This is a genomic window from Nonomuraea sp. NPDC049758, assembly GCF_040674635.1.
Taxonomy (GTDB): Bacteria; Actinomycetota; Actinomycetes; order Streptosporangiales; family Streptosporangiaceae; genus Nonomuraea.
Window position 1 is genome coordinate 584660 of the sequence record NZ_JBFAMZ010000003.1, and the last position, 55505, is coordinate 640164.

54 protein-coding genes and 1 tRNA gene (2 of these 55 running past the window's edge) are annotated in these 55505 nt (G+C 72.0%); 21 read left to right on the plus strand and 34 right to left on the minus strand.

Features of this window, described 5'->3' with window-relative positions; genetic code table 11:
• Nucleotides 1-813 carry the 5' portion of a GMC family oxidoreductase N-terminal domain-containing protein gene (locus AB0J46_RS10805; protein ID WP_364329345.1) on the minus strand. It extends 732 nt beyond the left edge of the window, so the window shows 813 of its 1545 coding nt (coding positions 1-813); it begins with the start codon at nucleotides 811-813; the stop codon falls past the left edge of the window.
• Nucleotides 814-1012: 199 nt separating this feature from the next.
• Here AB0J46_RS10805 and AB0J46_RS10810 point away from each other — a divergent pair, with 199 nt between their 5' ends.
• The 3 genes from AB0J46_RS10810 to AB0J46_RS10820 are packed head-to-tail and all read left to right on the plus strand — an operon-like array spanning nucleotide 1013 to nucleotide 4329.
• Complete coding sequence (locus tag AB0J46_RS10810) at nucleotides 1013-2548, plus strand: long-chain fatty acid--CoA ligase (protein WP_364329348.1); 1536 nt, start codon at nucleotides 1013-1015, stop codon at nucleotides 2546-2548.
• Nucleotides 2549-2598: 50 nt separating this feature from the next.
• On the plus strand, nucleotides 2599-3300 hold the full coding sequence (locus tag AB0J46_RS10815) for an HAD-IA family hydrolase (protein WP_364329351.1): 702 nt from the start codon (nucleotides 2599-2601) through the stop codon (nucleotides 3298-3300).
• 9 nt (nucleotides 3301-3309) lie between these two features.
• Nucleotides 3310-4329, plus strand: a complete 1020-nt coding sequence (locus AB0J46_RS10820) for a phosphotransferase (RefSeq protein ID WP_364329354.1) — start codon at nucleotides 3310-3312, stop codon at nucleotides 4327-4329.
• A 12-nt stretch (nucleotides 4330-4341) separates the two neighbouring features.
• Here the strand turns inward: AB0J46_RS10820 and AB0J46_RS10825 are convergent, their stop codons facing one another.
• From AB0J46_RS10825 to AB0J46_RS10845, 5 genes are all read right to left on the minus strand, one after another.
• A complete protein-coding gene (locus AB0J46_RS10825) occupies nucleotides 4342-4704 on the minus strand; it encodes a DUF488 family protein (RefSeq protein ID WP_358284134.1) in 363 nt (120 codons plus the stop codon).
• Between the two features lie 198 nt (nucleotides 4705-4902).
• A complete protein-coding gene (locus tag AB0J46_RS10830) occupies nucleotides 4903-6162 on the minus strand; it encodes a cyclopropane-fatty-acyl-phospholipid synthase family protein (RefSeq protein WP_352357847.1) in 1260 nt (419 codons plus the stop codon).
• A 2-nt stretch (nucleotides 6163-6164) separates the two neighbouring features.
• Entirely contained in the window at nucleotides 6165-7514 is a 1350-nt protein-coding gene (locus tag AB0J46_RS10835) for an FAD-binding oxidoreductase (RefSeq protein WP_364329616.1), read from the minus strand.
• Between the two features lie 130 nt (nucleotides 7515-7644).
• Nucleotides 7645-8628 carry a 2-hydroxyacid dehydrogenase gene (locus tag AB0J46_RS10840; RefSeq protein WP_352357849.1) on the minus strand — a complete coding sequence of 328 codons (984 nt, stop codon included), beginning with the start codon at nucleotides 8626-8628 and terminating at the stop codon, nucleotides 7645-7647.
• Nucleotides 8625-10163, minus strand: a complete 1539-nt coding sequence (locus tag AB0J46_RS10845; RefSeq protein ID WP_364329359.1) for a serine/threonine-protein kinase — start codon at nucleotides 10161-10163, stop codon at nucleotides 8625-8627. Before AB0J46_RS10845 ends, AB0J46_RS10840 begins: the two co-directional genes overlap by 4 nt.
• Before the next feature lie 221 nt (nucleotides 10164-10384).
• On the opposite strand from AB0J46_RS10845, the gene AB0J46_RS10850 reads away from it, so the two are divergent.
• The gene (locus AB0J46_RS10850) at nucleotides 10385-11506 is read left to right on the plus strand and encodes a CaiB/BaiF CoA-transferase family protein (RefSeq protein WP_358284127.1); all 1122 of its coding nucleotides are present in this window, start codon (nucleotides 10385-10387) and stop codon (nucleotides 11504-11506) included.
• A gap of 7 nt (nucleotides 11507-11513) precedes the next feature.
• Here AB0J46_RS10850 and AB0J46_RS10855 read toward each other — a convergent pair whose 3' ends face one another.
• Complete coding sequence (locus tag AB0J46_RS10855) at nucleotides 11514-12740, minus strand: FAD-dependent monooxygenase (RefSeq protein WP_364329362.1); 1227 nt, start codon at nucleotides 12738-12740, stop codon at nucleotides 11514-11516.
• Between the two features lie 82 nt (nucleotides 12741-12822).
• On the opposite strand from AB0J46_RS10855, the gene AB0J46_RS10860 reads away from it, so the two are divergent.
• Complete coding sequence (locus tag AB0J46_RS10860) at nucleotides 12823-13341, plus strand: helix-turn-helix domain-containing protein (protein WP_364329365.1); 519 nt, start codon at nucleotides 12823-12825, stop codon at nucleotides 13339-13341.
• 22 nt (nucleotides 13342-13363) lie between these two features.
• On the opposite strand, the gene AB0J46_RS10865 is transcribed toward AB0J46_RS10860, so the two are convergent.
• The gene (locus AB0J46_RS10865; protein WP_364329368.1) at nucleotides 13364-13816 is read right to left on the minus strand and encodes an effector binding domain-containing protein; all 453 of its coding nucleotides are present in this window, start codon (nucleotides 13814-13816) and stop codon (nucleotides 13364-13366) included.
• A 96-nt stretch (nucleotides 13817-13912) separates the two neighbouring features.
• Between AB0J46_RS10865 and AB0J46_RS10870 the strand changes: the two genes are divergently transcribed.
• From AB0J46_RS10870 to AB0J46_RS10885, 4 genes are all read left to right on the plus strand, one after another.
• Nucleotides 13913-15352, plus strand: coding sequence for a GuaB1 family IMP dehydrogenase-related protein (locus AB0J46_RS10870; protein WP_357965821.1), 1440 nt, complete (start codon nucleotides 13913-13915; stop codon nucleotides 15350-15352).
• A 139-nt stretch (nucleotides 15353-15491) separates the two neighbouring features.
• Nucleotides 15492-15866, plus strand: a complete 375-nt coding sequence (locus tag AB0J46_RS10875; protein WP_352357863.1) for an FKBP-type peptidyl-prolyl cis-trans isomerase — start codon at nucleotides 15492-15494, stop codon at nucleotides 15864-15866.
• A gap of 109 nt (nucleotides 15867-15975) precedes the next feature.
• On the plus strand, nucleotides 15976-17499 hold the full coding sequence (locus AB0J46_RS10880) for an ATP-dependent DNA ligase (protein ID WP_364329371.1): 1524 nt from the start codon (nucleotides 15976-15978) through the stop codon (nucleotides 17497-17499).
• Nucleotides 17500-18347: 848 nt separating this feature from the next.
• Nucleotides 18348-19145 (plus strand): septal ring lytic transglycosylase RlpA family protein, encoded by a 798-nt coding sequence (locus AB0J46_RS10885; RefSeq protein ID WP_364329374.1) that lies wholly within the window; start codon nucleotides 18348-18350, stop codon nucleotides 19143-19145.
• A gap of 1408 nt (nucleotides 19146-20553) precedes the next feature.
• On the opposite strand, the gene AB0J46_RS10890 is transcribed toward AB0J46_RS10885, so the two are convergent.
• The gene (locus AB0J46_RS10890) at nucleotides 20554-21150 is read right to left on the minus strand and encodes a DUF1707 and DUF4870 domain-containing protein (RefSeq protein WP_364329377.1); all 597 of its coding nucleotides are present in this window, start codon (nucleotides 21148-21150) and stop codon (nucleotides 20554-20556) included.
• Nucleotides 21151-21280: 130 nt separating this feature from the next.
• Here AB0J46_RS10890 and AB0J46_RS10895 point away from each other — a divergent pair, with 130 nt between their 5' ends.
• The gene (locus AB0J46_RS10895) at nucleotides 21281-21625 is read left to right on the plus strand and encodes a hypothetical protein (RefSeq protein ID WP_352327808.1); all 345 of its coding nucleotides are present in this window, start codon (nucleotides 21281-21283) and stop codon (nucleotides 21623-21625) included.
• Nucleotides 21626-21695: 70 nt separating this feature from the next.
• On the opposite strand, the gene AB0J46_RS10900 is transcribed toward AB0J46_RS10895, so the two are convergent.
• From AB0J46_RS10900 to AB0J46_RS10925, 6 genes are all read right to left on the minus strand, one after another.
• The gene (locus tag AB0J46_RS10900) at nucleotides 21696-22799 is read right to left on the minus strand and encodes a DUF4192 domain-containing protein (RefSeq protein WP_364329380.1); all 1104 of its coding nucleotides are present in this window, start codon (nucleotides 22797-22799) and stop codon (nucleotides 21696-21698) included.
• A 220-nt stretch (nucleotides 22800-23019) separates the two neighbouring features.
• The gene (locus AB0J46_RS10905) at nucleotides 23020-23769 is read right to left on the minus strand and encodes an EI24 domain-containing protein (protein ID WP_364329383.1); all 750 of its coding nucleotides are present in this window, start codon (nucleotides 23767-23769) and stop codon (nucleotides 23020-23022) included.
• 10 nt (nucleotides 23770-23779) lie between these two features.
• Nucleotides 23780-24361, minus strand: a complete 582-nt coding sequence (locus tag AB0J46_RS10910; RefSeq protein WP_352327805.1) for a nucleoside triphosphate pyrophosphatase — start codon at nucleotides 24359-24361, stop codon at nucleotides 23780-23782.
• Nucleotides 24362-24389: 28 nt separating this feature from the next.
• A complete protein-coding gene (locus tag AB0J46_RS10915; protein ID WP_358284108.1) occupies nucleotides 24390-24980 on the minus strand; it encodes a DUF937 domain-containing protein in 591 nt (196 codons plus the stop codon).
• Nucleotides 24981-25079: 99 nt separating this feature from the next.
• Nucleotides 25080-26999, minus strand: coding sequence for an ATP-dependent zinc metalloprotease FtsH (gene ftsH, locus AB0J46_RS10920; protein ID WP_364329388.1), 1920 nt, complete (start codon nucleotides 26997-26999; stop codon nucleotides 25080-25082).
• 37 nt (nucleotides 27000-27036) lie between these two features.
• Nucleotides 27037-27855: a hypothetical protein gene (locus tag AB0J46_RS10925; protein ID WP_364329391.1), complete on the minus strand. Its 819-nt coding sequence runs from the start codon at nucleotides 27853-27855 to the stop codon at nucleotides 27037-27039.
• Nucleotides 27856-28025: 170 nt separating this feature from the next.
• On the opposite strand from AB0J46_RS10925, the gene AB0J46_RS10930 reads away from it, so the two are divergent.
• Entirely contained in the window at nucleotides 28026-28991 is a 966-nt protein-coding gene (locus AB0J46_RS10930) for a DUF3616 domain-containing protein (protein WP_364329394.1), read from the plus strand.
• Here the strand turns inward: AB0J46_RS10930 and AB0J46_RS10935 are convergent.
• On the minus strand, nucleotides 28981-29649 hold the full coding sequence (locus AB0J46_RS10935) for a peptidyl-tRNA hydrolase (protein ID WP_364329397.1): 669 nt from the start codon (nucleotides 29647-29649) through the stop codon (nucleotides 28981-28983). The genes AB0J46_RS10930 and AB0J46_RS10935 overlap by 11 nt on opposite strands.
• Nucleotides 29649-30917 (minus strand): MFS transporter, encoded by a 1269-nt coding sequence (locus AB0J46_RS10940; RefSeq protein WP_364329400.1) that lies wholly within the window; start codon nucleotides 30915-30917, stop codon nucleotides 29649-29651. The genes AB0J46_RS10935 and AB0J46_RS10940 overlap by 1 nt, the downstream gene beginning before the upstream one ends.
• 71 nt (nucleotides 30918-30988) lie before the next feature.
• On the opposite strand from AB0J46_RS10940, the gene AB0J46_RS10945 reads away from it, so the two are divergent.
• A complete protein-coding gene (locus AB0J46_RS10945; RefSeq protein WP_364329403.1) occupies nucleotides 30989-31939 on the plus strand; it encodes a DJ-1/PfpI family protein in 951 nt (316 codons plus the stop codon).
• A gap of 5 nt (nucleotides 31940-31944) precedes the next feature.
• Here the strand turns inward: AB0J46_RS10945 and AB0J46_RS10950 are convergent, their stop codons facing one another.
• Together AB0J46_RS10950 and AB0J46_RS10955 are read right to left on the minus strand one after the other, a co-directional pair.
• Complete coding sequence (locus AB0J46_RS10950; protein ID WP_352357888.1) at nucleotides 31945-32709, minus strand: class II aldolase/adducin family protein; 765 nt, start codon at nucleotides 32707-32709, stop codon at nucleotides 31945-31947.
• A gap of 38 nt (nucleotides 32710-32747) precedes the next feature.
• Entirely contained in the window at nucleotides 32748-33197 is a 450-nt protein-coding gene (locus AB0J46_RS10955; RefSeq protein ID WP_358284089.1) for a hypothetical protein, read from the minus strand.
• 38 nt (nucleotides 33198-33235) lie between these two features.
• Here AB0J46_RS10955 and AB0J46_RS10960 point away from each other — a divergent pair, with 38 nt between their 5' ends.
• A complete protein-coding gene (locus AB0J46_RS10960; RefSeq protein WP_364329407.1) occupies nucleotides 33236-33850 on the plus strand; it encodes a TetR family transcriptional regulator C-terminal domain-containing protein in 615 nt (204 codons plus the stop codon).
• Here AB0J46_RS10960 and AB0J46_RS10965 read toward each other — a convergent pair.
• Nucleotides 33809-35290 (minus strand): FAD-dependent monooxygenase, encoded by a 1482-nt coding sequence (locus AB0J46_RS10965; protein ID WP_364329410.1) that lies wholly within the window; start codon nucleotides 35288-35290, stop codon nucleotides 33809-33811. The two genes, AB0J46_RS10960 and AB0J46_RS10965, sit on opposite strands and share 42 nt — an antisense overlap.
• Entirely contained in the window at nucleotides 35287-35916 is a 630-nt protein-coding gene (locus AB0J46_RS10970) for a TetR family transcriptional regulator (RefSeq protein ID WP_364329413.1), read from the minus strand. The genes AB0J46_RS10965 and AB0J46_RS10970 overlap by 4 nt, the downstream gene beginning before the upstream one ends.
• 98 nt (nucleotides 35917-36014) lie before the next feature.
• Here AB0J46_RS10970 and AB0J46_RS10975 point away from each other — a divergent pair, with 98 nt between their 5' ends.
• The 3 genes from AB0J46_RS10975 (at nucleotide 36015) to AB0J46_RS10985 (ending at nucleotide 37986) form a co-directional block, all read left to right on the plus strand.
• Nucleotides 36015-36590 carry an ABATE domain-containing protein gene (locus AB0J46_RS10975; protein ID WP_364329416.1) on the plus strand — a complete coding sequence of 192 codons (576 nt, stop codon included), beginning with the start codon at nucleotides 36015-36017 and terminating at the stop codon, nucleotides 36588-36590.
• Between the two features lie 88 nt (nucleotides 36591-36678).
• On the plus strand, nucleotides 36679-37122 hold the full coding sequence (locus AB0J46_RS10980; protein WP_364329419.1) for a VOC family protein: 444 nt from the start codon (nucleotides 36679-36681) through the stop codon (nucleotides 37120-37122).
• The gene (locus tag AB0J46_RS10985) at nucleotides 37123-37986 is read left to right on the plus strand and encodes a pyridoxamine 5'-phosphate oxidase family protein (protein ID WP_364329422.1); all 864 of its coding nucleotides are present in this window, start codon (nucleotides 37123-37125) and stop codon (nucleotides 37984-37986) included.
• A gap of 15 nt (nucleotides 37987-38001) precedes the next feature.
• On the opposite strand, the gene AB0J46_RS10990 is transcribed toward AB0J46_RS10985, so the two are convergent.
• Both AB0J46_RS10990 and AB0J46_RS10995 read right to left on the minus strand, forming a co-directional pair.
• Complete coding sequence (locus AB0J46_RS10990; RefSeq protein ID WP_364329425.1) at nucleotides 38002-38409, minus strand: hemerythrin domain-containing protein; 408 nt, start codon at nucleotides 38407-38409, stop codon at nucleotides 38002-38004.
• The gene (locus AB0J46_RS10995) at nucleotides 38406-39737 is read right to left on the minus strand and encodes an MFS transporter (protein ID WP_364329428.1); all 1332 of its coding nucleotides are present in this window, start codon (nucleotides 39735-39737) and stop codon (nucleotides 38406-38408) included. The genes AB0J46_RS10990 and AB0J46_RS10995 overlap by 4 nt, the downstream gene beginning before the upstream one ends.
• 22 nt (nucleotides 39738-39759) lie before the next feature.
• Here AB0J46_RS10995 and AB0J46_RS11000 point away from each other — a divergent pair, with 22 nt between their 5' ends.
• Nucleotides 39760-40422: a TetR/AcrR family transcriptional regulator gene (locus AB0J46_RS11000; protein ID WP_364329431.1), complete on the plus strand. Its 663-nt coding sequence runs from the start codon at nucleotides 39760-39762 to the stop codon at nucleotides 40420-40422.
• Nucleotide 40423: 1 nt separating this feature from the next.
• On the opposite strand, the gene AB0J46_RS11005 is transcribed toward AB0J46_RS11000, so the two are convergent.
• The gene (locus AB0J46_RS11005) at nucleotides 40424-41473 is read right to left on the minus strand and encodes a helix-turn-helix domain-containing protein (protein ID WP_364329434.1); all 1050 of its coding nucleotides are present in this window, start codon (nucleotides 41471-41473) and stop codon (nucleotides 40424-40426) included.
• 70 nt (nucleotides 41474-41543) lie between these two features.
• Between AB0J46_RS11005 and AB0J46_RS11010 the strand changes: the two genes are divergently transcribed.
• Both AB0J46_RS11010 and AB0J46_RS11015 read left to right on the plus strand, forming a co-directional pair.
• Nucleotides 41544-42563, plus strand: a complete 1020-nt coding sequence (locus tag AB0J46_RS11010) for a 3-oxoacyl-[acyl-carrier-protein] synthase III C-terminal domain-containing protein (protein ID WP_358284061.1) — start codon at nucleotides 41544-41546, stop codon at nucleotides 42561-42563.
• Nucleotides 42564-42801: 238 nt separating this feature from the next.
• Entirely contained in the window at nucleotides 42802-44292 is a 1491-nt protein-coding gene (locus tag AB0J46_RS11015; RefSeq protein WP_364329438.1) for a von Willebrand factor type A domain-containing protein, read from the plus strand.
• A 12-nt stretch (nucleotides 44293-44304) separates the two neighbouring features.
• Here AB0J46_RS11015 and AB0J46_RS11020 read toward each other — a convergent pair whose 3' ends face one another.
• The gene (locus tag AB0J46_RS11020; protein ID WP_358284056.1) at nucleotides 44305-44970 is read right to left on the minus strand and encodes a tRNA-dependent cyclodipeptide synthase; all 666 of its coding nucleotides are present in this window, start codon (nucleotides 44968-44970) and stop codon (nucleotides 44305-44307) included.
• Between the two features lie 94 nt (nucleotides 44971-45064).
• On the opposite strand from AB0J46_RS11020, the gene AB0J46_RS11025 reads away from it, so the two are divergent.
• Nucleotides 45065-45137 (plus strand) — tRNA-Ala (locus tag AB0J46_RS11025).
• A gap of 29 nt (nucleotides 45138-45166) precedes the next feature.
• Here the strand turns inward: AB0J46_RS11025 and AB0J46_RS11030 are convergent.
• The 3 genes from AB0J46_RS11030 to AB0J46_RS11040 all read right to left on the minus strand — a co-directional run bounded on the left by AB0J46_RS11030 (nucleotide 45167) and on the right by AB0J46_RS11040 (nucleotide 47696).
• Nucleotides 45167-45571 (minus strand): DUF3224 domain-containing protein, encoded by a 405-nt coding sequence (locus AB0J46_RS11030; protein ID WP_364329442.1) that lies wholly within the window; start codon nucleotides 45569-45571, stop codon nucleotides 45167-45169.
• Between the two features lie 36 nt (nucleotides 45572-45607).
• Nucleotides 45608-46399 carry an LLM class flavin-dependent oxidoreductase gene (locus tag AB0J46_RS11035; protein WP_364329445.1) on the minus strand — a complete coding sequence of 264 codons (792 nt, stop codon included), beginning with the start codon at nucleotides 46397-46399 and terminating at the stop codon, nucleotides 45608-45610.
• A 91-nt stretch (nucleotides 46400-46490) separates the two neighbouring features.
• Nucleotides 46491-47696, minus strand: a complete 1206-nt coding sequence (locus AB0J46_RS11040) for an FAD-binding protein (protein ID WP_364329448.1) — start codon at nucleotides 47694-47696, stop codon at nucleotides 46491-46493.
• 66 nt (nucleotides 47697-47762) lie between these two features.
• Here AB0J46_RS11040 and AB0J46_RS11045 point away from each other — a divergent pair, with 66 nt between their 5' ends.
• A complete protein-coding gene (locus tag AB0J46_RS11045) occupies nucleotides 47763-48110 on the plus strand; it encodes a PLDc N-terminal domain-containing protein (protein ID WP_358284049.1) in 348 nt (115 codons plus the stop codon).
• Here the strand turns inward: AB0J46_RS11045 and araA are convergent.
• The 6 genes from araA to mmsA form a co-directional block, all read right to left on the minus strand.
• Complete coding sequence (araA, locus tag AB0J46_RS11050) at nucleotides 48107-49561, minus strand: L-arabinose isomerase (protein WP_364329452.1); 1455 nt, start codon at nucleotides 49559-49561, stop codon at nucleotides 48107-48109. The genes AB0J46_RS11045 and araA overlap by 4 nt on opposite strands.
• Complete coding sequence (locus tag AB0J46_RS11055) at nucleotides 49558-50220, minus strand: L-ribulose-5-phosphate 4-epimerase (protein ID WP_364329455.1); 663 nt, start codon at nucleotides 50218-50220, stop codon at nucleotides 49558-49560. The genes araA and AB0J46_RS11055 overlap by 4 nt, the downstream gene beginning before the upstream one ends.
• Nucleotides 50217-51836 carry a ribulokinase gene (araB, locus tag AB0J46_RS11060; protein WP_364329619.1) on the minus strand — a complete coding sequence of 540 codons (1620 nt, stop codon included), beginning with the start codon at nucleotides 51834-51836 and terminating at the stop codon, nucleotides 50217-50219. The genes AB0J46_RS11055 and araB overlap by 4 nt, the downstream gene beginning before the upstream one ends.
• 53 nt (nucleotides 51837-51889) lie before the next feature.
• Nucleotides 51890-52873 (minus strand): LacI family DNA-binding transcriptional regulator, encoded by a 984-nt coding sequence (locus tag AB0J46_RS11065; RefSeq protein WP_358285920.1) that lies wholly within the window; start codon nucleotides 52871-52873, stop codon nucleotides 51890-51892.
• 72 nt (nucleotides 52874-52945) lie between these two features.
• The gene (gene mmsB, locus AB0J46_RS11070) at nucleotides 52946-54205 is read right to left on the minus strand and encodes a multiple monosaccharide ABC transporter permease (protein WP_364329458.1); all 1260 of its coding nucleotides are present in this window, start codon (nucleotides 54203-54205) and stop codon (nucleotides 52946-52948) included.
• 5 nt (nucleotides 54206-54210) lie between these two features.
• Nucleotides 54211-55505, minus strand: partial view of a multiple monosaccharide ABC transporter ATP-binding protein gene (gene mmsA, locus AB0J46_RS11075; protein WP_364329461.1) — the 3' portion only. The gene runs 235 nt beyond the window's last position; the window shows 1295 of its 1530 coding nt (coding positions 236-1530); its start codon lies off the right edge, out of view; the stop codon is at nucleotides 54211-54213.

Sequence of the window (55505 nt, forward strand, 5' to 3'; positions counted from 1 at the left end):
CGGCACCCCCGCGTCGCGCAGCTCCTCGGCCGCGCCCACCCCGGAGCGCATCAGCAGGTACGGCGAGCCGATCGCCCCCGCCGACAGGACGACCTCCCTGGCCGCTCTGACCACGGTGCCGCCGCTGTGCTCGATGCCGACGGCGCGGGAGCCCTCGAACACCACGCGGTCCACGGTCGCGCCGGTGAGCACGGTGAGGTTCGGCCTGGCGGCGGCCGGGCGCAGGTAGGCGTCCGCGGCGCTCCACCTGCGGCCGCGGTTCTGGGTGACGGGGGTGGGGCAGTAGCCCTCGTTGGAGCGGCCGTTCAGCTCCGCCAGCCGGGTCAGGCCCAGCTCCTCGCAGGCCCGTAGAAAGGCCGCCGTGGTGACGTTGGGGCTGCGCAGCTCGGAGACGTAGAGCGGGCCGGAGGTGCCGTAGACGCCGCCGTGGTTGCTGCCGACACGCTGCTCGGCCCTGGTGAAGTACGGCAGGACCTCCTCGTACGTCCAGCCGGGCACCCCCCACTGGTCGTAGTCCTCCTGGCAGCCGCGCACCCACATCTGCGCGTTGAGCGAGGACGAGCCGCCGATCACCCGGCCGCGCGGCCAGTAGAGCTCGCGGCCGGACATCTCGCCCTGCTTGGCCGTCGTGAAGTTCCAGTCGTAGTCGGTCTTGAACAGCTTGGCGAAGCCGGCGGGCATGCGGATCTCCAGCTTGTCGTCATGCCCGCCCGCCTCGACCAGCGCCACCGACACCGACGGGTCCGCCGACAGCCGGTTGGCCAGCACGCACCCGGCGGACCCCGCTCCGACGATCACGTAGTCGTACTGCATGAGCACTCCAGGGGGCTAAGTAACCTGCCACTTGCTTACTCCAGGTGAGCTGGCGCGTCCATATGCATCTGTAACCTCTGTTACCTACTGCGGCCCGCGTTCAGCGGGCCGCAGCAGGGCCGAATGAAATTCGCCCTACCGGTCGGTATGGGCTGATGCCAAGATGGCGGGCAAGCGCGTACAGAGGAGGAAGGCGTTCATGCTCAACTTGTCGGTCGTCCTGGAGGACAGCGCCAGAAACAACCCCGACGGCACGGCGATCGTCTTCGGCGACATGCGCCTGCCGTACGGCATGATCGACACTGTCGCCCGCCAGGTGGCGAACCTGCTGGTGTCGCGTGGCATCGGCAAGGGCGACAAGGTGGCGCTGGCCTGTCCCAACCTGCCGTACTTCCCGTTCGTCTACTTCGGCATCCTCAAGGCCGGCGCCACCGTGGTGCCGCTGAACGTGCTGCTGCAGGGCCGGGAGATCGCCTACCACCTCGACGACAGCGACGCCAAGGCGCTGTTCTGCTTCGAGGGCTCGCCGGAGCTGCCGCTGGGTGAGCGCGGCAAGGCGGGCTTCGAGGCCGCGGCCGGCTGCGAGCACTTCTTCGTGCTGCCCGCCACCCCGCTGGCCACCGAGTCCCCGTACGGCGAGACGGTGTGGGCGGCGCTCAACGGCGTGCCGGCCGACTTCGAGACGGTGCAGACCGACCCCGAGGACACCGCCGTGATCCTCTACACCTCGGGCACCACGGGCCAGCCCAAGGGCGCCGAGCTCAGCCACCAGAACATGCTGATGAACGCCCTGATCAGCGACCGGATGTTCCCGCGCAGCGAGGGCGGCGACACCTACCTCGCGGTGCTGCCGCTGTTCCACTCCTTCGGCCAGACGACCGTCATGAACACCGCCTTCATGCGCGGCGCGACGGTCGTGCTGATGCCGCGCTTCGAGCCGGGCGAGGCCCTGGAGCTCATGCGCAAGGAGAGCGTGACGACCTTCGCCGGCGTCCCGACGATGTACTGGGGCATGCTCACGAAGATCCACGCCGAGGGCGCCGAGGTGCCGCGCAGTCTGAAGGTGGCCGTGGCCGGCGGCGCGTCCTCGCCGGTGGAGGTCCTGAAGGACTTCGAGCAGACCTTCGGCATCGGCATCCTGGAGGGGTACGGCCTGTCGGAGACCTCCCCCGTGGCCAGCTTCAACCAGCTCGGACGGCCCACCAAGCCCGGCACGATCGGCACGCCCATCTGGGGCGTGGAGATGAAGCTGATCGACGGCGACTGGAAGACGGTCGAGGGCGAGGGCCCCGGCGAGATCGCCATCCGTGGCCACAACGTCATGAAGGGCTACTACGGCCGCCCGGAGGCGACGGCCGAGGTGCTCAAGGACGGCTGGTTCCGCACCGGCGACATCGCCACCCGCGACGCCGACGGCTACTACGCCATCGTCGACCGGGCCAAGGACATGATCATCCGGGGCGGCTTCAACGTCTACCCGCGCGAGCTGGAGGAGGTGCTCATGACCCACGAGGCGGTGTCGCTGGCGGCGGTCGTGGGCGTCCCGCACGAGTCGCACGGCGAGGAGGTCAAGGCGTACGTCATCCGCACGCCCGGCTCGTCGGTCACCGAGGACGAGCTGATCGCCTGGGCCAAGGAGAACATGGCGGCCTACAAGTACCCGAGGATCGTCGAGTTCCGCGACGCCCTGCCGATGACGGCCACGGGCAAGATCCTCAAGCGCGAGCTCCGCTGACCGGCCGCGGCGCGGGCCCCGGCCCGCGCCTTCCGGCCGCGCCGCCCCCTGTGCCGATCGTCGAGCCGGCCGCTGAGCCGATCGCCAAGGCCCGCCCGCTCGTGCTGTTCGACCTGGACAACACGCTGATCGACCGGCTGGCGGCGTTCCGGCTGTGGGCGGCCGAGTTCGCCGCGGGGCGCGGGCTGGGCCCGGACGCCGTGGACTGGCTGGTACGGCTGGACGCCGACGGCTCCGTGCCGATGGACGTCTTCTTCGCCCGCGTACGCGAGCGCTTCGCGCTTGCCGAGCCCGGCGAGGAGTTGTGGCGGGCCTACCGGGCCAGGCTGCCGTGGCTGGTGGAGTGCCGTGCCGAGGTGCTGGCGGGGCTCGACCGGCTGCGGGCGGCGGGGTGGGCGGTCGGGATCGCGACGAACGGGATGACCGACAACCAGACGGGCAAGATCCGGCGTACCGGGCTGGCCGAGCGGGTGGACGGATGGGCGATCTCCGGTGCGGAGGGCGTGCGCAAACCCGGCGCGCGACTGTTCCGGATCGCCGCCGACCGGTGCGGAGCCGTGCCGGCGGGCGGATGGATGGTGGGCGACGACTCGGAGAAGGACATCGCGGGCGGACGCGCGGCCGGATTGCGGACGATCTGGATCGACCGCGGGACGGGCGCGGCGGCTCCCCCGGCGGACCTCACGGTGGACGACGTGCTGGCGGCCATGGAGCTGCTCATCGGGATGCCCGGCGGCGGGGGCGGTCGCTAATGTGGCCGGATGCGTGACAAGCCCGCGGATCTGGACGAATCGCTGCTGGCGCCCGCCCTGGAGGCGTGGGGGATCAAGGCCGTCGGGCTGGCGTACGCGCCGGTGGGCTTCGGCGACCACCACTGGATCGCGACCGGCGCCGACGGACGACGCTGGTTCCTCACCGTCGCCACCCTGCCCTCCGCACCGACTGCCCCCCTCCCCCGCGAGCCACGGGCGGCCGGTGGCCTGGGCGGAGGGGCGCGGGTGGCGTTCGGGAAGTTGGGGCGCGCGCTGGAGACGGCGGCGGCCCTGTCAGCGACCCTGAAGTTCGTGGTCGCCCCCGTGCCGGACCTCGACGGCGGCGCGCTGCTCCGCCCGCTCGCCACCCGGTACGCGCTGAGCGTCTTCCCGTTCGTCGACGGCGTCACCGGCGGCTTCGACGACGAGCCGGCCGAGCACGACCGCGCCCAGGTCATCGACCTGCTGGCCGAACTGCACGGCACGCCCCCGCCCCCGTCGACCCCGTCCCGCCCGCTGCAGCCGGCCGGACGGGCGGCGCTGGAGCGGGCCCTCGCCGAGACCGGCCGCCCGTGGACCGGCGGCCCGTACGCCGAGCGGGCCCGAGCCCTGCTCGACCGGCACGCCGGAACCCTGCACGCCCGGCTGGGCGACTTCGACCGCGGCTGCCGCGACCTCGGCCCGCCCGTCGTCACCCACGGCGAACCCCACCCCGGCAACGTGCTCCGGCACGAGGGCCGCTGCCTGCTGATCGACTGGGACACCGTCGGCCTGGCCGTGCCGGAACGGGACCTGTGGCTGGTCGCCAGGACCCCCGGCGACCTGGCCAGGTACGCGGCCGCCACCGGCCGTACGCCCGACCCCGCCGCCCTGGCCCTCTACCGGCTGCGCTGGAGCCTCGACGACGTGACCCAGTACGTCGCCCTGTTCCGCGCCCCGCACGGCCACACCCGCGACGCCGAGCTGAGCTGGCACTTCCTCACCCGCACGCTCGACGGCCTGGCCGCCGGCGGGGCCTCCGCCCGCTGAGCGTCCCGGCGGTCAGGCGCCGAGCAGTTCGGCGAGCACCGCTGCCTCGCTGATCTCGGGCTGCTTGGTGGCGGTGAGCAGGGTCAGCGGGCCCTTCCCGGCGAGCTCGCGCAGGTGGGCGACCGCCTCGGCCCGCTCCGGCTCGGCCAGCTCGTCCCGGTAGCGGTCGCCGAACTCCGCGAACCGGTCGGGGTCGTGCCGGTACCAGGTGCGCAGCTCGGTGGAGGGAGCGACCTGCTTGCACCATTCGTCGAGATGGGCGTCGGCCTTGGCCAGCCCGCGCGGCCACAGCCGGTCGACCAGCACCCGGGCGCCGTCGTCCGGCGCGGGCTCCTCGTAGACCCGGCGCACCCGGACCTTGTTCCCAGCCGTCACCGTCCGCCCCTCCTTCCGACCGTGAGACCACGCTACGCCGGACGATGCCAAGCGCCGTTCAGGGACCCGGCCGGGGGACGTCTAGGATCCGGGTTGTGGACGAGCCGATCCCCGACACGCTGCCGCCCGTGCTCCACGACCTGCGCGCCACCTGCGGGGTGAGACGTGGGGAGAGGGCGACGGGCCCTCTCCCGCCCGTCACGGCCAGTTGACCGCCGGGCGCAGCTGCACGCCGGACCGGCCGTCGTCGTCGAGCTTGACGCCCAGCACCTGGTGCAGCTGGACCTTGTTGCGCTCGAAGCCCACGATGCAGCCCGCCATGTACAGGGCCCACACCCTGGCCGTGCCCATCCCGACCTCCTGGACGGCCTCGTCCCAGTTGGCGTCGAGGTTGTCGCACCAGTGGCGCAGGGTCTTGGCGTAGTGCTCGCGCAGGTTCTCCTCGTGGCGGATCTCGAAGCCGATGTCCTCCATCTGCCTGATCAGCCAGCCCACCGACTCCAGCTCGCCGTCGGGGAAGACGTAGCGGTTGATGAAGCCGCCCTTGTTGAACGTCTTCTCCTTGCCCGTCGGACGGGTGATGCAGTGGTTGAGCAGCCGGCCGCCGGGCTTGAGCTTGCCGTAGAGGAACTCGAAGTACGACGGGACGTTGTCCTTGCCGATGTGCTCGGTCAGGCCGATGGAGCTGACCGCGTCGAAGCCGGTCTCCCGCACGTCGCGGTAGTCCATGAAGCGCACCTCGGCGAGGTCCTGGAGGCCCTCGTCGGCGATCGCCTTCTGGGCCCACTCGGCCTGCTGGCGGCTCAGCGTCACGCCCAGCGCCTTCACGCCGTAGTGCTTGGCGGCGTGGATGACCATGCCGCCCCAGCCGCAGCCGACGTCGAGCAGGCGCATGCCCGGCTTGAGGTCGAGCTTCCTGGCCACCAGGTCGAACTTGGTGTACTGGGCCTCCTCCAGCGTCGCGCCCTCCTCGGGGTAGGTCGCGCACGTGTAGGCCATGGACGGCCCCAGCACCCACCGGTAGAACCGGTTGGACACGTCATAGTGGTGGTGGATCGCCTCGGCGTCACGCTGCTTGGCGTGCCGCGAGCCGAGCCGGGCCAGGGCGCTCTGACGCACCTCCTGCGGGGGCGGCGGCACCCGCATCAGCAACGGCTTGACGCCCAGCGACCGTACGGCGGCGAGCTTCTCGCCTGCGGTCAGGTCGTTGGTGGTGATGTTCCACATGCGGTCGAGCAGGGTGTACAGATCGCCGTGCACGTCGATGTGCCCCGAGATGTACGCCCTGGCCAGACCCAGTTCCCCGGGGGCCTGTGCCAGGTAGGCCACCGCGATGGGCGACTTGACCTCAAGACCGAGGTCGGCGCCGTCGGGACCGGCCTTGCTGCCGTCATAGGCCATGAACGAGATGTTCGCGTCAGAGCCGACGATCTTCTCAAAGATGCTTGCGAGAGCCATGCTCACCTTCCCCGTACACACTTTTCGTACAGGTCCAGCAGGCGACCGTTCGGGTCGTATTCCCGCTTGACCGGCCAATAAGCATCACCGTTGTACAGCTCCCAGAACTGCTCACGGGCGTAGAAGGAGGTCGAGTAGAGCGACTTGTGGCCGTCCAGCTCGTGTACCGAGTCCTCGATGAGCCTGTTGTAGTAGCCGTCGAACTGGCCGCGCGGCAACGGCACCATGCCCCAGAAGCCGAAGTTGACGTAGAGCTTCCCGGGCTCCAGCGGGTACAGCGGCCACTGGGAGCTCGACCGCAGCGGGCACATCCAGACGGGGGTCATGCCCACCTTGTCGTGGAAGAACTCCAGGAACTGCGCGCCGCGCTCGACCGGCACCTCGACGTCCTGGATGACCGACTCCTGGACGGGCTGGTCGCGCCAGCGGTCGATGCGGGCGGTCAGCCCGGTCCGGCGGTCGAGGGCCACGAGCCTGCGGTAGACGTCGGAGCGCATCCAGCGGCGCGGCATCAGCGAGCGGACCACCGGCTGCTGCACGCCGAACGCCCGCGAGCACCAGAACCAGTCGGTGTCCCAGCGCCACAGGTAGTCGTGGATGCTCAGCCAGTCGCGGCTGCGCTGCCTGATCGACTGGTAGTAGATGCGCATGCCGGTGTAGTCGGAGACGTAGGGCGCGCGGTCGGCGAAGCGGCCCAGCGTGATGTACATCTCCTCCGGGTCGAAGAAGACGCCGTCCACGAAGTCGACCTGCTCGCCGTCGTGCACCATGCTGTCGCAGATCTCCTGCATGGCCAGCATGCACTTGGCCGCGTCGGTGAACCTGATGTGCGTCAGGTGCACGTACGGCTGGACCTTGCGGAGCTTGATCCGGATGCGCAGGGCGTAGCCGAGCGTCCCGTAGGAGTTGGGGAAGGCGCGGAACAGATCCTGGTGCTCGTTGTCGTCACGGGCCACGACGATGCGGCCGTCGCCGGTGAGGATCTCCAGTTCCTCGACCGACTCGTGCGGCAGGCCGTCCCGGAAGCTGGTCGACTCGATGCCGAGGCCGGTGACGGCGCCGCCGAGCGTGATCGTCTTGAGCTGCGGCACCACGTACGGCATGAGGCCGTGCGGCAACGTGGCCTCGACGAGGTGCTCGTAGGTGGTCATGCCCTGGACCTCGGCCGTCATCGTCGCCGGATCCACGCTGATGACCTCGTCGAGGTCTCTGGCCGACAGCTTGGCCGTCCTGCCTCCGTCACGGAACCTGAACAGGTTGGACGTGGACTTGGCCAACCGGGGAGCGGCGTCGCCGGGGATCTCGGCGTAGGACTGCCGGATCTGCTCTACTGCCCGTTGGTGTGTCGACATCGTCGTCGTCACGGAAGCACCCCCTTGAGCTGGTAGAGATCGTCCGTAAGACCGTATCTCCCGCAGCCCGGCTCGAACAGACCGGGGTCGTTAAAGACACGAAAACTGTTCATCGTGCCAGGTGAAACGCCTATGTGGCAGGCAAATGCGGAAATCTACGTCTAACCAGGGGTGAGACCCCATTGAGCACGGCACGCACCTCTCGTCCCTCCAGTGCCGCCGTGAGGTTGTCCAGCACGGCCGTGAGCAGGCGCGTCGTCGCCTCGGGCGTCACCCCGGCGGCGTGCGGCGACAGCAGCACGTCCGGCAGATCGCGCAGCGGGTCGCCGGCTGGCAGCGGCTCGGTGTCGAACACGTCGAGCGCGGCCCCGCCGAGGTGCCCGTCGCGCAGCGCGGCGACCAGCGCCGCCTGGTCGACGACGCCGCCCCTGGCCGCGTTGACCAGCAGCGCGCCCTGTTTCATGCGGCGCGGGTCGATCAGCCCGCGGGTCTCCTCCGACAGCGCGATCACCACCACCAGCACGTCGCTGCCGGCCACCAGCGTCTCCAGGTCGGCGCGGCCGGGCGCCTGCCGCGGGGACCTGGTCCAGTAGGAGACCTCGCAGCCCAGGGCGCCGAACAGGCGCACGCAGTTCTCGCCGATCGGGCCGTACCCGACGACGCCGACCCGGCGGCCGCTCAGCTCGCGCGGGCGCAGGCCCTGCTGCGGCCACTCCCCCGCGCGGACGGCGGCGTCGGCGGCCCCCAGCCGGCGCGACAGCGACAGCGTGGCGGCCAGGCACCACTCCGACACCGCGACGGCGCTGACGCCCGGCGTGTTGGCCAGCGGCACCCCGGCCTCGGCGAGGGCGGCCAGGTCGTGGCCGTCGACGCCCACCGAGGGCTGCTGCACGAAGGCCAGCGCGGGCGCGTGCTTGACCGCCTCGGCGTCGAGCACGAGCGTGGAGGTCCAGTCGCCGAGCACGATCTCGGCCTCGGGCAGCGCGGCCAGCAGCCCGGCCCGGTCGCGGGTGGCGGGCACGCGGACCGTCACCCGGTCGCCGAGCGGGGCGAGCAGGCCGCGCGTCGCCTCCTCGGGGAGCGGCGGCAGGGCGAGCAGGTTCCAGGGGCTCATGCCTTCACCGTAAAGCTGTCGATCACCTGTCGCATCAGTGCCCTGTTGCGCAGCCACTGGTCCTGGGCGACCGTCCAGGACAGGATGTAGGCCGTCTCGCCGGACACCACCGCGCGGCGCACCTCGTGGTAGGTCATGCCCGGCCTGATCCAGTGGGTGCCGGCGGCGCTGGCGGCGGTCCAGGAGAACTCCCACTCGACCGCCTTGACGCCCCGGTGGTTGACCACGCGGCGGCCGCGGCTGATCACCTCCTGGCCCTCCTGCCGCAGCGTCTCCTCCGAGTCGCGCAGGATCTGGTTGGCGTCCAGGCTGGAATACAGGGCCTCCACGCCGAGGTGGGCGTTGCCGTCGCGGCGCGTCCACTCGGTGACGGACTCGCGCATCGCGCCCCGCCAGCCGATCGGGCGCAGGATCGACCAGCCCTCCCGCGAGGTCCACGCGCGTACGGCCGGGCGGACCCGCCGCACGGTCGGCGTGGGGGTCGCCGACGGCGTCGGGCTCGTCGTGGGCTGCTGCGAGGGTGACGGGCTCAGCGGGCTGGCCGCGGCGGCCGGCTGGGCGGTGCGCGGGGCGCCCTCGGCGGGCGTGGCGAGCTTGAAGTAGGCCACCGCGCCGCCCGCGACGACCACGACGGCGGCGGCGGCCACGGCCAGCACGGCCCGCCCGCGCCCGCTGCCCGGCTTCTTCTCCGGCAGGTCGGTGTAGGCGGGCTTGGCCGCCACCTCGATGGCCGCGAGCAGCCGGTCGGCCTCCTCGGCGTCCACCCGGTCGGCGGGCTCCTTGCGCAGCAGGCCCTTCAGGATCGGGTGCATGATCGGCGGGATGCGCCGGTAGTCGGGCTCCTCGTTGAGCAGCGCGTTGATCGTCGCCATGGCCTCGCCGCGGTCGAAGGGCGAGCGGCCGACCATCGCGGCGAACAGCGTCGCGCCGAGTGACCACAGGTCGGAGGGCGGCCCGGCCTCGTCCGCACGCACCCGTTCGGGGGCCAGGAAGCTGGGCGAGCCGGTCACCATGCCGGTCCTGGTCAGCGAGGCGTCGCCCTCGACCGTGGCGATGCCGAAGTCCATCAGCACCACGCGGCCGTCGTCGGCGAGCAGGATGTTGGCGGGCTTGACGTCCCTGTGCAGGATCCCGGCCTCGTGGGCGGCCCTGAGCGCCGACAGCACCTGGCGGCCCACGTCGGCCGCCTGCCGCACGGGCAGGGCCCCCGAGGTGGCCACGACCTCTTCGAGCGAGGGGTGCGCGACCAGCTCCATGACGATCCAGGGCCGGCCGCCCTCCTCGACCACGTCGTAGACCGCGACCACGGAGGGGTGGTTGAGCTTGGCCGCCGTACGGGCCTCGCGGGCGGTGCGCATGAGGTGGCGCTCCTGCTCGCCCGGCGACAGCCCCTCGGGCAGCAGCACCTCCTTGATGGCCACCTGCCGGTTGAGCAGCGTGTCGTAACCCTCCCAGACGACGCCCATACCCCCGCGGCCCAGTTCGCGCCGTAACTGGTAGCGCCTGGCGACAAGCCGGTTGCTCTCCGAAACCATGTCCTACCCCTGTAGCGGCGCGAGCGCCTGCTGCAGACAGCCGCTGGACGCCGGCGATCTGTAGACCACCCGAACAGTGGGCAAGTTTCCCATACCTCCCACGAGTTCGCGGGAAGGACGCAAAAGGCCGCTTGCCACGACTTGCCGAATGTTGTTCTACTGAGGCAGGTTCGGAGCCGTGAAGCCAACCGTTTGCCTGTGCGACTGTCGAGGAGATGTCCATGTCGAAGGGTAGTGGCGGCCCGCTGGCCGGAGTGCGCGTGCTGGAGCTCGCGGGGCTGGCCCCGGGGCCGTTCGCCGGGATGATGCTGGCCGACCACGGCGCCGAGGTGCTGCGGGTCGACCGGGTGCAGGCCGTCTCCGACCGGCCTCGTACGGACGTCATGGACCGCGGCAAGCGGACGATCGGCCTGGACCTGAAGTCGCCCGAGGGCGTGGCCGCCTTCAAGGAGCTGGCCCGCAACGCCGACGTGGTGATCGAGGTCTTCCGTCCCGGCGTCGCCGAACGGCTCGGCATCGGCCCCGCCGACCTGCACGCGGTGAACGAGCGGCTGGTCTACGGCCGGATGACCGGCTGGGGCCAGGACGGCCCGCTCGCGCCCACCGCCGGCCACGACATCGACTACATCGCGATCTCCGGCGTGCTGTCGATGCTCGGCCGCGAGGGCGGCAAGCCGACCCCGCCGATCAACATCCTCGGCGACTTCGCCGGCGGCGGCCTCATGCTCGCCTACGGCGTGCTGCTGGCCCTGTTCGAACGCGAGCGCACCGGGAAGGGCCGGGTGATCGACGCCGCCATGGTGGACGGCGCCGCCCTGCTCTTCTCGATGTTCTACCAGGCCGCGCAGAGCGGCTTCTGGGGCCCGCGCGGCACCAACCTGCTCGACACCGGCGCCCCCCAGTACGACACCTACGAGACCGCCGACGGCGGCTTCCTGGCCGTCGGCTCGCTCGAACCGCAGTTCTGGGACGCCATGGTGAACCTGATGGGCCTGACCGGCCTGCCCGACCGCAACGACAGGACGCAGTGGCCCGCGCTCAAGGCCCGGCTGGCCGAGGAGTTCGCCAAGCGCACCCGTGCCGAGTGGGAGGCCCTGTTCGAGGGCTCGGACGCCTGCGTCTCGCCCGTCCTGTCCATGGCCGAGGCCGCGCGGCATCCGCACAACGTCGCCCGGGGCACGTTCGCCGAGGTCGGCGGCGTGACCCATCCGGTGCCCGCGCCGCGCCTGCTCGGCGTGCCGGACCCCGACCTGTCGCCGGCCACCCGCCTCACGGACCTGTCCGCGTGGGGGCTGCCGGCGGCGGAGGCGGAGAAGTTGCGGGAGCAGGGCGTGCTGGCCTGAGCCCTCGTCAGGGGCGGGGCATTGCCGGGCGCGCGTGGGCGGCGTAGTCCTTGAGCCGGATCGAGTCGTGCAGGCGCACCCCCTTGCTGCTGATCTTGGTCGCGGCCCTGGTGAGGGCGACCGGCAGGTGGTTGACCAGGCGGATGCCCTGGGTGAGCGCCCACACGTCGAAGCGGCTCCCGGGGACGATCCCCCTGGCCGCGCGGCGGGCGAAGGCGCGGCTGCGGCGCACGTACTCGCCGATCTCGGCCTCGTAGGCGGGGTAGGCCGTGCGGTGGTCGCCGCCGTGCGCGGCCAGCTCGCCCGCCAGCACGTACGCCCCCACGACCGCCAGGCTCGTGCTGCCGCCCACGGCCGGGCCCGGGCAGTAACCGGCGTCGCCGGCCAGCGTCACCCGGCCGCGCGACCAGGAGTCGAGCCTGAGCTGGGTGATGGAGTCGAAGTAGAAGGCGGAGGTGCGGTCCACCTCGTCCAGGATCCTGGGGACCTGCCAGCCGAGGCCGCCGAACCGCTCGCGCAGCAGTTCCTTCTGCCGGGCCACGTCCCGGTAGTGGTAGTCGAGCGGCTCCGGCGTCCTGAACAGGAAGCCGGCCCGGGCGTCGTCCATGTGCGCGGCGCTGTAGACGGCGGCCATGTAGCCCTCGCCCGCCAGGGCCTCCATCCGGCCGTCGAGGCCCAGGAAATTGGGGACGGAGGCGACGGCGAGGTACGCGCCGATCCAGGTGGCGAAGCGCTCCTCGGGGCCGAAGGTCAGGCGGCGCACGTTGGAGTGCAGCCCGTCGGCGCCGATCACCAGGTCGAAGCGGTCCTGCCGGCCGCTGTCGAAGCGCACCTCGCCGTCCTCGGCGATCGAGGCGATGGAGTCGCCGAAGACGTAGGCGGCGTCGTGCCGGGTGGCCTCGTGGAAGACCTCGCTCAGGTCGTCGCGCATGATCTCGATGTGCCGGTCGGAGACGGCGGTGAGGACGCGGCGCAGCTCCAGCTCCACGGGCCGCGCCCGGCCCTCGCGGTGGACCCGGAGCCAGTCGGTGCCGGTCTTCTTCGCCATGACCGGCTCCAGGAGGCCCATCTTCTCGACGATGTCCATGGCGGGCCGGAACAGGTCCACCGCGTGGCCGCCCGACTTCCTGAGCGCCGGGGCGCGTTCGACGACCGTGACCTCGAAGCCGTACCTGGTCAGCCAGTACGCCAGCACCGGCCCGGTGACGCTGGCGCCCGAGACGAGGACCTTCATGGCCCCCTCCTTACTTAACGGTTGGTAAGTGCACGCTAGCACGCGTCCTTACTTAACGGTAGGTAAGGGATAAACTTCAGGCATGCCCAGTGACACCAAGTCCCGTATCCAGGCGGTGGCCCGCGAGCTGTTCGCCGAGCAGGGCGTGCAGAACACCAGCCTGCGCCAGATCTCCGACCGGCTGGGCATCACCAAGCCAGCGCTCTACTACCACTTCGCCTCACGCGACGACCTGGTGCGCAGCATCGTGCAGCCGCTGGTGGAGGACTTCGAGCGCTTCGCCGCCAGGCAGGAGCCCGGCGACCCGCGCGCGCTGCTCGACGACTACTTCGAGCTCATGTGGCGCCACCGCGACGTGACCGGGATGATGGTGCGCGACATCTCGATCCTGGCCTACCTCGACCTGGGTCAGCGCATGTTCGAATGGCGGCGCGAGCTGATCGCCCTGCTGCTCGGCCCCGACCTCACGCGGGCCCAGCAGATCCGCGCCACACTGGCGCTCGGCGGCATGGCCGACTGCACGGTCGAGTACGCCGGCCTCCCCCTGGAGGAGGTCAAGCCGACGGCCGTCGCGGCGGCGGCCGAGGCGCTCGGCCTGTGACTCCTCGGGCCCGGACTCGGGCCTAGACGGCCACGTAGAGGTCGGCGCCCTCGAAGTGATGGACCTCCAGGTCCGTGGTGAAGGCGCGGGAGGGCTGGCCGCCCGACTCGGTGTGCTGCCACACCTGCTGCCACGCCTCGATCAGCGCCTGCGGCAGCTGCCCGCGGGCCGCCAGCCGGATCGACTTGGCGGCCGGCACTCGCACCGCCACCATGCCCTCGGGCAGGCGCGGCACCGTGCGCACGCCGATGCCGACGATCTGCGTGTAGGCGCCGGTGTGGTCGCTCTCGTAGTCGGTCAGCACCGCGTAGAGGTTCTCGTCGATGCGGCCCGGCACGTGCGCGAAGGCCCCCGGCGCGCCCGCCCGCTGCCACAGCGTGGGCAGCGCGGCCCGCGCCGGATCCGCCTCGTCGGCGTTCGTCGTGCGTACGGCGAAGCCCACGACGGTCAGCTCGGCCCGTTCGACGATGTCCACGACTTACCTCCCCCAAATGTGTCCCCGGCCGATCATAAGCCCCGGAGAACGGGGGAAACCCCTTGTTGGACCTGTCACCCCATAAGATGGATGAACGTGAAGTTTCTCAACGACCAAGAGCCTCGTTACGATTTGACTTACAGCGACGTGTTCATGGTGCCGTCGCGCTCCTCGGTCGGATCGCGGCTCGCGGTCGACCTCTCCACGAACGACGGCACGGGCACCACGATCCCCGTCGTCGTCGCCAACATGACCGCGGTCGCCGGCCGCCGCATGGCCGAGACCGTGGCCCGCCGCGGCGGGATCACCGTGATCCCCCAGGACATCCCCCTCGACGTCGTCGCCGACGTGGTCGACTGGGTCAAGAAGCGCGACCTGGTCCACGACACGCCGCTCACCCTCACCCCGCACGACACCGTGGGCGAGGCGCTGCAACTGCTGCCCAAGCGCGCCCACAACGCGGTCATCGTCGTCGACTGGGACAACCGGCCCGTCGGCGTGGTGACCGAGGCCGACTGCCAGGGCGTGGACATGTACACGCAGCTGTCCGAGGTCATGTCGAGCGAGCTGCTCACGCTGCCCGCCGGACTCGACCCGCGCGGCGCCTTCGACCGCCTGCACGAGGGCCGCCACCGCCTCGCGCCCATCGTGGACGACGAGGGCCGGCTGGTCGGCATCCTCACCCGCACGGGCGCGCTGCGGGCCACCCTCTACCAGCCCGCGCTCGACGCCCAGGGCCGCCTGCGCATCGCCGCGGCCGTCGGCGTGAACGGCGACGTCGCCGCCAAGGCCAAGGAGCTGCTGGAGGCCGGGGCCGACTGCCTGGTCGTGGACACCGCCCACGGCCACCAGGAGAAGATGATCGCCGCCCTGCGCGCCGTCCGGGCGCTCGACCCCGGCGTGCCGGTCGCGGCGGGCAACGTGGTGACCGCCGAGGGCGTGCGCGACCTGGTCGAGGCCGGGGCCGACATCCTCAAGGTCGGCGTGGGCCCGGGCGCCATGTGCACCACGCGGATGATGACCGGCGTCGGGCGGCCGCAGTTCTCGGCGGTGCTCGAATGCTCGGCCGAGGCCCGCCGGCTCGGCAGGCACGTCTGGGCGGACGGCGGCGTCCGGCATCCCCGCGACGTGGCCCTCGCGCTGGCGGCCGGGGCGTCCAACGTCATGATCGGCTCGTGGTTCGCCGGCACGTACGAGTCGCCCGGCGACGCCCGCACCGACGCCGACGGGCGCAAGTACAAGGAGAACTTCGGCATGGCCTCCTCCCGCGCCGTACGGCTCAGGACGGCCGAGGACTCCGCCTACGACCGGGCCAGGAAGGCGCTGTTCGAGGAGGGCATCTCGACCTCGCGCATGTACCTCGACCCCAAGCGGCCCAGCGTGGAGGACCAGATCGACGGGATCGTCGCGGGCCTGCGATCGTCGTGCACGTACGCGGGCGCGGCGAACCTCGAGGAGTTCCACCAGCAGGCCGTCGTCGGCATCCAGAGCTCCTCCGGCTACGCCGAGGGCATGCCGCTGCACCAGAGCTGGTGATCAACCGGCGCCGGTGACGTGCCCTTTCTCCCGGCTTCGGGCGGCCCGGCGCCGGGAGAAAAGGGCGGGCATGAACGACGGCCGCACCCCGACGGCATAGAGTCGTCGGGTTATTGTCATCGTCAACAGGAGCACATTCGTGGCACTCGAGAAGCCCGAGATCGACTTCCCCGAGGGCAACCCGCCCGCCGACCTGGAGATCGTCGACCTCGTCGAAGGCACTGGCCCCGAGGCCAAGCCGGGCCACAACGTCAGCGTCCACTACGTGGGTGTCTCGTTCTCGTCCGGGGAGGAGTTCGACGCGTCGTGGAACCGCGGCCAGGCGTTCGAGTTCCCGCTCGGGGGCGGCCGCGTCATCGCTGGCTGGGACCGCGGGGTCGCCGGGATGAAGGTCGGCGGCCGTCGCAAGCTGGTCATCCCGCCGCACCTCGGTTACGGCGACCGCGGCGCGCCGCCGCGCATCAAGGGCGGCGAGACGCTGATCTTCGTGGTCGACCTGCTCGGCGTCAGCTAGACCGGGAACGGGCGGGCCGCCGACGGCGGTCCGCCCGGCTACCCCTGCTTTGAAAAACCCGGGACATATCGGGTGGGGAAATGTCGGCGTGGTGAGGCACGATAGCGGTGTGCTTCTGATCGACGTGGTCCGGACCTCCGACGCGGTGACGCGCACCTCCGCACGGCTGGGCAAGGTCGGGCATCTGGCCGAACTGCTCGCCCGGGTCGGCCCGGACGAGGCGGAGATCGCCATCGCCTACCTGTCGGGCGACCTGCCGCAGCGCCAGATCGGCGTGGGCTGGCGCTCACTGGAGGACGTCCCGCAGCCCAAACTCGCCGCAACCGCCACCCTCACGACCGTCGACGCGCTGCTGACCCGGATCAAGGCCGTCTCCGGCCCCGGCTCGCAGGCGGCGCGCAGAGCGCTGGTCGCCGAGCTGTTCGCCGGGCTGACCAGCCAGGAGCAGCAGTTCATGCGCAGGCTGCTCAACGGCGAGCTGCGCCAGGGCGCCCTCGACGGCGTGATGATCGAAGCGCTGGCCAAGGCGTCCGGCGCGCCGTCGGCCGACGTGCGGCGGGCGCTCACCCTGCGCGGCTGGCTGCCCGCCGTGGGCGCGGCGGCGCTGACGGGCGGCGTGGCGGCGCTGCACGCGTTCAAGCTGGAGGTGGGGCGGCCGGTCTCCCCCATGCTCGCCGGCAGCGCGCCCAACGTGGCCGCCGCGCTGGACAAGGCCGGTTCGCCCGCGTCCCTGGAGTGGAAGCTCGACGGCGTACGCGTGCAGGCCCACCGCTCGGGCACGCAGGTGCGGGTCTTCACCCGCACCCTCGACGACATCACCGCGCAGGTTCCCGAGCTGGTCGAGGCGGTGCTCGGGCTCGACTCCGCCGACCTGGTGCTCGACGGCGAGGTCCTCGCGCTGCGGCCGGACGGGCGTCCCCACCCGTTCCAGGTGACCGCGAGCCGCGTCTCCAGCAAGACCGACGTCGCCAGGCTGCGCGAGCAGACCCCGCTCAGCGTGTTCTTCTTCGACGCGCTGCGCGCCGACGGCGCCGACCTGCTCGACCTGCCGTACTCGCAGCGCCAGGAAGCCCTGGCCCGCGCCGTCCCGCTCGGACTGCTGACGCCACGGCTGATCACCGCCGACGTGGCCGAGGCGGAGAAGTTCTTCACCGACGTGGTCAAGGCGGGCCACGAGGGCCTGGTGGTGAAGTCCCTGTCCTCGCCGTACGCGGCCGGCCGGCGCGGCGCGGGCTGGATCAAGGTCAAGCCCCGGCACACGCTCGACCTGGTCGTCCTGGCGGCCGAGTGGGGCCATGGCCGGCGCGAGGGCAAGCTGTCCAACCTGCATCTGGGCGCGCGCGACCCCGAGGGCGGGTTCGTCATGCTCGGCAAGACGTTCAAGGGGCTCACCGACGAGCTGCTGGCCTGGCAGACCGAACGCTTCCTCGAACTCGCCGACGGCCCCACCGACGAATGGGCGGTCAAGCTGCGGCCCGAACTGGTGGTGGAGATCGCCTTCGACGGCGTGCAGCGTTCGCCGCGCTACCCCGGGGGGATGGCACTGCGGTTCGCCCGGGTGCTGCGCTACCGTCCGGACAAACGCCCCGAGGACGCCGACACCGTCGCCACCGTCCGCTCCCTCATGCTCTGACCCCACCTGCCGGCCTGCACATCCGCAGCGTAGGAGCCCGGCCCGTGAAGGTAGGCGAGGGGTCACCCGGCGCTGCCATCGCTTCCCCTTGCACGCCCTCCCGAACGCCTTACCCGTCCGCCCCAACGACCGCCGCTCCACCTTGCCACCAGACCCCCTGCACACGCTGCCGGACAGACTGCACACCTCAAGAGCAGGCGAGCAGGGACTGCTCGCCTTGCTACCGCCTTCCCACACCCCCTCCCAGGACGGACTGCACACCCGCGAACAGGCGCAGCAACGCGCGAAGGCTGGCGAGCACGGAGTTCCCGCCTTGCCCCCCGCACACCCTCCTCGAATGGACTGCACACCCAAGAACAGGCACCGCGGCGAGTGCAGCGGCGAGGAGCGGGGTGGCCGTCTTGTCGCCGGGTTCTGCTGTTCATGGCGTGAGGCGGAGTCCCTCGGTCTCGACCTGAGGGGCGGGTTGGGCCGTTCGCGACCTTGGATCAGGTCGGCCCGGTTTCGGCCTTAGATCAAGGCGGCCCGGTTGCGGCCTTAGATCAAGTTGGCCCGTTTGTGGGCTGCGGTCGGGTTGGCCCGAGGCGTGGTGTTAGACGAGTTCTGTCGTTCTTCGGAAACCCCAAGATCCTCGGCGTACGCTCGGCGTTCTGGGCCTCTTGCGCCCTTAAGTGAGATATGTCACTGTATGTCGCATTAAGTTGTCTTTACCTGCTGTTTGTCGCATATGTTCGTCCTCGCCCGCCGGATCCCCCATCCCTTGCGGGCGGACAGGCCGTCACACGCCTCACACCCCCCATGACCTGGCCTTTCCCTTTCCTGTCCCCTAGCTAGGACCGTGGTTTACCTTGGGCCAGCACTCCCACAAATCGTCCCCCAACGACCGCAAGCTCTCCCCGGGCAAGCGCCGCTGGACCGCCATCGCCGCCGGGGCCGCCGTAGTGGCCGCCGCCTCGACCACCGCCTGGGCCGCCGTCGGCAACGACGCCCCCGGCACCACCGCCGCCAAGGACGCCGCCACGGCGACCACCTCCACCGGCACCCCCAACCCGGCGGTCGCGGCCAACGCCTCCCAGACCAGGACCATCACCCCGGTTCCCACGGCTTCGAGCCCCAGCGCCTCGACCTCCACCGCTTCGGGGCCGAGCGCGAAGAGCGTCCCGAACTCCCCTCACGGCGCCAACCCGGCGCCGAAGGCCCCCGCCGCCGCCCGGCCCGACGCCACCGAAACGTCGGCCTCCGACACGGCCTCGTCCGACACGGCGGCATCCGAGGCTGCAACGTCCGACTCGGCGAAGAAGACGACCAAGACCGTCAAGCCGGTCAAGCTCCGGGCCACGAAGCCGAAGGTCCGCGTCCTGTCCTCCGGGACGTGTGGCGCCTCGTACTACGGCGAGCCCCAGATGACGGCCAGCGGCGAACGCTTCAACCCCTCCGCCATGACCGCCGCGCACAAGACCCTTCCGCTGGGCAGCCGCGTCCGCGTCACCAACCCGCGCAACGGCTCGTCGGTCACCGTACGCATCAACGACCGCGGCCCGTATGTGGGCGGCCGGTGCCTCGACCTCTCCAGGGCCGCGTTCGACGCGATCGGCAGCCTGGGCTCGGGCGTGATGACCGTCCGCTACGAAGTCCTGGCCCGCTGACCGCGTTCGGTCTCTCCTCGGCCCCGCCCCCGCTCATTCGTCCCCTGGGGGCGGGCCGGGCCCTCCCCCAACACCGCCCCCCACGAATCCCACAATTACGCCGATCCTGGCTGCCAACATCCCAGCCCCGATCGCCGGTCTCTACCGGCGGGCCGGGAGCCAAGGGATTGGAACCGCGACATCGGGATCGAGGTGTTCGGGGGACGGGCATCGGTCGTCCGGGGGGACCGAACCCGGAATGTCGGGGCTGCGACCGGAATGCCCCGAGGGCTGGAACCCGAGGACTGGGCCCGCCGGATGTCCAGGAGCTGCGACCGGGATGCCTGGAGGACTGGTTGGACAACTGGTTCCCGACATCACCGACATCCCCGGGCCGTTACCGCGGCCCGCGATCCGCCCCTTCTGCCCCCTGCTCTTCCCAGACGTCCCTCAACATCCCTCGCCCCGGCCCCCGGACGTCTCTTCGATCGCGGTCTCGATACCGCAGTTTCGATGGCTCGGGCCCCGACCCGAAATCCCCCACCCCGATTCCCCAGGGACGCCCCCGACGTCCCACGCTCCAGATCTCCGGGTCCCGATCCCCCGCCATTCCCGGACGTCCCCCGACATCCCGCAGGCTCGCTCCCAGACGGCTCCCCGGTCCCAGTCCCGACGCCACGGTTTCGACACCTCGGGCCCCCGACCCGAAACCCCCGCACCCCGATTCCCCAGGGACGCCCCCGACGTCCCTAAGTCCCGATACCGCGGGCCCCGGATTCGGATCTCCCCGATCCCCGCCCTCCCCGGACGTCCCCCGACGTCCCACAGGTCCGGTCCCGGACGGCTCCCCGATCGCAGTCCTGACACCGCGGTTCAGATATTTCGGGCCCCCGACCCGAGTCTCCGGGCACTTGGCATTGCCAAATGTCCCCCCAACATCCCTCGGTCCCGCTCCCCGGTCGCGGGCCTGATACCTCGGGGCCCTCAACCCGACAGCCCCCGTCCACCCGCATCCTCGGATACCCCGGCGAGGTACCGATCCCGTGATCCCTCAGGCCTCCCGACCCGAAATCCCCGGATCACGATTTCCCGGGGGCGCCCCCGATGTCCCCGGACGTCCCCCGACGTCCATTAGTCCCGGTACCGCGTGCCCGGATCCCCGGTCCCCCGCGATTCCTGGGCCGTCCCCCGACATCCTTTGGGCCCGATCTGAGGTCCCCGGGCCTCTACATCGCTTGGTCCTGATCCAGATCCTCGGACGTCGCGATCCACCTCTCGGATATCCCCCCGATATCCGGTACCCGCGAGGCCCCGCATCTGCGATCCGCGTGTCCGTCTACTAGCCGCCGCTGCGCGTCGGCTTTCTCCAACCCGTGCGCACGCCGCCGTTTCGTCGAGAGCAGGCTCCCCCGCGTGCTGCCGGGAAGCGTTACTTGACCAGGCGGACCGTCAGCGGGTAGCGGAAGCTGCTCTCGGCCAGGGCCGAGATGCCACCGACGATGCCCAGGACGACGGCGCCGACCCAGATCACCGGCAGCAGCACGATGCCGATGACGGTGAGCGGCAGGATGCAACTCGCCCCCACCACGGTGAGCTGGAAGTTCAGGGCCTCCAGCGCCTGCCGCCGCAGGTACGGAGAGGTCTTGGCCGCCGTGAGCAGCAGGATCAACGGGCCCACCACCGGGATCCCGATGGCCATCAGCAAGTGGCCGAGGGCGGCCTGGACGCGTTCGTTGCTCTCCGGAGCCCGTTCCGGACGGACCGGCCGGGGCATCGGCGGCGCGAATCTCGGCACCGCCATCGTCCCGTACAGCTCGTTCATGATGGGCATCAGGTCGCCGTGCGTACGCGCGGTCATCGCGCGTTCCAGCCGGTCGTCGAACTCCAGCTTGTCGAAGCGGCCCTCCGCGTAGGCAGCCTTGACGTGCTCGACGACGTGCTCTCGGTCCTGGTGGGTGACGCGCAGATGAGCTGGCGGCACCTGTCCCGGCCCGGGGGTCTTGGGTACCCCAGCCATGATGGTCATGCCTCTCCTTGGAATCGGCAGTCAACTTTCATACTGCGTCCTCGGAGCCGGACGTGCCATCGGGAGAAACCCCGAGCTGTCCCCGAGATCATCCCCGACACCGGCGCTCCGGACGGTATAAAAAGGATCCATGAGATGGCGAGACCGCTACGGTATCCGTCGGCTGCGCGGGCAGAAGATCGCGCGGTTCGACCGCGAGGCGACCGATGCCGACATCGAAGCGCTCATCGCCTTCGCACGTTCGCGGCGTGGCGTCGAGTTCTACGTCGAGCCTGAGACGTTCGCCACCGACACGACCGCTGTGGCGGTGGCCGACGACGGCGAGTGGACCAGGCGCAGGGTCGGGTCGCCCGCGGTGATCCACAAGGTGGCCCGAGACCTGGCGTTACCGGTGTACGACGTGCAGCTGACGGGCTATCCCCCTCGGATGCGTGCTTACAACGAGCGCCGGCGCCGCGAAGAAGGCAGCCTGTAGTTCCGGCGGGAAGGGTGCTGGTGGAGGCCACCGGCACCCTTTCTTCATGCGCTCGCGCCCGGCCCCTTCTTCATGCGCTCGCACCCGGCCCCCGGTGCCGGTCAGGTCCCGGCGGGGGCGGGACGTCGTCGAGCAGGCCGAGCATGGGGATCAGCCAGCCGCCGTTGGCCGGCCCCATGGCGGTGTCGAGCTCGGCGGGGCTGGGCAGGCGGTCTCGGACGACGGCGGGTGAGAGCAGGCTCTGCAGGGCGTGCATCAGGAGGTTGGCCATCGAGTAGTGGGGGTCGGTGGTGAGGGCGCGTTCGAGGGCGATGGTGGCCAGGATGTTGTCGCCCGTGCGCCAGGCCGCCATGGCCAGCAGGGAGGCGGCCGGCGGGACGAAGCGGGGCTCCAGGCGGCGGGTGAGGTCTTTCCACAAGGGCAGGTGAGCCTCGCGCATCATGGTCCAGGCTTCGTCGCGGACTCTGATCACGGTCAGGGCCAGGCCCAGCCGGGCGGCGGCGATGTCGTCGAGGCGGGCGCCGTCGGCGTGGGCGGTCAAAGTCGCGCGGACTTCGGCGAGGGCCTCGGCTACGTAGCCGCGGGCGAAGGTGTCCAGGTCCGGGGCGGCCACCAGGCGGGCGCGGACCTCGGCGACGGCGGTGGCGGTGGCCTGGCGCATCGCCATGCGGACCGGGCCGGTGGCGGGGGCGATCGTGCGTTCGAGACTGCGGCGGTCGGGGAGGGCGACCAGGCCGCGCACGGTGGCCTCGGCGGCGATCTGGCTGGTGGTCGGGTCGTACGGGGTGCCTTCGGGCGGGCAGCACCGGGGCAGGTCGCAGACGTAGGACCAGTAGCGGCCTTCGTGGGCGCGGAGCGCCTCGCCCACGCGGATCTCCGATGCGGCGGCGAGCCGCCTGGCCTCGTCGACGGCGGGTGTGACCGTGTCGCCTCTGCCGTAGCCGACGATGACCAGCTCGGTGACACCTTCACGGGACAGCAGGCCGGGGAGGGGGTCGAGGGTGCCCCGGGGGAACGGGAGGTCCCACCTCGCGGCCACCTTGGCCTGGCCCCGGTGGAGGCCGACCACGACCAGGCTGTCGTGGGGGTGGAAGCCCACCAGGTAGGGGACGGCGGCCAGGATGTCGGCCGGGCTGGTGAGCGTGAGGCAGGGGGCCGGGGCGTTGGTCGTCATGAGCGTCAAGGGTGCCGGGAGGGCACGCCCCGGAAAGGCCCGAGCGCGGTTCTGTGGATGACGAGCGCCCCGACGGCCCGCCCTGTGGACGACCGCGCACGAATGAAACAAACCGGCAGGCCAGGGGGCGGAGCCGCAGGCGGGTATCAGGTGGGTGGGGGGTTACGCGGGTGGGGAGCCAGGCCGCTGGGATCACGCGGGTGGGGTCATGCAGGTGGGGTCAGGTGGGTGGGGTGGGTGGGGTGGGGGATGTGCGGGCGCGTACGAGGAGGGCGGCGCCGGCCACTGCGGCCGGCATCGCCACCACCGCCACGAACGGCACCAGGAACAGCAGGAACCCCACCACCCCGAACCCCAGCGTGGTCGCCATGTTCCGGCGCAGCAGCGCGAACCGTTCCTTCCTGGCCACCCCCCGGCGTTCGAGGGCCAGCGTGGTGAGCTCGACCGTCAGGAAGAACCCGGAGACGAAGGCGCCGACCACCGGCACCACCGTCTGGCCGATCACCGGTACGAACCCCAGGAAGAACAGCGGCACGGTGAACAGCAGCACGTAGAACAGGGTGATCAGGCTGTCCCTGATCGAGCGGGGCAGCGTACGCCACCACGGCTGCTCCACCTCCCCGGGCAGCGGGTCGGCCTCGGCCGAGAGCCGTTCGTAGAACGGCTCGCCGATCGCCAGCGTCAGCGCCGTGAACGTCAGCACCGCCAGCGCCAGCCCGCCGAGGAAGATCGCGATGCCGACCAGCGTGCGGAACAGGTCGGCCCAGCTCCACGAGTCGGCGAACGGCGTGAAGAACTCGGCCAGGTCGCGCGCGTGGGTGCCGAGCAGGATCAGCGCCGCCACGTAGACGGCGAACGCGATCACCGCCGGGATCAGCCCGAACAGCCACCACCGGCCGTGCCGCGACACCCAGCCGAGACCCTGGAAGAAGAAGCCGACGCCGGCGGCGAAGTCGCGCAGAGATCGCATGCCCGGCAGGCTAGCGCCAGAACGACGTGACCGCGTAACCCAGCTCGTCGAACAGCTCGCGCAGCAGCGGCAGGGACACCCCGAGCACGTTGCCGTGGTCGCCCTCGATGCCCTCGACGAACCAGCCGCCGCGCCCCTCGATGCTGAACCCGCCGGCCAGGCCGAGCGGCTCGCCGGTGGCGACGTAGGCGGCGATCTCCTCCTCCGACGGCTGGCCGAAGCGCACCACGGTGGTGGCCACCTGCGCCGCCTGCCGGCCGGCCGGCACGTCGATCACGCAGTGGCCGGTCACCAGGCGGCCGGTGCGCCCGCGCATGATGCGCCAGCGCTCGACGGCCTCCTCGGGGGTGCCGGGCTTGCCGTAGGGGCGGCCGTCGAGTTCGAGGATCGAGTCGCAGCCGATGACCAGCCCCTCCTCCAGCCCGCTCGCGACGGCCTGCGCCTTGGCCTTGGCCAGGACGAGGCTGAGCGCCGCCGGCGAGTGCGCGGAGAAGGCGTCCTCGTCGACCCCGGAGACGATCACCTTGGGGTCGAGGCCGGCGTTGCGCAGAACGGTGAGGCGGGTGGGCGAGGCAGAGGCCAGAACGATCACCGTCCCAGCTTACCGAAGGCCCGCGCGGTCACCAGTCGTGGTTGGGGGTGCCCCTCGCGGGCTGCCGGTCGGCCGGGTCGTACGGGCCGCCCTGGGCCGGGACGGTGCCGCCGAAGATGCCGCTCAGCAGGCCGTCGAGCAGGTGGCCGAGGCCGCCGGGCAGCGAGGCGTGCTCCTCGCGCAGGTCGGCGGCCAGGGCGGAGGCGTCCATGTTGGCCTTGGCGGCGCGGCCGGCCAGGAGGGACATGACCATGGGGGCGACGAGCGGGAGCAGCCGCATGATGGTGCCGGAGCTGACGCCGGCCAGTTGCGAGAGCCCGGCCGCGGCCCGTTCGGTGCCCTGGCCGCCGAGGACGTGGCCGAGGATGCTGTGGCCGTCGCGGGTCAGGGAGGCCACGTCGCCGTTGAAGGGATCGGCGTCGACGTGGTCGTCGAGGGCGCCGCGCAGGGCCTCGGCGCCGTCGGGGTGCTCGGCGTTGCGGGCCATGCCGCCGATGACGGTGCCGGCCACGGCCTCGACGACCTTGCGCGCCGTGGCCGTGTCGGTGCCGAGCATGCCGGCGATCTGGTCTACGCCTGAGTCGCCGAGCTGGGTGAGAAGCTCGTCATTCAGTGTCAAGGCAGTCCCCCGATCCGAGTCGCGGGAGACGTTCCCCGGCCGTGATCGAGGCAAGGCCGGGGTTCCCCTAAGTCTCGGGAAAGGCGGGACTGCCGTGGCTCAGTCGAGGGCGGGCTGCTTGCTGCCGCTGGCCAGGCCGGCGGCGGCGTACGCGCTCGCCTCGTCGAGCGTCTCGTGTTCGAGCAGGGCCGCCACGATGCCGTCGAGCCGTTCGCGGTTCTCGGTGAGCACCTGGACGGCGCGCTCGTAGCACTCGTCCACGATGCGCCGCGCCTCCTCGTCGACGGTGGCCAGCGTGGCCGGCGACGCCTGCGGCGAGGAGCCGTCGTTGGGCAGGATGGTCAGCGGGCCGATCTTCTCCGACATGCCCCAGCGGCCCACCATGCCGCGCGCGATCATGGTGACCTGTTCGAGGTCGTTCTCGGCGCCGGTGGTGATGATGCCGTAGACGACCTGCTCGGCCGCCATGCCGCCGAGCGCGCCGGTGATGCGCCCGCGCAGGTACGGCTCGTCGTAGGCGTAGCGGTCGGTGTCGGGGGTGGACAGCGTGACGCCGAGCGCCCGGCCGCGGGGGATGATCGAGATCTTCCTGACCGGGTCGGCGCCGGGCTGGAGCATGCCGAGCAGGGCGTGCCCGGCCTCGTGGAAGGCGGTGCGGGTGCGCTCCTCCTCCGGCATCACGATGCTGCGGGCCGCGCCGAGCTGGAGCTTCTCCAGCGCGTCCGCGAAGTCGGACATGTCGACCTTCTCCTTGCCGCGCTTGGCGGCGAGGAGTGCGGCCTCGTTGACCAGGTTGGCCAGGTCGGCCCCGGTCATGCCGGGGGTGGTCTTGGCGATGCGGTCGAGGCTGACCTCGCCGTCGAGCGGCACGCCGCGCGAGTGGACCTCCAGGATGGCCGTGCGTCCTGCCGCGTCGGGCAGGCCCACCTGCACCGTACGGTCGAAGCGCCCGGGACGCAGCAGCGCCGGGTCGAGGATCTCGGGCCGGTTGGTGGCCCCGATGACGATCACGCCCTCGGCGCCGGAGAAGCCGTCCATCTCGGTGAGGATCTGGTTCAGCGTCTGCTCGCGCTCGTCGTGGCCGCCGATGCCGCCCGCGCCGCCGCGGGCCCGTCCGATGGCGTCGATCTCGTCGATGAACACGATCGAGGGCGCGACCTTGCGGGCCTCCTCGAACAGGTCGCGGACGCGCGAGGCGCCCACGCCGACGATCATCTCGATGAACTCGGAGGCGCTGGCCGAGAAGTACGGCACCTTGGCCTCGCCCGCCACGGCCCTGGCCAGCAGCGTCTTGCCGGTGCCGGGAGGGCCGGCGAGCAGCACGCCCTTGGGCAGCTTGGCGCCCAGCCTGCGGTACTTGCCGGGGTCCTTCAGGTAGTCGACGACCTCGACGAGCTCGTTCTCCACCTCGTCGATGCCGGCGACGTCGTCGAACGTGACGCGCACCTTGTGGGCCTCGACCGGCTTGGCGGCCTTGGACTTGCCGAGCCCGCTCAGTCCGCCGCCCATCATGCTGGCGCCGCGGCGCATGATCCAGATCCACAGACCGGCCAGCAGCAGCACGGGCAGCAGCGACAGCAGCAGGTTGGAGAAGAAGCCGCGGGTCAGCGGCTTGGACGTGGTCTCCACCTGGGCCGACTTGAGCTGCTGGTCGAGCTGGTCGGTGTTGGCGAAGGCGGGGATCTCGGTCTGGAACTTGGTGTAGGACTCGTTGCTCTCGGGGTTCTTGGCCGAGCTCCTCAGGTCGCCCTCGACCGACAGCCCCTGGGCGTAGATGTCCTTGACGTTCTTCGCCTCGACCTGCTTGGTGAACTCGGTGTAAGAGATCGTCTCGACCGAGTTGTTGTCGACCAGGGAGGAGACGACGAAGAAGCCCGCGTACACCACGAGCAGGGTGACGACGAATCGCCACCAGTTGATCTTCGGCCGCCCGCCTGGCGAACCGGGCAGGCCTTCCGAGCGCCAGGGCGGCTTGACCTTGCCCTTGTTCGGTGCCTGCGGCGGTCCAGAGCGTTCCACGGCGTCACTCCCCCACATCGCCGCATACATGATCTTTCTAGCCTAGAACACGCACTCCTGAGACCACGCGGCCAATATCACGCCAACGCTTCCTCTGCGAGTCAGGCACTGTGACGAACGCAAGTCCTGGCTTGCTCATTCCCCCGTCCATCACCACGACGGCCGCCCGGGAGGAATGTTTGCCGTATTTGACGCGATATACGAGCATCCATCCGGTTTTGACGCGTTGTGAGGCAAGCCAGCTGATCTTGGAGCCCTTGGGGTGGTGGTTGAGCGTCCAGCGCGCGGCCAGCAGCGCCGTGTCGCGCGGCGACTTCTGCTCCATGATCGGCAGCGGGCAGGTCACCAGCATGCCGCGCAGCCTGCCGCCGCGCACCGCCGGCAGCACCTGCTTGCTGGTGAACGGCGCCGCCCCGTGCGTCTTCCACGGCTTGCCCAGCCGGGGCACGGCCAGGCCGGTGCGCCTGTCCTTCACCAGCCGTTTGGCCGGCCTGGGCAGGGCCATCCGCTTGACGCGGCCGGTCAGGCGGGGCACCCGCGGGTCGGCGTACAGGGCCTGCATGGCGGTGTAGCCGGGCGCGAGCGAGGAGCCCGGCGACGGCGACGGGGTCGGCGTGAGAGCGGACGTCGGCGTGAGGGAGGACGTCGGCGTGGAGGACGACGTCGGCGTGGGGGTGGCCGACGTCGTGGGGGCCGCCTCGGATGAGGCGGGCGCGGACGAGGCGGGTGCGGCCGGCGGCGCGGTTACCGGCCCCGCCACGACCTCGTCCGGCCCGGACGGGAGCGCCAGGACGATCACCGTGGCGCCGACCGCCACGGCCGCCACGACGGCGAGCCCCCGATATATCGACCGCATCCGGACATCGCCGATGCGGGAGCGCCTGGGCGGTGAAACAGGGTTCGCAGGGCGGTCTGTGGTTCTCACTCGTGAACCCTCGGTCTCATCTTCCCCATGGAGCACGACGGGAGCGTACGACATATCCCGCCATTGCGTGTGTGAAGCGACCGAAGTGCAATCATGGCGGGGTGGAACAGGTGGAACTGCGGTTCGGCGAGGACTCCCGGTTCGCCCAGACGCACACGAATCTCTCCGCGATCAGGTGGGAGCCGTCGGGACTGTGGGTGGCCGGCGACGAGACCGCCACCGTCGAGCGGCTCACCTGGACCGGCGACCACTTCGGCGACGAGCGCTCCTTCTTCCTGGCCGACTACGTGGACCTGCCCGCCGGACGCTTCGACGAGGCCGACATCGAGGGCCTGGCCAGGGCCGACGGCCATCTGTGGGCGGTCGGCTCACACAGTCTCAAGCGCCGCAAGGCCAAGCCGGGCTCGCCGGAGAAGTCGATCAGGCGGCTGGGCACGGTCGTCCGCGAGGAGAACCGGTTCATCCTGGTCCGCCTGCCGCTGGACGGCACCGGCGAGCGTCCGCTGCCCGGCGCGATCCTGTCCGGTGAGCGCAACGTCGCCGCCATGCTGTCCGGCGACCGCCATCTGGCGCCGTTCCTGGCGCTGCCGGGCAAGGACAACGGGCTCGACATCGAGGGCATCGCGGTCGTGGGCGAGCGGGTCTACCTGGGGCTGCGCGGGCCCGTGCTGCGCGGCTGGGCGGTGGTGCTGGAGATCCGTCCCGTGGACGACGGCGGCGGCCGGTTACGGCTCGACGGGCCGTACCGCAAGCACTTCCTGGACCTCGGCGGGCTGGGCGTGCGGGACATGTGCCCGCACGGCGGCGACCTGCTGCTGCTCACCGGCCCGACGATGAGCCTGGACGGCCCGGTGCGGGTCGTGCGCTGGCGGGAGCGGCAGGGCGGCGGGCTGGTGCCCGCGCACGACCTGGAGACGGTCCTGGAGCTGCCCTACGGCGTCGGCGACGACCATCCGGAGGGGCTGGCCGTGCTGCCCGACGGCCGGCTCATGGTCGTCTACGACAGCCCGTCGCCCGCCCGGATCACCCCGGCGGGCGGCGTGCTGGCCGACGTCTTCACGATCTAGCGACCCGTCCCAGGAGCCAGGGCGCCTCGGCGACGAACGTGCACGAACCCGGCTCGATCTCGGTGAACCCGGCGTCGCGCACCACGGGCAGCCCGGCGGTCACCTTGGCGTCGAAGTCGTCCCTGCCGGGCGCGGCGCGCACGGAGACGGCCAGGCCGGCCGCCCGCCAGGCGGCCCGCTCGGCCTCGTCACTGGCCCACCAGGCGAGCTGCGCGGCGTGCCCGGCCTGGGCCATGGCCTTGCCCGCCGACATGGTCAGCACGGGGTTCTCCCACAGGACCGGCGGGCCGGAGGGCGGGTGGCCGGGCTCGGCGGCGTCGCTCAGCTCGGTGCCGCCCACCTGGAGCCGGGCCAGATCCTTGGGCCAGGCGTCGAGCGGGACGGGCGGGTGCACCCGCACCTCCGCCGTGCGGTGCCCGACCGTGCGGCCGGGGAGCGCGGCGGCCCTGCGCCACTCGGCGCCCCTGGCCCGCCGCACCACCTTGCGGATCTTGCCGGTGGACTGCCAGGCGTGCAGCTCGGCGGCCCACTCCCCCGGGTCGTCCAGCAGGCTCAGCACGGCCATGGCGGCGGCCTCCAGCGCGTCGGTGCGCTCGGGGGGAGCGGCCCTCTCGATCCTGACCACGAGGGGGAGGACCATCAGTTCGGTCTCGTTCATCACCGTCTAGCATGCCGGATGGCCAGGGACATTCCCGCGGCCAGCAGGCAGAGGGCGCCGGCGGCGTACCAGGCCAGGTCGTAGGCGCCGAGATGGTCGCGGGTCAGGCCGGCGCCCACGGCGGCGACGGCGGCGCCCACCTGGTGCGAGGCGAAGACCCAGCCGAACACGACCGCGCCGTCCTGGCCGTAGATCTGGCGGCACAGGGCGACGGTCGGGGGCACGGTGGCCACCCAGTCCAGGCCGTAGAACACGATGAAGATCAGCATGCTGGGCTCGGTGGTGGCCGCGAACAGGCCGGGCAGCAGCATCAGCGACAGGCCGCGCAGGCCGTAGTAGACGCCGAGCAGCAGCTTGGGGTTGACCTTGTCGCTGAGCCAGCCGGAGGCGACCGTCCCGGCGATGTCGAAGATCCCGATGATCGCGAGCAGACCGGCGGCGACCGGCTCGGCCATGCCGTGGTCGTGCGCGGCGGGGATGAAGTGCGTGCCGACCAGGCCGTTCGTGCTCATGCCGCAGATCGCGAAGCCGCCGGCGAGGAACCAGAAGGGCCGCGTGCGCGCGGCCGAGCGCAGCACCGTCAGCGCCCGCGCCGCCGCGTTCCCGCCGGCCGGCCCGGTCCGTACGGCGCCCGCCTCGGCGCCGAGCGCCGTCGTGCCCACCTCCTCGGGGTAATCGCGCAGCAACCACCAGACGAACGGCACCACCGCGAGCGCGGCGCCCGCCACCGTCAGGGAGGCCACCCGCCAGCCCGGCCCCTCGGCGAGCCAGGCCAGCACGGGCAGGAAGATGAGCTGCCCCGTCGCGCCCGCCGCGGTCAGGATGCCGGTGACCAGCCCCCGGTGCCGGACGAACCAGCGGTCGGTCACCGTGGCGGCGAACACCAGCGCCATCGACCCGGTGCCGAGCCCGATGAACACGCCCCAGAACAGCAGCAGGTGCCAGCTCGCCGTCATGATCACGGTGAGCCCGCTGCCCACCGCGACCAGCAGCAGGGCCAGCGACACCACGCGGCGCATGCCGAAGCGGTCCATCAGCGCGGCGGCGAAGGGCGCGGTCATCCCGTAGAGCACCAGGTTGATCGACACGGCCAGTGAGATCGTGCCCGTGCTCCAGCCGAACTCGTCGTGCAGCGGGGTGATCAGCACGCCGGGGGTGGCGCGGAAACCGGCCGCGCCGAGGATGGCCACGAAGGCCACGGCCGCGACCCACCAGGCGCGGTGGATCCTGCGGGTCCGCGTGGGGGCGGGGGTGGTGCTCAACGTCATGCGCCAATCCTGATTCATCGCATTTTGACGGCGCGAGTGGCCCGAAAGCCAATATGTGCAAGAATCGGGCCATGGCCCATCGTGTCGCGGTCGTCGTGCTGAACCACTTCGCCCCGCTCGACCTCGGCGTGCCCGGCCAGGTCTTCGAGTCGGCCGAGACGCCGGACGGCGAGAAGCTCTACGAGGTCGTGACCTGCTCCCCCGACCGCGAGCCGGTCCGCTGCACGGCCGGATACACCGTGCTGCCCGACCACGACCTCGACGTGCTCGACACGGCCGACACGGTGCTGGTCCCCGGCATCCACGCGGGCCGGGCGATGAAGGACGGCACGATCACCGCCACCCTGCGCGCGGCCCTGCAAAACCGGCCTCGGGTCATGTCGATCTGCACGGGCGCGTTCGTGCTGGCCGCGGCGGGCCTGCTGGACGGCCGCCCGGCCACCACGCACTGGCGCGAGGCGGCCCGGTTCGCCGCCCTGTTCCCCCAGGTCAAGCTGGACCCCGACGTGCTCTTCGTGGACGACGGCGACGTGCTGACCTCGGCCGGGGTGGCGGCGGGCCTCGACCTGTGCCTGTACGTGATCAAGCGCGACCACGGCACCGAGGTGGCCAACCGGGCCGCCCGCCGCTGCGTGATGCCGCCCTGGCGGGACGGCGGCCAGGCGCAGTACATCGAGCGCCCCCTGCCGCACGACGGCGCCGGCGGCACCGCCGCGACCCGCGACTGGATGCTGGCCCACCTCGACGCCCCGCTCGACCTCGGCGTGCTGGCCGCCCACGCCAGGATGAGCGTGCGCACCTTCACCAGGCGCTTTCGCGAGGAGACCGGGATGAGCCCGGCCAAATGGCTGTCCGGTCACCGCGTCCGCCACGCCAGGCGGTTGCTGGAGACCACCGACCTCGGCGTGGAGGAGGTGGCCAGGCGCTCCGGCTTCGGCACGGCGGTCTCGCTCCGGCAGCACCTGCACGCGGCCGTCGGCGTCGCGCCGCTGACCTACCGGCACACCTTCCGCAGCTCCTGAGAGCCCTACTCGAACAGGTCGGGCTGCTCGCGCACGATCTGGTCGTGCAGCGGCTGGTAGTTGATCCAGCCGACCAGGTCGTTGCCGATCTGCTGGTGGGTGAGCGCGGCGTTGTCGGGCTCGATGGGCACGACCTGCCCGGCGGCCTTGGCCAGGAGCTGCACCTGGGCCGAGCGTTCCATGGTGATGAACCACCAGGCGGCCGCGTCGACCGTGTCGCCGACGGTCAGCAGGCCGTGGTTGCGCAGCACGAGGGCCTTGTTGCCGCCCAGCGTCGCGGCGATGCGCTTGCCCTCCTCCAGGTCGGTCACGACGCCCGTGTAGTCGTCGAACAGCGCGTTGTCCTGGTAGAAGGCGCAGGCGTCCTGGGTGATGGGCTCGATGGTCTGGCCGAGCGCCGACAGGGCGCGGCCGTGGATGGAGTGGCTGTGGGCGGCCGCGACGACGTCGGGACGGGCCTGGTGCACCTGCGAGTGGATGGCGAAGGCGGCCTCGTTGACGTGGTAGCGGCCCTCGACGACCTGGCCCTCGTGGTTGACCAGGATGAGGTCGCTGACCCTGACGTGCTTGAACGACATGCCGAACGGGTTGACCCAGAAGTGGTCGCTCAGCTCGGGGTCGCGGGCGGTGATGTGCCCGGCCACGCCCTCCTCGAACCCGAACCTGCCGAAGATGCGCAGCGCCGCCGCGAGGCGTTCCTTGCGGTGCCGCCGCTCCTCCTCGATCGTCTCGAACGTCGGCGGCAGGCGGAAGATGAGGTTGTCCGGCATGGCTCTCCTCGTGCACAGAATGTTGTTCTGACCGCAGACTAACGCCTGAACGGCACGCCCGCCGTCCGCGACCTGGCCAGGATCACCAGGGCCTCGCCGAGCAGGCCGACGCCGATCGACAGCGGGATCGAGCGCACCTCCTCGTGCATGCCGGTGGCCAGCGCCAGCGCGCCCACGCCGAAGCTGATCGCGAACGTCACGACCCACACGACCAGCGTCCGCCAGGTGTAGCGCTGCCAGAGCACGCCGTCCTTGGGGAAGACCTGCGTGGTGGCCGCACGCAGGGCGCCGAAGGCGACGCCGATCAGGGCGGTGACCGCCAGCCACATGATGTCGAGCGCGGTGGGGCGCAGGTCGAGCAGGCCGTGGAGGCCGATGCCGATGAGGATGACCGGCGGCGCGTACACGTCCTTGGCGACGAGCGGCTGGCCGATCATGCGCCGGGCCACGGAGTAGACGACGAGCGCGGCGATTAGTAGCACGTCCATGCTAAATAAATTAGCAGGGCCGTGCTATAAAGGACAACATGCCGAAAGTCGTGGATCCCGAGACCCGCCGCGACGAGGTGGCCGACGCCGTGTTCCGGGTCGTGCGCCGCGCCGGGTTCGAGCAGGCGTCGCTGCGGAACGTGGCGGAGGAGGCCGGGCTCGCCATCGGCTCGGTCCGCCACTACTTCGCCGGGCACACCGAGCTGATGACCTTCGCGATGCGCGCCTCGATCGAGCGGATCAGCGCGCGTCTGGAGGAACGCGTCGGCCCGCTGCTCGCCGCGCGGAACGGCGAGGAGCGGGCCGAGCTGGTGGAGCAGATGTTGTCGGAGCTGCTGCCCCTGGACGAGCCGCGGCTGGAGGAGGCGGCGGTCTGGCTGGCCTTCACGACGGCCGCGCGCACCCGGCCGGAGCTGCGGCCGCAGGCCCGCGAGGCGTACGACGGCATGCGCCGCCTGGTCGGCCGGATCATCGAGGGCATCGCCGCGCACGGCCGCCTGGACGCCGACGTCGAGGTGGAGACCGAACGGCTGTGCGCGCTGATCGACGGGCTCACGGTCGAGGGCGTGCTGCACCCCGAGCGGATGACGCCCGGCCTGATGCGCCGCTGTCTACGCCGCCACCTCGACACCCTTGCCGAACCAGGTCTCTAGCGCCTGCGTCAGCGTCTCGTCCGGCGTGCCCGCCCAGGCCACGTAGCCGTCGGGGCGCACCAGCACGGCCTCGGCCGGGCACGACGGCACGGTGACCGTCTCGACCCGCTCGTGGCGCACGCGCAGCTCGCCGGTGCGGTCGAGCAGCAGCGGCCGGGCCCGGGAGGCGGGCTCTGCGGGCAGGTCGGCCAGGAACCGGCCGGCGAGGGGATGCCCGCTGCCGGGCGTCGGGTAGGGCAGGTCGGAGCCCGCCATGAGCGCCGCGACGCGCCGCCGGTTGGCGTCGTCGTCCAGCAGCTCGGCGAACAACGTGCGCAGGGCGGTCACGTCGGGGCCCGGCGCGGCCAGCGCGAGCTGGGCGCTGGAGTGCAGGGCCACCCGCTCGGCGGCGGGCCTGCGCTCGGCGTCGTAGGTGTCGAGCAGCCCCTCGGGCGCCCAGCCCTGGAGCTCGGCGGCCAGCTTCCAGGCCAGGTTGGCGGCGTCCTGGAGGCCGAGGTTGAGCCCGGGGGCGCCCATGGCCGAGTGCACGTGGGCGGCGTCACCGGCGACCAGGACGCGGCCCGCCCGGTAGCGGTCGGCCACCCGGGTCTCGCGGCCGTTCAGCCGCCGGAGCAGGTGGGGGCCCTCGCCGGTGGGCGGGGCGAGCGGCAGGTCGGCCCCGAGCACGCGGGCCAGGCTCGCGCGCAGCTCGCCGATCGTCATCGGCACGTCGTCGCCGGGGGCCTCGCCGCCCCACTCCATCGCGGTGACCGAGAGCTGGCCCGGCCCCGTGGGGAGCATCGCGTACGCGCCGCGCTCGGTCCGGTGCCAGGTGTAGAGCACGAACGTGCCGTGGCCGGGCACCTCCATCTCGGGCGTGCCGGGCCGCACGACCGCCCCCGGCACGGTGACGTGGGCCGTGCGGCTGACGACGTCCGGCGCGCTCACCCCCGGGAAGCCGATGCCGGCCCGCTTCCTGACCAGGCTGTGGGCGCCGTCGCAGCCCACCAGGTAGCGCGTCCGCAGCTCGAAGGGGCCTTCGGGGCCCGTCACCGCGAGCGTGACGCCCTCGGCGTCCTGCTCGAAGCCGGTCAGCTCGTGGCCGCGCCGGATCTGCACGCCCAGCTCGGTGGCCCGCCGCTCGAACAGCTCCTCCAGCTCCGGCTGCCGGACGGGCAGCGCGCGCAGCGGGTTGCCGTCGAGCCCGGCCAGGTCGAGCGGCATGGCGCCGAAGACGAACGCGGGCACCGGCGCGGGCGCCGCGGCGAGCCCGCGCTGGTGCAGCAGGCCGACGACCTGGCCGATGATGCCGTTGGCCTTGGGCCGGCCGCTGCGGGCGGGCAGGCGTTCGAGCACGACGGGCCGGACTCCGGCCAGGCTGAGCTCGCAGGCCAGCATCAGGCCGTTGGGGCCGGCGCCGGCGATGACGACGTCCGCGACCGCGGCGTCTGTCGAGGTCATGGGGTCTCTCCTTCGGTTCTGGGGTGGGGGGCGGGCAGCCCGGCGGCCAGGCGGTGCAGCGCCTCGCGCAGCACCGGCACCAGCGGGACGGGCGGGCCGGAGCGCAGCCAGTGGCCGACGGCCACCTGCACGGCGGCGCTCACCGTGGCCGCCACCAGGTGCGGGTAGAGGTCTTGGTCCGGATCGGTGCCCGTGCGCTCGGCCACGGCCGCGGCCAGCTCGCCGTCGGCCGCGAACTGGGCCTTCAGCGCCTCGGCGCGCAACGCCGGCTCCTCGGCCAGCAGCCTGGTGAGGGCCAGCCGGTCGGCGTCGGGCGGCCCCGGGCTGGTCAAGGCCAGTTCCCAGGGCTCGGCGACGGCCGCGATCAGCGCCTCCCACAGCGGCTCGGCCGCCGGGCGGGCGCGCAGCACGGCCACCGTCCGCCGGACGCGGTCGGTGTGGCGGGCGGCGAGGGCCTCGTACTTGCTGGAGAAGTAGTTGTTGAACGTGCGCGGCGACACGCCGACCAGCTCGGCGACGTCCTCCACCCGGACGTTCTCCAGCCCGCGCTCCAGGGCCAGCCGGAGCGCCGCGTCCATCAGCGCCTCGCGGGTCGCCTGCTTCTTGCGCTCCCTCAATCCGGTCACTCTTTCAGAGTACGCACTTTTTCTGATCACGCAATCTTTCCGAACCAGCAACTTTTTACCTAACGGCCGCACGATCGAGCAGGCGTTAGATTGGAGAGATGTCCACCACGCTGACCATGGAGTTCGCCGGCACGGTCAGGGCCGACCGCTCCGGACCCGTCGACCGGCTGCGCGACGCCGCCGCGATGACCGAATGGCTCCGCGAGCACGCGGCCGACCTGGGCCTGCCGCCCGGCTTCACCGCCACGGAAGAGTTGCGCGAGCAGACCGTACGGCTGCGCCAGGCCGTCCGGGCGCTGCTGGCCAGGGCGATCGCGCCGGAGCCGCCGAGCGTCGCGGACGCGGCCACCCTGCCCGGTTTCGCCGAGTCGCTGGCCCTGGTCAACGCCACCGCCCTGGCCGCCCCCACGGCCCCGCAACTGTCGTGGACCGGCGAGCCGGCGCTGACCATGACCCCCGCGACCAAGGCGAACCCGTCCACGCGCCTGCGGGGGCGGCTCGCCGTCGCGGCGGTGGAGTTCCTGGCCGGCCCCGACCGCGTCCTGCTCCGCACCTGCGGGGCCCCGCGCTGCGTGCTCTATTTCGTCAAGGAGCACCCGCGCCAGGAGTGGTGCTCACCGGCGTGCGGCAACCGCGCCCGGGCGGCGCGGCACTACCGGGAACACAAGAAATAGCCCTCTCTAATGCCAACGACCCACTTTTGCCGTTATATTGATTTCTAACGGCCAATCAGTCGTGCAACCGTTAGACGAGGAGAGTCGTATGTCATTCCGGACCGGGCACGTCGGGCTCAACGTCACCGACCTCGACAGGTCGAAGGAGTTCTACGGCCGCGTCTTCGGCTTCACCGTCGCCCACGAGTCCGCCGAGGACGGCCGCCGCTACGCCCTCCTCGCCCAGGACGGCAAGCTCGTCGTCACGCTCTGGCAGCAGAGCGACGGCCGCTTCCCCACCGCCCTGCCCGGCCTGCACCACCTGTCCTTCCAGGTCGAGGACCTCGACGCGGTGCGCAGGGCCGAGCAGGTCATCAGGGAGATCGGCGCGAAGCTGCACCACGACGGCGTGGTCCCGCACGGCGAGGGCGCCTCCTCCGGCGGCGTGTTCTTCGAGGACCCCGACGGCATCCGGCTGGAGATCTCCGCCCCCGGCGCCGCGGGTGACCGTCCCGCTCCCACGGCCGGCGCTCCCACCTGCGGATTCTTCTAAATGAGACATCCGGGGGAGATCGCCGTCCAGGCCCGCGCCGGGGTGCGGACGCCGGGCGCGTTCGGCAGCTCGCGCACCCGTCCCGAGATCCCCGAGGTGGCCGCCGCGTTCCTGCGGGCGCAGCGCCTGCTGGTCGCGGGCGCGGCCGACGACCTCGGCCAGGTGTGGGCCGACGTGCTGACCGGGCCGCCGGGGTTCGCCGACGCCGACGACGACCGCACGATCACCGTCCGCGCCCTGCCCGCGGCGCCGCTGCGGGACCTGTTCACGGCGGAGCGCGACATCGGGCTGCTGGCCATCGAGCCGCACACCCGGCGCCGGATGCGCGTGAACGGCACCGCCGTGCAGGCGGGCGGCGGCCTGGTGATCTGGACGGAGCAGGTGTACTCCAACTGCCCCAAGTACATCCAGGCGCGCGAGCCCACCGCCGCGCCCGGCGTCCCGGAGGTCGTCGGCGGCGGGACGCGGCTCGCGCCGGGCCACGTCGAGTGGATCGAGCGGGCCGACACGTTCTTCGTCGCCACCCGCGCCGCGGGCCTGGGGGCCGACGTCTCCCACCGCGGCGGCAACCCGGGGTTCGTCCGGGTGACCGGGCCGGGGTCGCTGGAGTTCCCGGACTACGTCGGCAACTCGATGTACATGACGCTCGGCAACCTGGAGCTCGACCCGGCCGCCGGGCTGCTGTTCGTCGACTGGGACGCCGGCCGCACCCTCCACCTGACCGGCCGCGCGGAGGTGGACTGGGCCGCGGAGCAACGCTCGGTGCGGTTCGAGCTGACCGCGTACACGGAGGTGGACGGCACGGTCGGGGCGGGCTGGACGCCGCCGGAACTCCACCGCTTCAACCCGCCCGTCACCCGCTGACGACGGGCGGCGGGCTCAGAGGTTCTCCGGCATCGAGGTCATACCGTTCAGCAGCGGGACGAGCTGTTCCTCCTCGTAGTCCAGGTGGGCCTCCAGCTCGGCGGCCAGCCGGTCGAGCTCGTCGCCCGCGTCCGTGCCGGCCAGGTCGCGGACGCGGGCGACCAGCCGGGCCACCACCCGGTGCTCGGCGCCCAGCCGGGCCAGGACGTCGGCCAGCTCGGGACGCTCGGCGGCCAGGTGCGGGAACAGCACCGCGTCCTCGCCCTCGTGGTGGGCGTGCAGGGCGTCGCAGAAGGCCAGGCAGTGCGTGCGCAGGTCGAACCCCGCGCCGCCGGCCCGCAGGCGTGCCAGCTCCCGCCGGAAGCCGTCGTGCAGCTTCACCAGTTCGTCACCCCACGCGATCAGGCGCTGTTCCGCGCTCATGCCCACGCCACCGCCCGCGCCCGATGGACGGCCGCGAACACGGCGGCCAGCAGGGCGGCCCCGGCGGCGACGCCGAAGCTCCAGCCGGCTCCCCCGGTGGCCGACACGGCCGCGCCGACGGCTCCGGCCAGGCTGCTGCCCACGACCCTGACCAGCGCGTTCACGCCTCCGGCCGCCGCGGTCTTGGCCGGTTCGACGTGCTCGACGGCCATCGTGCCGAGCGCCGCGTACACCAGGCCGACGCCGAGGCCCAGGACGGCGGCGGCCCCGTACAGGTCGGCGGCGGTGTCGCGGAAGACCACCAGCCACACCGCGGCGGCGGTGACCAGTGCGGAGCCGCCGGAGACCAGCGCCGCGGCCGGGAAGCGCCGCATCAGCGGCCCGGCCAGCATCGAGACGGCGAGCATCAGCACCGTGGTCGGCAGCAGGTACAGCCCCACCTGCAGCACCGAGGCCCCGAGGCTGCCCTGGGCGACCGCCGACAGCGTGGTGATCGCCCCGAACAGCGCGAACCCGATGAGGAACGAGGCCACCGTGGCCCCGACCGTGCCCCGGTGCAGCAGCATGGGGATCTCGATCAGCGGCGCGGCGGTGCGCCGGGCCGTGACCACCCACGCCACCGCGAGCACGACCGCCCCCGCGAGCAGCCCCAACGTCGGCGGCGACGTCCAGCCCCAGGCGCCGCCCTTGCTGATCGCGAGCAGCAGGCAGACCAGCCAGCCGGCGACGAGCACGGCCCCCACCAGGTCGGGACGCCCCGCCCGCCCGGCCGGCACGGCCTCCCGCACCAGCGCCGCCACCAGGACGAAGCTCAGCGCGCCCAGCGCCGCCAGGATCCAGAACATGGCCCGGTGGTCGCCGCCGACCAGCCCGGCCAGGATCATGCCGCCGCCGCTGCCCACGCCGATGGTGGCGCTCAGCACGCCGATCGCCGTGGCCAGCCGGTGGGCGGGGACCGCCTGCCTGGCCAGCCCCATGGCCAGCGGGAGCAGCGCGGCGGACACGCCCTGGAGCACCCGTCCGGCGACGACCGCGCCGAGCGCGCCGGACAGCGCGGCGACCGCCGCACCGGCCACGAGCAGGGCGAGCGCGGACAGGGCGACCGGGCGGCGGCCGTACATGTCGCCGAGCCGGGACAGCAGCGGGATCGCGACCGCGCCGGACAGCAGGCCGGCGGTGAGCGTCCAGGAGACGGAGGTGGGCGACGCGCCGAACTGCCTCTGGAGCAGCGGGAGCATCGGGACGACGACGGTCATCTGGAGTGACCCGACGGCGACCGCGAACGCCAGGACCACCACCGCCGTCCAGGGAGATGTCTTTTTATACATGTATAGAAAGTAACATGACGACATGCCCGCACGCACTGGAAGGCCGCCCCGGATCTCGCGGGCGGACATCGTGGCAGCGGCGCACCGGGTCATCGAGGCCGACGGCGTCGGCGGGCTGACCATGCGCAGGCTGGCCAAGGAGGTCGGCAGCACGCCGATGGCGCTCTACCACCACGTCCGCGACAAGGAGGAGCTGCTGCTGCTCCTGCTCGACGAGTACGCGGCCGGCCTGCCGCGCCCCGACCTGCCCGCCGACCCGCGCGAACGGGTGGTCGTGGTGGCCCTGGCCATGCGCGACGGGGTGGCCGGCTGCCCCTGGGCGGTGGACGTGCTGCGCGCCGACGACCTGCTCGCGGTCGGCGCGCTGTGGTACCCGGAGAAGATCATCGACGCGGCCCTCGGCGCGGGCCTGACGGCCGAGCGCGCCGTGCATCTCTACCGGATCATCTGGCACTACACGGCGGGCGAGATCGCCGTCCGCGCGGCGGCCGGGCGCAGGCGCGAGGAGGGCGGGCCGACCTACCGCGACCAGGTCTTCGCCGGCCTCGACCCGGCCGTCCTGCCCCGCCTGGCCGAACTGGGCGGCCGCTGGGCCGAGCTCACCGCCGAGGACACCTACGAGCTGGGACTGCGCGCCCTGGTGGACGGCCTGCTCCCCCGCCCCGGCCAGACGGCGACGGGTTGAGTCAGGGGCCGAAGGCGCGGCGGTAGGCGGAGGGTGAGGTGCGCATCGCGCGGGTGAAGTGGTGGCGGAACGTCGCCGGGCTCTCGAACCCGACCGCCGCCCCGATCTCCTCCACCGGCACCGCCGTCGACTCCAGCATCGGCAGGCTCGCCGCCACCCGCTGCGAGATCACCCACCGCAGCGGGCTGGTCCCGGTCTGCCGCTTGAAGTGCCTGATGAACGAGCGTTGCGACATGTGCGCCACCGCGGCCAGGTCCGCCACGCCGATCGGCCCGGCCAGGTGGTCGAGCGCCCACCCCATCGCCCTGGCCACGCCGCCGTCGTCGGCCACGGGCGTGACGGCGGCCTCGATGAACTGGGCCTGACCGCCCTCCCGATGCGGCGGGACGACCAGGCGGCGGGCGACCGCGTTGGCCACGTTCGGCCCATGGTCGTTGCGTACCAGGTGGACGAGCAGGTCGAGGCCGGCGGCGCTGCCCGCGCTGGTCAGCACGTCGCCGCCGTCCACGTACAGGACCGAGGGGTTGACGCGGACGGCGGGGAAGCGCCGCTGGAGCAGGTCGGCGTACCTCCAGTGGGTGGTGGCCTCGCGGCCGTCCAGGAGACCGGCGGCGGCCAGCGCGAACGCGCCGGAGCAGATCGACACCATCCGGGCGCCCCGGCCGTGGGCCAGGCGCAGGGCCTCGACCAGCTCGCCCGAGACCTCGCCCCGGACGTCGGCCACGCCGGGCACGATCACCGTCCCGGCCCCGGCCAGGACGTCGAGCCCGTGCGCGGCCTGCATGGTGAACCCGCCGACCACGCGCAGCGGCTCGGCGGTCTCGGCGCACACCTTGAGGTCGTACCAGGGGACGTCCAGCTCGGGCCGGGGCAGCCCGAAGAACTCCACGACGCACCCCAGCTCGAACGGCGCCATCCCGTCGAAGGCCAGCACGGCGACCGTGGGCAACCGGGCGGGAACCGGCAGCGGAACCGGACCCGGCGGCCGGGCGGGGGCCGGAAGCGGGGCGGCGGGGGTCGTGGGCGGTCGGCCGGAGGTCGGAAGCGGCACATCCGCATATTAACCGCCCATATCCGGCGCGAGCAGGTTAGCGCTCCGCTCCCTGCGGCAGGAGTGATATATGCATATTTCGGGGGTAGAGACCGTTTTCCCCGATCACCGCTACGAGCAGGCGGAGATCACCGAAGCGTTCTCCCGTCTGACGGACTGCGACGAGGAGTTGCTGCGGCGCTTCCACGCGGCCACCGGCGTCGTGGGCCGCAACCTCGCACTCCCGCTGGACGGCTACACCAAGCTCGACTCCTTCGCCCGCGCCAACGCCATGTACGTCGAGATCGCCCTCGACCTGGGTGAACAGGCCGTCCGAGGCGCCCTCGAAAAGGCCGACGTGCCGCCGGGGAAGATCGACCACCTGCTGTTCTGCTCGACCACCGGCCTGGCCACGCCCTCGCTGGACGCCAGGCTCGCCCAGCGCCTCGGGCTGCGCGGCGACGTCAAACGGGTGCCCGTGTTCGGCCTCGGCTGCGCCGCCGGGGCCTCGGGCCTGTCGCGCCTGCACGACTATCTGCGCGGCTGGCCGGACCACGCCGCCGTGCTGGTCTGCGTGGAGCTGTGCTCGCTGACCATCCAGCGCGACGACTCATCGATCGCCAACATGATCGCCAGCGGCCTGTTCGGGGACGGCGCGGCGGCCGTCGTGGCCACCGGGCGCGGCCGGGGCCCCGAGGTCGTCGCCACCCGCAGCAGGCTCTATCCCGACACCGAGCACCTGATGGGATGGGAGGTGGGCGACCACGGCTTCCACATCGTGCTCGACGCCGACCTCACCCACTTCGTGGACCAGGTGCTGGCCGACGACATCAGGGCCTTCCTGGCCGACTACGGCCTGACCCCCGACCAGGTGCCGACGTGGATCTGCCACCCCGGCGGCCCCAAGGTGATCGACAAGATCGTGCAGAGCCTCGACCTCGACCCCAGGGCCCTGGACGTGACCTGGCGGTCGCTGCGGACGTACGGGAACCTGTCGTCGGTATCGGTGCTCCACGTGCTCCAGGAGACCCGCGGGCACCCCGGGCGTCCCGCCGTCCTGATGGCCCTGGGCCCCGGCTTCTCCGCCGAACTGCTCCTGCTGCACTGGTGACGACGACCGGGCGAGGGCTGGTCGAAGGCCGATAACGACCGGGTGACGGCCGGTAACGGCGGGGCGACGGCGGCCTCCTCCGGGCCCGCGCGACCGTCCGCGCCGCCCGCCACCGCCCACCTCATCAGTCCGGATCTGTCACAACTGATCACGTGACGATCGCGGTTTGCGCTCGCTTGCGTCTCCGGCCCGGCCGCTGCCACACGGATCTCCGTCATAGGACGCGGAGGTGGTTGCGATGAGATGTCGCCCCTTAGCCATTCGTCCCCTGGCCATCAGCGTCGGGCTCGCCGCGCTTCTCGGACTCGCCGCGTGCGGCGGCTCCGGCGGATCGTCCAGCGGCAGCGCCGCGCGGGCCCCCCTGTCCGACACGCAGCGTCAACCCGCGCCGAGCGCGTCCCCGGCCGGCACCCAGGAATCCGAGCAGGACACGACCAAGGCGCAGATCTCCACCTTCGCCCTGGACGTGGACACCGCCTCGTACGGCTACGCCCGCCGTACGCTCCAGGAAGGGCGCTGGCCCGCGCCCGGCGAGATCCGCCCCGAGGAGTGGGTCAACGCCTTCGGGCAGGACTACGCGCAGCCCTCCGACGACGGCTTCGCCGTGCACGTGGACGGCGCCCGGCTGCCCGGCCGCGACGAGGCCGTGCTCCGCGTGGGCCTGCAGACCCGCGCCTCCGACTCGGCCGCGCGCCGCCCGGCCAACCTCACGTTCGTGGTCGACGTCTCCGGCTCGATGGCCGAGACCGGCCGCCTCGACCTGGTCAAGTCGGCCCTGCACAAGCTGCTCGACCAGCTCGCGCCCGGCGACCAGGTGTCGCTCGTGGCGTTCAGCGACCAGGCGGAGGTGCTGGCCTCCATGACGCCGCTCACCGCCAGGAGCCAGCTCCACGCCGCGGTGGACGAGCTGGCCACCGCCGGCGGCACGAACCTGCAGAGCGGCGTCCTGGCCGGGTACCGGGAGGCGTCCCAGGCGTTCCGGGCCGCCGCCACGAACCGGGTCGTCCTGCTCTCCGACGGCCTGGCCAACCAGGGCGACACCGAGTGGCGGTCCATCGTGGAGCAGGTCAAGGAGTACGCGGGCAAGCAGGTCACGCTGCTCACCGTCGGCGTCGGCCGCGACTACGGCGACGAGCTGATGGAGCAGCTCGCCGACAACGGCGACGGCATGGCCGTCTACGTGGACTCCGAGCAGGAGGCCGAGAAGGTCTTCACCACCCAGCTCCCGGCCACCATCGAGGTACGGGCCCGCGACGCCAAAGCGCAGGTCGTCTTCAACCCCTCGGTCGTGGAGAGCTACCAGCTCATCGGCTACGAGAACCGCGCGATGTCGGCCGAGGAGTTCCGTGACGACAGCCGCGACGGCGGCGAGATCGGCCCCGGCCACTCGGTCACGGCCCTGTACGCCCTCCACCTCAAGCCGGGCGCGCGGGGACAGCTCGCCCAGGCGACCGTGCGCTGGCAGGACCCCGACACCCGGGCGGCCTCCGAGGCCGGCAAGTCGCTGCGGGCCGATGAGCTGAACGCCTCCATCTGGACCGGTACGCCGGTCCGGCTGCAGGTGGACGTGGTGGTCGCGGCCTTCGCGGTCTACCTGCGCGACAGGAAGGCGTTCGGCCTGGACCTGCCGGCGCTGCGCGAGCACGCCGGGCGCCTGGCGCGGACCTCGGAGGACCCGATGGTCGCCGAGCTGGCCACCCTGATCGACAAGGCCCGCTCGGTCGGCTGACCGCCCGCCGGGTCAGGCGGGGTCAGGGGCCGGCCGGGAGGCGACGAAGCCCTGGTGGGGCGAGCGCGAGACGGGCAGTGTGCCCGCGTAGAGCTCCCCCACCAGCGGCATGGGCTCGGGGTGGCAGAACACCGACGAGCCCGTGCGCAGGATCGCCGGGCTGTTCAGCACCAGCGGCAGCCCGGCCAGCAGGAAGGGCAGCGCGTTCGCGGCCTGCTCGGGGGTGAGCTCCTGGCCGCCGACGCTCGGCAGCACCGCCGCCACGCACCGGGCGCGGAACGCGGCGTCCTTGGCGGCCAGCCGCTCCAGCTCCCGCCGGGAGCGCCGGTAGGCGCGGTTGCCGGCCAGCTCGTTCCAGTCGAAGACGGTGGCGTTGGCCGCCCCCATGCCTTCGAGCACCCGGATCACCCGGTTGCGCGTGTTGTTGGCGGCCGACCGCGCCTTGATCAGCGCCGCCCCGGACGGGAGCCCGCGCGCGACCAGCGTGCCGGCCAGCTCGACGCCCGGCACGAGCACGTGCACGCCGGTGAACGTGCGGGTCGCCCACTCCAGCAGGCTGCGGATGGCCCGCAGGGTGAAGAACCCGTTGAACGCGCTGACCTCGACGACGGCATGCTCACGAGCGGCGAGGATCTTCGCGCACCGCGGGGTCAACGGGACGGCCTGCACGCTGGACATGGCACGGAGAGTAGCAAGGTTTGACTCAGCGTATGCCTGGTACGCGCATGTGTGTCGCGGGTCCCGGAGTCCGATACACTTGTGACCGCAGCAAGGGGCTATGGCGCAGTTGGTAGCGCGCCTCCATGGCATGGAGGAGGTCTGGGGTTCGAATCCCCATAGCTCCACCCCTCATCCACCCGGGCGTTCGCCCGGGTCACTTCCTCTCCCGCAGCTCGTAGTCCAGGGTGTAGGAGTGCGAGCCGTCCGGGGCGATGATGATGTTCATCCGTCCCGTGATGCCGGTCAGCTCGCCGACGCCCGAATCGGGCACGATCGTGATGGTGAGCGACTGGCCTCCGCGGTCGCTCATCGCCTGGTGCGCCACGACGAAGCCGCCCTTCCGGCCCTCCAGGGCGCCCTCGATGCGTTCCAGCGCCACGTACGCGCGCGAGTCCTCCACCGGCGTCGAGGCCACCATCAGATGGACGACGCTCGTCCCGGTCAGGTCGCCGTGGAAGGTCTTGGTCATGCTGACGAGGCCGAGCGCGACGCCGTCGCGGTCGTCGAAGGGCGGCTTGGCGTCCCAGCCGGCGGTGTCGAAGGTTCCCTGTGCGGTCATGGGAAACATCGTGCCGGTCATACCTGTCAGCTTCCGTCAGGTACCGGCCAGACGTTCCACGACGGGCGCGAAGGCGTCGATGAACTGGGCGTTCACCGTCACGTACGAGATCCCGAGCCGGTCCCTGCGCCGCCGCAGGACGTCGGCCATCTCGTCGGGGGTGCCGGTGAGCAGGCCGGTGGCCCCGGGGCCGAGCGGGCCGAAGCGACCGGCCAGCCAGGCGGGCGGCTCGCCGCCGGCGGCCACCAGGTTCATGCCGAGCTCCAGGTCGTGGAAGCGGTCGCCGGCCAGCTCGTACAGCTCGTCCAGCTTGGCGGCGACCTGGTCCTCGGTGTGCTGCGGCGGCACGCCGAGCGCCACCGTGTCGGCCGTGCGCGCGGCCAGTCCGAGCACGCGCGCGCCCGTCGCGGCGACCAGGATCGGCACGTCCTTGACCGCGTCGATCGTCGCGGCCAGGCGTGCCACCCGCTCGGCCGGGGTGCCGAACGGCACGCCGAGCGCCGCCGCGTCCTGCTCGGCGCCCGGACGGCCGGCGCCCAGCCCCAGCTCGAAGCGTCCGCCGGTGAGGGTGTGCAGGGTGGCGGCCTCCCAGGCGACGGTCTCGGGCGTGCGGTACGGGGCGCTGATCACGTACGTGCCGACGCGCAACGTCGTGGTGACGGCGGCGGCCGCGGCCGCGGCGGCGAACGGCGACAGCGTCCCGAGCGTGTCGGGGACGAGCAGGGTCGAGAAGCCCAGGCTCTCGACCCTGCGGGCCAGCCCGGTCCAGGCCTGCGCGGTGGGGGCGTAACCGGCGACGGCCCCGAATCTGAACGGGTGATCGGTCATGCGCTCCACGATGCCGCGACGGCCCGGCCGGCACATCGTCCGCCGGACCGGTGGCCCGCTACGACGGCGGGCGCATGCCCGGCGCGGCCCGCTACTCCTCCGGCAGTAGCCGGACGAAGTCGTTGGCGAACTTGCCCGCCGGGTCCAGCCGCCCGGCCAGCTCGCGGAAGCCGGCGGGGCAGCCGGGGCGGCGGATGAACAGCTTGCCCCAGTGGGGCCGCGGGTCGAAGGGGGCGAGCGTCCGCTCGACCAGGTCGATCGCCGGGAGCACGGTGGCGACGTCCCTGATCCAGGTGAAGTGCACGCCGACGCTGTCGCGGTCGCGGAAGGGGCTGAGCCACAGGTCGTCGGCGGCGATCGTGCGCACCTCCGAGATCTGCAGGGCCGGGCGGACGCGGTCGCCGACCGCGTACAGCTCGCGCAGCGCGGCGACCGCGTGCGCGCGGGGCAGCAGGAACTCCGACTGGAGCTCGTCGCCGGCGCCGCTCGGCGGGGCGTCGGGCCGGAAGTGCGGCAGCCGCTCGTGCCAGGGGCCCGGCACGCCGAGCTGCGTGGTGCAGGCGTCGGCGGGCATCCCGGGCAGCGGGTGGCGGGGGCCGGATGCGGGGTGCGTGCCGTGCCAGGAGCCGGCGGTGAACTCCTCGCGGCGCTTGAGCCAGATCCGGGTGTCGCGCCAGTCGGTGAACAGGCTGACGCTGTAGCCGTTCGCCATGATGTCGTCGAATCCGTCGAGCGCGTCGGGCGTCAGGCCCTCTCTGACGTACTGGCGCAGCTCGAAGGCCGGTACGAGGTCGAGCGTCAGCGTGTGGACGACGCCGAGGGCGCCCAGCGAGACGACCGCGCCGGCGAAGTCGTCGTCCCCGCGGGACAAGGACAGCAGTGAGCCGTCGGCGGTGACCAGCTCCAGCCCGGACACGGCGGCGGCCAGGCAGCGGTTGGCGTCGCCGGAGCCGTGCGTGCCGGTCGCGACCGAGCCGGCGACCGAGATGTGCGGCAGCGAGGCCATGTTCTCCAGCGCGAACCCGGCCGCGTGCACCGCCTCGGCCAGCCGCGCGTACGTGGTGCCGGCGGCGACCCGGACCGTGCGCGCCGCGCTGTCGATCTCGATCGTCTCGGGCATGCGGTCGAGCACGACGAGGTCGCCGGTGGTGTCGGCGACGTCGTTGAAGGAATGACCGCTGCCCAGGGCCCGCACCCGGTCGCTCTCGGCCACCAGGCCGCGCAGCTCGTCGAGCGAGGCGGGACGGTGGACGGCCCGCGCCCGGAAGGCGGTGTTGCCCGCCCAGTTGGTCAACATCACGGCTTCACCCTATTCATCCGGTTTCCCTTGCCGACTCCCCCGCCCATCACTACGTTCGGCCCCGTGCTGTATCTGTCCGAGGCCATGGGCCTGGCCACCCTCGTGTTGTGGCTCTACTGCCTCTTCGACGTGATCACCACGCCGGACGCGGTCTGCAGGAACCTGCCCAAGATCGTATGGGTGCTGGTGGTCCTGCTGTTCCCGCTGGTCGGCTCGGTCGTCTGGCTTCTGGCCGGCCGTCCGGAACGCGCCCCGCAGGCGGCCTCGCGCCCGAGCGCGTTCCCCGAGTACGACCGCCCGGGGCGGTTCGCCGCCACCGACCCCGACGACGACGCGGAGTTCCTGCGCCGCTGCCGCGAACGGGCCGAGGAGCAGCGCAGGAACGCCCCGAAGAAGCCGCCGGAGGACTAGAAGCCCTGGGCGAGCCGGTAGTACGCCTGGTTCCAGCGCAGCTCCTTGGTGAACTGCGCCGTCGTGGTGTCCTTGTCGATCACCAGCAGCTCCACGCCGAGCATGTCGGCCAGGTCGGTCAGCTCCTCGCGCCCGACGGCCGTGGACAGCACGGTGTGGTGCGGCGCCCCGGCGGTCAGCCAGGACTCGGTCGAGGTGCGCAGGTTCGGCCGCGGCGACCAGACGGCGCGGGCCACGGGCAGCTTCGGCAGCGGCTGCGGCGGCGCGACGAGGTCGATCTCGTTGGCCACCAGGCGGAACCTGTCGCCCATGTCGGCCAGGCCGACGACGATGCCGGGGCCGGGGGCGGCGTCGAACACCAGCCGCACCGGGTCCTCCCGCCCGCCGATGCTCAGCGGGTGGATCTCGCACGACGGCGTCCCGGCGGCGATGGACGGGCAGACCTCCAGCATGTGCGCGCCGAGGATGAGCTCGTTGCCGGGCGTCAGGTCGTAGGTGTAGTCCTCCATGAACGACGTGCCGCCGGGCTTCATGGCCTTGAGGGTGCGCAGCAGGACCGAGGTCTTCCAGTCGCCCTCGCCGCCGAAGCCGTAGCCGTCGGCCATCAGGCGCTGCACGGCCAGGCCGGGGAGCTGGCGCAGGCCGCCGAGGTCCTCGAAGTTCGTGGTGAAGGCGCGGAAGCCGCCGCGCTCCAGGAAGCCGCGCAGACCGAGTTCGATCCTGGCGGCGTACCGCAGCGACTCGTGGCGCTCGCCGAGCAGCTCGGGGGCCACCCGGTACAGCTCGGCGTACTCCTTGACCAGTGCCGACACGTCGGCGTCGGAGGCCGCGTCCACGGCCTCGACCAGCTCGTTGACGCCGTAGGTGTTGACCGAGACGCCGAACCGCAGCTGCGCCTCGACCTTGTCGCCCTCGGTCACGGCCACGTCGCGCATGTTGTCGCCGAAGCGGGCCAGCCGCAGCGCCCGCACCTCGGCCACGCCCCTGGCCGCGCGTGCCCACGCCTCGACGCGCGCGCCGACGGCCGGGTCGCTGACGTGCCCGGCGACGGTCTTGCGCGGCACGCCGAGCCGGGTCTGCACGAACCCGAACTCGCGGTCGCCGTGCGCGGCCTGGTTGAGGTTCATGAAGTCCATGTCGATGGAGCTCCACGGCAGCTCGACGTCGGCCTGCGTGTGCAGGTGCAGCAGCGGCTTGCGCAGCGCGTCGAGCCCGGCGATCCACATCTTGGCCGGGGAGAAGGTGTGCATCCAGGCGATGACGCCGGCGCACTCGTCGTCCGCGTTGGCCTCCAGCATGACGCGCCTGATCGCGGCGGCGTCGGTCAGCACGGGCCGCCACTGCACGGGCACGGGAAGCTGCTCGGCGATGCGCCGCGACTGCTCGGCCACCTGGCTCAGCGTGTCCTCGCCGTACAGTCCCTGGCTGCCGGTCAGAAACCAGATGTTCAACGCGGGCTCCTCTGTCCGTAGACGTTCTGATAGCGGTCGTACAGGCGGTCGACGTGGGCCGGGCCGATGGGCAGCGGCGTGCCGAGCTGCCTGGACACGTGGACGGTGCGGGCCACGTCCTCGCACATCACGGCGGCCTTGACGGCGGCCTTGGGGTCCTTGCCGATGGTGAAGACGCCGTGGTTCTGCATGAGGACGGCCGGCGAGCGGTGGCCCTTGAGCGTCTGCACGACGCCCTGGCCGATGGAGTCGTCCCCGATCAGCGCGAACGGGCCGACCGGGATCTCGCCGCCGAACTCGTCGGCCATGGCCGTCAGCACGCACGGGACGGCCTCGCCGCGGGCCGCCCACGCCGAGGCGTAGGTCGAGTGGGTGTGCACGACGCCGCCGACCTCGGGCATCTCGCGGTAGACGTAGGCGTGCGCGGCCGTGTCGCTGGAGGGCGCGTGGGCCCCCTCGACGAGGTTGCCGTCCAGGTCGCAGACGACCATGTTCTCTGGGGTCAGCTCGTCGTAGGAGACCCCGGACGGCTTGATGACGAACAGGTCCTCGCCCGGGACGCGGCCCGAGACGTTGCCCGCGGTCCAGACGACCAGCCCGTAGTGCACCAGCTCGGCGTGCAGCCCGGCGACGGTCGCTCTCGTTGCCTCGTGGTTCACTTGACGGCCTCGTTCCTGATCGCGCGGAGGGTGTGCAGCATGCGCCCGTCCCCGAAGTGGTCGTGCAGGTCGCGGTACTGGGCGTACAGGCGGTCGTAGGCGTCGGCGCGGGCCTCGTCCGGCACGTACGCCGCCCGCGTGCGCTTGCCCATCGCCGCGGCGGCCTCCTCGATGCCGGGGTAGGCCCCGGCGGCGACGGCCGCGTGCACGGCCGAGCCGAGCGCGGGGCCCTGGTCGGAGCCGATGACCGACAGCGGGCGGCGCAGCACGTCGGCGTAGACCTGCATGAGGAAGCGGTTCTTCAGCAGCCCGCCGGCGACCACGAACTCCTCGACGGGCACGCCGGACTTCTCGAACGTCTCGACGATCATGCGGGCGCCGTACGCGGTGGACTCGATGAGCGCGCGGTAGACGTCCTCGGGCCTGGTGGCGAGGGTCTGGCCGACGATCACGCCGGACAGGTCGTGGTCCACGAGCACCGAGCGGTTGCCGCCGAACCAGTCGAGCGCGACCAGCCCGTGCGCGCCGACGGCCTGGCGCTCGGCCAGCTCGGTCAGGCGCTCGTGGCCGTCGGTGCCGAAGGTGTCGACGTACCAGGCGAAGATGTCGCCGACGGCGGACTGGCCGGCCTCGTAGCCCCACAGGCCGGGCACGATGCCGTCCCGGACGACACCGCACATCCCGGGCACCTCGGCCAGCCGGTCGCTGGGCATGATGTGGCAGGTGGAGGTGCCCATGATGGCCACCATCTGACCGGGGCGCACGGCGTCCGCGGCGGCGGCGGTGACGTGGGCGTCCACGTTGCCGACGGCCACGGCGATGCCCTCGGGCAGGCCGGTCCATCCGGCCGCCCGCGCCGTCAGGACGCCGGCCAGGCCGCCGAGGGGGGCCAGGGTGACGCCGCCGACGTCGTCGCCGACCACGCCGGTGGCCAGTTTGCCGGCGAAGCCGGAGAAGCCCGGGTCGAGCGCGGCGAGGAAGTCCTCGGAGGGGTAGCTCCCGTCCTGGAAGACGCCCTTGTAGCCGGCGGTGCAGATGTTGCGGCTCTCGACGCCGGACAGCTGCCAGACGATCCAGTCGGCCGCCTCGATCCAGCGCTCGGCCCTGGCGTACACCTCGGGGGCCTCCTCCAGGACCTGCAGGGCCTTGGCGAACTCCCACTCCGAGGAGATCTTGCCGCCGTAGCGCGGCAGCCAGCTCTCGCCCCGCCGCGCGGCCAGCTCGTTGATGCGGTCGGCGTGCGGCTGGGCGGCGTGGTGCTTCCACAACTTCGGCCAGGCGTGCGGCTGCTCGGGCGTCTCGAAGCACAGGGGCGTGCCGTCGGCCGTGGTCGGCAGGACGGTGCAGGCGGTGAAGTCGGTGCCGATGCCGATCACGTCCTCGGCGGCGACCCCGGCGGCGGCCAGGGCCCCGGGCACGGCCACGCGCAGCACGTCCAGCCAGTCGCGCGGCGACTGCAGCGCCCAGTCGGGGCCGAGCCGCACGCCGGTGCCGGGGAGCGTGTGCTCGATGACGCGCTCGGCGTACTCGTGGACGGCGCTGCCCAGCTCGGCGCCGTCGGACACGCGGACGACGACCGCGCGCCCCGACAGCGTGCCGAAGTCCACTCCGACCACGAACTTGTTAGCGTTCACATTGCACTCCAGAGAGTTGTCTGTTCGCCTGCCGGCTATCGGGCCGGCGCGGTGCTGGACCTGACGACGAAGCTGGGACGCACCACCATGCGCTCGTAGGCCGCCGGCCCGGCGTCGATCTGCCGCAGCAGCACCTCGATGCAGTGGCGGCCCACCACGTCGAAGTCCTGCCGGACCGTGGTGAGCGGCGGGGAGAAGAACTCGGACTCGGGGATGTCGTCGAAGCCCACGACGCTGATCCGCCCGGGGACGGGCACCCCGGCCTCGCTGAGCGCGCGCAGCACGCCCAGCGCCATCTGGTCGTTGGCGGCGAACACCGCGGTGACCCCCTCCATCCCGGCCAGGCGCCGGCCGGCCGCGTACCCGGCGCGCGGGCTCCAGTCGCCGGGCAGCGGCTCGGGCACCGGCCGGCCGGCCGCCTCCAGCGTGGCGCGCCAGCCCTCGACGCGCCCCTCGGTCTCCAGCCAGTCGGACGGCCCCGCGACGTGCCAGACCGTCTCGTGGCCCAGGTCGAGCAGGTGCTGGGTGGCGAGCCTGGCGCCCTCGACCTGGTCGATGCAGACCGCGGAGACGTCGGCGCCGTGCGCGCCCTCGACCACGACCGCGGGCACCCCGGCCGGCAGGCTCTCCAGGGCGGAGGCGGCCGAGCGCTGCGGCGCGACCACCACCACCCCGTCCACGCTCTGCTCGGCCAGGTAGTCCAGCGCGTCGCGGACGCTGGCCGCGTCGATCGACTTCAGGCTCACGATGCTGACGAAGTACCCCGCGGTCCTGGCCGCCTGCTCGATGCCGTAGACCATGCTGGCCGGGCCGTACAGGGTGGTGTCGAAGCTCACCACGCCGAGGGTGCGCGACCGCTTGGTGACCAGCGCGCGGGCGACCAGGTTGCGCCGGTAGCCCAGCCGGACGATCGCCTCCTCCACCCGGGCGCGGGTGTCGGCCCGGACGTTCGGGTGGTCGTTGAGCACCCGTGAGACCGTCTGGTGCGACACGCCGGCCTCCTTGGCCACGTCGGCCATGACCGGCGGACGCGGCCTGGGGCTCGGTACCACGGGTTCTCCTTTCGCGGGGCTTGCCGGGGCCTGCGGTGGTCAGCGGGAGGCGCCGGCGCGCCGCTTGGTCCACACGTCGAACGCGACGGCGGCCAGCAGCACGGCGCCCTTGACGAGCATCACGCGCTCACTGGGCGAGCCGATGAGCGACATGCCGTTGTTGATGACAGCCATGATCAGACCGCCGGTGATCGCGCCGACGACCTTGCCCACGCCGCCCTGGACGGCCGCGCCGCCGATGAAGGCGGCCGCGATGGCGTCCAGCTCGAAGCTGTTGCCCGCGGTCGGGCCCGCCTGGTTGAGCCGTCCGGCGAAGATGATGCCGGCGACGGAGGCCAGCACGCCCATGTTGACGAAGATCCAGAAGACCACCGACTTGACCTTGACGCCGGACATGACCGCCGCCTGCAGGTTGCCGCCGATGGCGTAGATCTGCCGGCCGAAGACCGTGCGGTTGGCCATCAGCGAGTACGCCAGCACCAGCGCGGCCAGCAGCACCAGCACCCACGGCAGGTTCTTGAAGCGGGCGAGCTGCACGACCAGGAACAGGATCAGCGCGGCGCCGGCCGCCATCTTCAGCGCGAACACGGCCATCGGCTCGACCGACTGGCCGTAGCCCCTGCGGGCGTTGCGGGTGCGCCACTGCGCGGCGACCATGCCGCCGATCGCGACCAGGCCGATGAGCAGGCTGAACAGGTCGGCGCCGCCCAGCGGGCCGAGGCCCACGTTGCCGAGGTAGCCGTCGGTGAAGCCGTTGGCCAGCGTGCGGACCTGGTCGGGGAACGGGCCGATGCCCTGGTTGCCGAGCACGGTCATGGTGAGCGCGCGGAACAGCAGCATGCCGGCCAGCGTGACGATGAAGGCCGGGATGCCGAAGTAGGCGATCCAGTACCCCTGCCAGGCCCCGATCAGCGCGCCGGCGGCGACCGTGATCAGCAGGGCCAGCGGCCACGGCAGGCCCATGTTCACCATGAGCACGGCGGCCAGCGCCCCGGTGACCGCCACCACCGAGCCGACCGACAGGTCGATGTGCCCGGCGATGATGACCAGGATCATCCCGATCGCCAGGATCAGGACGTAGGAGTTCTGGACGATGATGTTGGAGATGTTCTGCGGCTGGAGCAACGCGCCGTCGGTGAGCACCGAGAACAGCACGATGATCAGCGCGAAGGCGATGTAGATGCCGCTCGAACGCAGGTTGAGCGACAGGCCGCCCAGCGACACCCGGCCGGGCCGCCGCGGCGCTCCCCCGTCGCCTCCCGCGCCGACCTGCACGTCGGCGGGCGTGATGCTGCTCATCGGAGCTACTCCTGTCCCTTGGTCATGAGATGCATGAGGCTTTCCTGGGTGGCCTCTCGGCGGGGGACCTCGCCGGTGACGCGACCTTCGGAGAGCGTGTAGATGCGGTCGCACAGGCCGAGCAGCTCAGGCAACTCACTGGAGATCACCAGCACGGCCTTGCCCTGGTCGGCGAGGCGGTTGATGATCGTGTAGATCTCGTACTTGGCGCCGACGTCGATGCCGCGGGTGGGCTCGTCGAGGATGAGCACGTCAGGTTGCGTCAGGATCCACTTGGAGAGCACGACCTTCTGCTGGTTGCCGCCGCTCAGCTTGCCGACGACGCTGTCGACGCTGGGCGCCTTGATGTTCATGCTCCGGTGGAACTCCTCGGCGACCTTGTACTCCTCGTTCTCGTTCACCCAGCCGCGCCGGGCCAGGCCCTTGAGCCCGGCCGCGCTGATGTTGCGCTTGATGTCCTCGATGAGGTTGAGGCCGTACCGCTTGCGGTCCTCGGTGGCGTAGGCCAGGCCGTGGCGGATCGCGTCCTGCACGTTGCGGATCTCGATCGGCTTGCCGTCCTTGAAGACCTTGCCGGAGATGTGCACGCCGTACGTGCGGCCGAACAGGCTCATCGCCAGCTCGGTGCGCCCGGCGCCCATCAGGCCGGCCAGGCCGACGATCTCGCCCCTGCGCAGGGTGAGCGCGGCGCCGTCCACGACCTTCCGGCCGGGCTGGCTCGGGCTGTGCACCGTCCAGTCCTCGATCCGCAGGACCTCCTCGCCGATCGTCGACTCGTGCGGCGGGAATCGGTTGTCCAGCGCGCGGCCGACCATGCCGGAGATGATCCGGTCCTCGGTGACGTGGTCGGTGGCCATGTCCAGGGTCTCGATCGTGCGGCCGTCGCGGATGATCGTGACGGAGTCGGCGATCGCGGTCACCTCGTTGAGCTTGTGCGAGATGATCACGCAGGTGATGCCCTCGTCCCGCAGGCCGCGCAGCAGGTCGAGCAGGTGGGCCGAGTCGTCGTCGTTGAGCGCGGCGGTCGGCTCGTCGAGGATGAGCAGCTTCACCTCCTTCGACAGCGCCTTGGCGATCTCGACGAGCTGCTGCTTGCCGACGCCGAGGTCGGAGACCGTGGTGGTGGGGTTCTCCTGGAGGCCGACGCGGCGCATCAGCTCGGCGGCCTCGAAGTTGGTGCGGTTCCAGTCGATGAAGCCGCGCCTGGCGCGCTCGTTGCCGAGGAAGATGTTCTCCGCGATCGACAGCTGCGGGCTGAGCGCCAGCTCCTGGTGGATGATGACGATCCCGGCGTGCTCGC

Bases quoted from the DNA above. Each gene is read 5' to 3' on its own strand.
- AB0J46_RS10980 (WP_364329419.1), top strand. From the start codon at position 36,679: ATGTCATTCCGGACCGGGCACGTCGGGCTCAACGTCACCGACCTCGAC.
- AB0J46_RS10950 (WP_352357888.1), bottom strand. From the start codon at position 32,709: ATGCCGGACAACCTCATCTTCCGCCTGCCGCCGACGTTCGAGACGATC.
- AB0J46_RS10890 (WP_364329377.1), bottom strand. From the start codon at position 21,150: ATGACCATCATGGCTGGGGTACCCAAGACCCCCGGGCCGGGACAGGTG.
- AB0J46_RS10860 (WP_364329365.1), top strand. From the start codon at position 12,823: ATGCCCAGTGACACCAAGTCCCGTATCCAGGCGGTGGCCCGCGAGCTG.
- AB0J46_RS11065 (WP_358285920.1), bottom strand. From the start codon at position 52,873: ATGGCCGACGTGGCCAAGGAGGCCGGCGTGTCGCACCAGACGGTCTCA.
- AB0J46_RS10935 (WP_364329397.1), bottom strand. From the start codon at position 29,649: ATGAACGAGACCGAACTGATGGTCCTCCCCCTCGTGGTCAGGATCGAG.
- AB0J46_RS11030 (WP_364329442.1), bottom strand. From the start codon at position 45,571: ATGACCGCACAGGGAACCTTCGACACCGCCGGCTGGGACGCCAAGCCG.
- AB0J46_RS10855 (WP_364329362.1), bottom strand. From the start codon at position 12,740: ATGAAGGTCCTCGTCTCGGGCGCCAGCGTCACCGGGCCGGTGCTGGCG.
- AB0J46_RS10905 (WP_364329383.1), bottom strand. From the start codon at position 23,769: ATGCGATCTCTGCGCGACTTCGCCGCCGGCGTCGGCTTCTTCTTCCAG.
- AB0J46_RS10845 (WP_364329359.1), bottom strand. From the start codon at position 10,163: ATGGTTTCGGAGAGCAACCGGCTTGTCGCCAGGCGCTACCAGTTACGG.
- AB0J46_RS11015 (WP_364329438.1), top strand. From the start codon at position 42,802: ATGAGATGTCGCCCCTTAGCCATTCGTCCCCTGGCCATCAGCGTCGGG.
- AB0J46_RS10850 (WP_358284127.1), top strand. From the start codon at position 10,385: ATGTCGAAGGGTAGTGGCGGCCCGCTGGCCGGAGTGCGCGTGCTGGAG.
- AB0J46_RS10995 (WP_364329428.1), bottom strand. From the start codon at position 39,737: ATGTATAAAAAGACATCTCCCTGGACGGCGGTGGTGGTCCTGGCGTTC.
- AB0J46_RS10960 (WP_364329407.1), top strand. From the start codon at position 33,236: ATGCCGAAAGTCGTGGATCCCGAGACCCGCCGCGACGAGGTGGCCGAC.
- AB0J46_RS10900 (WP_364329380.1), bottom strand. From the start codon at position 22,799: ATGACGACCAACGCCCCGGCCCCCTGCCTCACGCTCACCAGCCCGGCC.
- AB0J46_RS10820 (WP_364329354.1), top strand. From the start codon at position 3,310: ATGCGTGACAAGCCCGCGGATCTGGACGAATCGCTGCTGGCGCCCGCC.
- AB0J46_RS10955 (WP_358284089.1), bottom strand. From the start codon at position 33,197: ATGGACGTGCTACTAATCGCCGCGCTCGTCGTCTACTCCGTGGCCCGG.
- AB0J46_RS11040 (WP_364329448.1), bottom strand. From the start codon at position 47,696: ATGTTGACCAACTGGGCGGGCAACACCGCCTTCCGGGCGCGGGCCGTC.
- AB0J46_RS10975 (WP_364329416.1), top strand. From the start codon at position 36,015: ATGTCCACCACGCTGACCATGGAGTTCGCCGGCACGGTCAGGGCCGAC.
- AB0J46_RS11010 (WP_358284061.1), top strand. From the start codon at position 41,544: ATGCATATTTCGGGGGTAGAGACCGTTTTCCCCGATCACCGCTACGAG.
- AB0J46_RS10965 (WP_364329410.1), bottom strand. From the start codon at position 35,290: ATGACCTCGACAGACGCCGCGGTCGCGGACGTCGTCATCGCCGGCGCC.
- AB0J46_RS10830 (WP_352357847.1), bottom strand. From the start codon at position 6,162: ATGGCTCTCGCAAGCATCTTTGAGAAGATCGTCGGCTCTGACGCGAAC.
- AB0J46_RS10990 (WP_364329425.1), bottom strand. From the start codon at position 38,409: ATGAGCGCGGAACAGCGCCTGATCGCGTGGGGTGACGAACTGGTGAAG.
- mmsB (WP_364329458.1), bottom strand. From the start codon at position 54,205: ATGAGCAGCATCACGCCCGCCGACGTGCAGGTCGGCGCGGGAGGCGAC.
- AB0J46_RS10925 (WP_364329391.1), bottom strand. From the start codon at position 27,855: ATGCGGTCGATATATCGGGGGCTCGCCGTCGTGGCGGCCGTGGCGGTC.
- AB0J46_RS10945 (WP_364329403.1), top strand. From the start codon at position 30,989: ATGGCCCATCGTGTCGCGGTCGTCGTGCTGAACCACTTCGCCCCGCTC.
- AB0J46_RS10840 (WP_352357849.1), bottom strand. From the start codon at position 8,628: ATGAGCCCCTGGAACCTGCTCGCCCTGCCGCCGCTCCCCGAGGAGGCG.
- AB0J46_RS10940 (WP_364329400.1), bottom strand. From the start codon at position 30,917: ATGACGTTGAGCACCACCCCCGCCCCCACGCGGACCCGCAGGATCCAC.
- AB0J46_RS11000 (WP_364329431.1), top strand. From the start codon at position 39,760: ATGCCCGCACGCACTGGAAGGCCGCCCCGGATCTCGCGGGCGGACATC.
- AB0J46_RS10835 (WP_364329616.1), bottom strand. From the start codon at position 7,514: ATGTCGACACACCAACGGGCAGTAGAGCAGATCCGGCAGTCCTACGCC.
- AB0J46_RS11020 (WP_358284056.1), bottom strand. From the start codon at position 44,970: ATGTCCAGCGTGCAGGCCGTCCCGTTGACCCCGCGGTGCGCGAAGATC.
- AB0J46_RS10810 (WP_364329348.1), top strand. From the start codon at position 1,013: ATGCTCAACTTGTCGGTCGTCCTGGAGGACAGCGCCAGAAACAACCCC.
- AB0J46_RS10895 (WP_352327808.1), top strand. From the start codon at position 21,281: ATGAGATGGCGAGACCGCTACGGTATCCGTCGGCTGCGCGGGCAGAAG.
- AB0J46_RS10985 (WP_364329422.1), top strand. From the start codon at position 37,123: ATGAGACATCCGGGGGAGATCGCCGTCCAGGCCCGCGCCGGGGTGCGG.
- AB0J46_RS11035 (WP_364329445.1), bottom strand. From the start codon at position 46,399: ATGACCGATCACCCGTTCAGATTCGGGGCCGTCGCCGGTTACGCCCCC.